The following is a 56,489-nucleotide window of genomic DNA, read 5'->3' as shown; positions in this document are numbered from 1 at the left end:
CAACATGGCACGCAATTACTTGTACTGCTAATCCCCCCTTTTGACATTGGGTGAAGGTGGTCAAGTGATTCTGAGGGTTTACCGCAATAAATACATTTATAATTAGTAAGTTTATTAAGTGACTCTCTCCAATTTTTATTACTTATCTTGGGACAAAACTGATCAAGGTAAATTGCATCTTGTCTATGCATAAAATTCTTGATAATTTTTTTGATGATAACAGTTTTTTTTAAAGTATGATTGAAAAAGATAAGATGAGACTTTTTAAATCATATGCTTCTTATGAAAAGAATAATTTTCACTTATTAATACAAAGGCAATTTATAGTTAATGCTTTATTTATTAACAATATTATTAGGAAATTTTGATCATTCTTTATTTAAAAGTATTTATATCTTTTTGATATCGTTTTTTTCTAATACGTTCTCAGCGATTTCTGGAGGAGGAGCAGGATTATTACAATTGCCTGCATTGATTTTATCTGGAGTTCCTTATTATCAGGCTCTGGCTAGTCATAAATTAGCAACAGTAGCACTAGGAATAGGGGGTTCCTTAAGAAATTACAAATCTTTAGGTAATGATATAAGTGTTGCTTGGCAAATTTTAATTTTTGGATTACCAGGAGTAATTTTAGGGGCTTCTGTAGTTGAATATATATCAGAAAAGTATTTGTACTTAATTTTAGGAATAATATCCATATTATTAGCTTTTTACTCATTCCTTAAACCAGATTTAGGTTTATCATCTGGTAATAAAAAGCTTAATTTTGTTCATAAAATTAGATTTTTAATTTTTATTTTTCTTATAGGTATATTAAATGGTTCTATTTCTTCAGGAACTGGATTGCTTGTAACAATACTATTAATAAAAACTTTTGAAATGGATTTTCTTCGAGCCATAAGTATGACATTTTTTACTGTTGGGATTTTTTGGAATTTTGTCGGAGCAGTATTTTTGGCAAGAATAGGATCGGTTCCATTAAATTTATTGATAGTTTTAATAATTGGTTCCTTTACAGGAGGATTTTTCGGAGCTCACCTGTCAAAATTAAATGGGAATATACTTATTAAGAAAACTTTTATAACAGTTTGTATTTTGGTTGGTATTAGCTTATTGATTAAATCCATAAAAAGCTTTTTATAAAATTATTGGAGGATATTAGTACTTTTTGGTAAATAATTCTAAAGCTGGATTATAAATTAAAAAATAATTTATTAATTATCAAAGGCTTAATGAAAAACTCGTTTTATTAAATATTACTTTTATAGACCTTATCTTATAAACAAAAAAAAGGCCTCACATATGTGGGGCCGGGTGATGGGGAACCTTATTTTTAAACCAATTTCTTAAAAAATGCAACCCCCTATCTGTAGCGCTAATATTACATTTTACATACACTACAGATAGTGCTTTAATGATTTTCTTATATGTAAATTAAGAAATTCTGAAATAATTCTGAAACTTTAAAGTTTATCAATGAAAATCTAATTTCATAATTTCAAATGTTTTTGGTAATTTTACTTGTTAAAAATGTCCTGCACAGTATCATTCGTAAGAACTTTGCTAGTAAAAAGCTTTAATGATTGAATTAACTTTACTAACTCTTTTGAATTATGTTGGGGATAATTTCTGTGAGTATAGAAATCTAGGTCATGATAACTATAAATCTTTACTTCTTTCCTACAGTGATGCAAGTAATAAATTTGGACCATTAGAGGTTAAAAAGGTTATTGAGAAGTCAGAAAATTTTAAAGTTACGGCTGTTGCTATTGCTGCAATTAAGTGCCCTCAGCATATAGTTAAGTAATGAAGTTTGAATTAAAAACTGAAAATGAAAATTATTCAAAATCATTTTCACAATTTTTCGGTATAGTTTTTTTTCTCACTTTAATAATTATCCTTTGTGATGTTGCACTCAAATTAGGAATCATATCTAGAAATCATAAAATTGAATACAACTGTAGGCTTTTATCTGTTGAAAAATCTAAACCTCATTTTAAGAAATTATCTAGGCTTTCTAATCTGAAAAGTAAACAACAAATTTGGGAATTTTGCAGGGAGGTTATTAAATAATAGTTAGCTAGATGCTGATGAATAGAACTTTAATGCAAATAACCAGAACTTTCTTGAAGTTATAAGAAATACTGAAGCAACAATAACTTCAAGCAATATTTTCCACAATTGAGAAAGTCCTAGAAAAACTTCAGAAGGAATTGTAGTTATAAAAGCAATAGGAATGAAAATACTAAAAAAAACTCTTAAAGAAAATGAAAATGAATTTAGAGGAAATCTTCCAATATAAAGAAATGATCTTAATACTTCTATTGCATTCCAAGTCTTAACAAACCAAATAGTAGTAGTAGAGATAAAAAACCATAGGCTATATAAAATACAAATCGAGCAGCTTATCGTAATCAAGGATAGGGTCAGAAAACTTAAATTTAAATTTATTTGATTTATTCTTATGCAGAAGAACAACAAGAAAAATCCAAGCATTATTTCTAAAAATCCAGATGGATTTATTTTTTTTAATGAAATAAAAAATTGACTATCAATAGGTTTTAAAAGTACGAAGTCTAATGTTCCTTCTCTTATATGTTTAACTATTTCTGTAAGATTAGGATTGAACCATGTATTTGTTATTCCATTCAAAATTGTATAAATAGCTTGGATTATTAGTGCCTGTTCAAATTTCCACCCTCCAATATATCCATTATTTTGAAAGAAAATAGATAATAGAAAAATACTCCCTACTAAACTTAAAATTGCAGTAATTAAATCAACTAATATATTTGTCTTATACTCCAATTCAGAAGCTAAAGAAGTATGTAAGAATTTTTTATAAACTTTTAGATATTTTCTTAAATTCATGACCCCATTGCTGTATATTTTTTCGTTCCTTCAGACCAGATTTTCTTAAATAATGGGAAAAGTAAAAAAATCCATAGAATTTGCATACTTAAGCCTCCACTAATATTTGTTTCATTACCTGACAGTAAGTTCGCAGGGAAATCAATTAGATATGGAAAAGGAGTCAAATAAATCCAAGATTTAACATATGCGGGAAATGAAACTACTGGTGCTAAAAGACCTGAGAGAAATAAAGTTGGAATAAATAACAATCTTTCTATCGATGATGCTTTCTCTGTCCAGAAACATAGACATGCAACTATTGACTGAATTAAAAATTGAATCAAGAAGGATAAGAAAGTAGATACTATCGATAAGAGTAAAATACCTAAATTTGGTATCCATATACTTTCTGGATTAAAAATAAAAAAGAAAAATGCGATTATTAGTGCGAAAGGAAATCTTGTTATTTGTTCAGCAAGATGTTGTGCAAAATATCTGAAAAATGGATTTAAAGGTTGGATTAAATACGGAGATACTTTCCCCATAAGAGAATCCTCTTCAAAACTAAATACAACCCAAACTACAGAAAACTGTCTTACAAAAAAAGCACATAAGAAATACCTAGAAAGCATAACATCACTAATGTTTATGGATTCATTTAGATTATTATTTGTCCAAATGTTTAACATGAAAAAAGGAATAATCCCTGAAATTGCCCATAATGCAATTTCTACCCTATATTCCAACATGTTTGAATATTGGACTTTTAATAAGGTGAATATTTTACGGTTAATCAAATTAGATATCATAATCTTTTTTGATTAATACCTTCCCAATAACTTCATCTATGGGTGGTTCATTTATAAAAAGGTCTTCAATATCAAAATTATTTAGGATAGTTTTTAGTGAAGAGGTAATAGAGTTGTTTTCAATTTTTATAGTGATTTCATTCTTTATTTTATTTTTAACAGTAAAACCGGAATTTTCTAATTTAATTGCATCCTCTTCTGAGCGACAAACTATTAATATTTCTTTAACAGGAGAAAGTTTTTTTAATAATAGGTCAAGTTTTCCATCATATGATATCGCCCCTTCGTGCACACATATAACTCTCTTGCATAGCGATGTAATATCTTTCATGTAATGACTGGTTAGGCATATCGTTGCATTAGTTTCCTTATTATATTTTTGAAGGAATTTTCTTAAATTTCTCTGTGCATTAATATCTAATCCAAGTGTCGGCTCGTCTAAAAATAGAATATTTGGTTCATGTATCAAAGCTGCTAGTAATTCTGATTTCATACGCTGACCTAGTGAAAGTTTTCTAACAGGTATGAATAGCTCTTCATCAATTTCAAGCATTTCCGATAGTTTTTTTATTCTCTTTTTAGCTTCGAACTTATCTAAGTCATATATTGATGCATTCAAATAGAATGATTCAATTGGCGGAAGATCCCAAATAAGCTGTTGCTTTTGTCCCATTATTAAGGTGATATTCTTTAGGAAATTTTCTTTTCTCCTGAAAGGTAAGTAGCCTGAAACCAAAATCGAACCTTCACTTGGATAAATTAAGCCACAAAGCATTTTTAATATTGTTGTTTTCCCAGCTCCATTAGCACCTAGAAAACCTACTATTTCTCCTTCTTTAATTTCAAAACTTATATCTTTTATAACTTTTAAACTTTTTGTTTGTCTTCTAAAAAAATGTTTAATTGTTCCTTTTAAGCCTGGTTCTTTGGAAGAGATATCAAATGACTTAGATAAATTTCTTACATCGATAATATTTTGTACCATTTAAATTTTTAATTACTGAAATTTTATATTTAAATAAATTGTTAAATTATTTTTATTTTAGAAAATTTTTCAATGAATTAAAAAATATCTTTAAACGATACAACCAGCCAGATAAAAAAGTTAATTGGATTAAGTAACTCGCTTACCTTATTTTTATTTTCATAATTTAATCCTCTTAAAAAATCAAATATAAAATTACTATTCTCTTTTTTATAATTATTTTTTTTAATTACATTACCATTTTCGTCGAGAAGATCAATTTCATCCTCAAAAAACCATTGCTCTTTTCCATTAGATAATTGCAAGACAACTCCAATACCTTTGCCATCAGTTATTCTGAAATCACTTATCTTACCCAATGAAGAAACATTTATCGCATCAATAGTTTCTTTGGTAAGTCTATCCTTAGATAGTTCTAGGTTAACTTGAACAGAATTTCCTATCTTAACCTTATCTAAAATTGACATTTTTAGGTTATTATACTTAGTGATAAAGGATTTATGCGATTAATTCAGAATTATTGATTTATTTCAATAATTACGATTTTTTGAAAACAGCTTCAAGGATTCTCTTTATTGAAATTGTTAATACTCTCAAAAATACAAAAAACAGACCTAACCAACCTAATATGACAGCTATTGATAACATGCTTGAACCTAAATCACGCTGTAGCAAATTCTGCATATAATTTTCTAAATTATATAAATCTTACTCTACTTTATTAAATTATTTATTAAAGATTTAAATGTTCAAAATTCAGATTTTTTTTATTGGCTTATTTAATAGATATGATTTGTGAGTTAAAATTTAGTTAGAAAATTAATTTAATATTTTGGACCTATCTTTGAATTCATACATTGGAATACTTTTTATCATTACTGGCCTAATAGTTAGGGTTGACTTGAAATTCTCTATTGAAAAAGATATCAAATAATTTTTAATAAACTCTTTTTATTTAAGACTTTATAATCTTTATTTTTATAATTGCTGTAATTATTGCAAATACTAAAAAAGCAGCTTTGAAGCTGCTTCTAAATGGTGGCGGGGGGGAGATTTGAACTTCCGACCTTCGGGTTATGAGCCCGACGAGCTACCAGACTGCTCTACCCCGCGTCATATACATAGCATACATCTGAAAGGGTTATTTTTCCTGTTTTTTTAGGATTCTTGGAATTTTAATTTACCTTTAACTTCAAGTCGCACTCCTTCAGAAAAATTAAACACCTTTTCTTCGATGTCTTGAATTCTTAAGTCAGATATCCACTCTAACTGTTTTAGTAAGTGAAGACTAACAGCATGCTTTGCTCTTTTTGAACCGTCTTCTACTTTTAAAGCTAAACCTATACCTTCATTTACTTTACATAGACACTGTATTCCCTCGGCTCCACCTTTACCTATAACGTTCCCATGAGAAGCTTTAATTATTTCTGTATCAAATTTATTGTTATCACTTATCATTATTGGGTTTATTGTCATAGCTCTACTGATTTGTTCTAATTCAGCATTTTCGGAACTGCTCAGAAGTGAATATAACCTCGACATTTCTAATAGTTTTAAATAAAGAGTGGGTGCACCACAATCATCACGTTCTGCGTTTATTTCAGATGACGGGATTTCAAGTAATTCAGAAACAATTCTGAATATTTCTATTTGAAGAGGATGATCCCCCTTTAAGTAACTATCTAATGGCCAATTCATTTTTTTGCATGTAGCTAAAAAAGCAGCATGTTTACCAGAACAATTATGTTCTAATGGACTTGTCTTTGATTTTGGACATTTAAGATTATTAATGTCAATGTCATATTCCCATAAAATTTTGAATGCTTCCCTTGAATGAAGTTTTGATCCACTATGTGACCCGCATGCTAAAGCAATTGATTTTGATTCATTATTGATTTTTGATGCAGCTCCACTACTAACGAAAGGTATTGCTTGAAAAGGTTTTAGTGCTGACCTTATGAAACTTTTATATTCTGGATTTCCTGCGCACATTAAAACCCTCCCTTTTTTATCAGTAATAACAGCATGAATTTTATGGATCGACTCAATATTTGATCCTCTCATTAAGGTTGCTTGTAAGGGAGGATTGTTAGAAGTGTAGAGGTTTTTGAAATTAGAACTCATTTAGAAATTGTTATATTGAAAAATCAAAATACCAGACAAAGCTAAGACTGAAATAATAGAAAAAATTTGAATTAAATTTTTTAAAATAGGTTTTACCTCGATTGAGGCAATAAGTGATTCTTTTTCTTTCAAAACTAATGGCTTTTCCCATACTTGACCGTCATACCAACCGGATTCCTCGTATTCAACTTTTTCAGATATTAATCTATTAAATATATGATTCCAACCTAGATATAATCTTATTGAAATTAAAAGAGGTATTGATAAGCTGCTAAAAAAACTTAATAGAATATATTTTAAAAGGGAAGTTTTGAAATATACACTACCTGAAGAAATAACAAGAAATAGAACAAAAGCTCCTACCCAGAACTTTATCAATATAAGAATTAGTGACTTTTTTGTTTTTGGCCAAGAAAAAATTTTAGATTTTGATAATTCTATGAATTCATTTGTGGGTTGCTGCTCTCTAGGGACAGGACATTTAGATTGATTCATAAAATAAAATTATGGAAATAAAAGATTATCTCCATTACTCCAGAATGATTCAAGGTCATAATATTTTCTTATTTCTGGTTGAAAAATATTTACTATCAAATCACCATAATCAAGTAAAGCCCATTTCGCTTCGTTAATCCCTTCTTTTCGTATAGGTTCAACTTTAGCCTTTTCTCTAAGCTCTCCCTCTACAGAGTTAGTTATAGATCTAACCTGTACATCAGATAATCCTTCTGCAATCAAAATCCATTCACTTATAAATGATACTTTGTCAATTTTTATAAGTTTTATATCTCTTGCCTTTTTTTCATCACATGCTTTGGCTGCTATTAAAACCAAACTTTTATTGTCCATAAACATTTTCACTTGAAACTGATTTTTCTGAGCCTTCTTGCTGAGATAATTCTGATCTTGCTTTTTCTGCACTTTTTCTTAAGGCATCTAATCTATCTTCAAAGAAACTTCTTTTTTTCTTTTTTCGTGTCTTCTCTATTAACTCCTTTAATGCTCCTCCAAGACTTTTATAAGCATTTGGAATGCTGTATCCAAATCTACAAGCAAGATCTATAGCTCTTTCATCTGCATAAATAGCATCTTGAAGCTTTTTTTCAGAATTATTTTTTAAATATAATCTATATCCTGCAAAACTTGATAAACCAAGAGCAAGTAATAAAAGTAACCCATCTTGTACCCACAACTCTCCTATCGCCCCTCCAAGTCCTATGGCAAGAGCTGCCATTTCCCATCCATCTCTGGGAATTGTGTCATTTTGGATTTTTCCAACCTCGTGCCAAAATAATAAATTTCTATGGTCAATAGCAAAGTTATCCCATTCATCTAAATCTATTTGAATTTCTACTTCGTCACGACCGATTTCCTCAAGTGTTATTAAAGGTGGATCTATAGCCGCAGCAGCTTCAACAAATACCCAACTTTCATTCTCTGGAGGCAACAAACTTTTAAGTCGCTGAAGTTCGCTCATAAAAAATTAATTTCTTTCAATACTATAGAAACAAATGTTGCTTTTCAAGTAACTTGATTAACATCTGATGATTTATAAGTAGCATGAGATAAATGAAGGTTTAAATTATGCCTCAAAGAGGTGATCTTAAAAAAATTCTTATTCTAGGTTCGGGACCGATTGTTATAGGGCAAGCATGCGAATTTGATTACTCTGGCACTCAAGCTTGCAAAGCTTTAAGAAATGCTGGTTATGAAATTGTCTTGATAAATTCAAATCCAGCATCAATAATGACTGATCCTGATATCGCAAGCAAAACATATATTGAACCATTGACTCCTGAAATAGTTTCTCAGATCATTTTAAGAGAAAAACCTGATGCGATTCTTCCCACTATGGGAGGTCAAACCGCTTTGAATCTTGCGGTTAAATTATCAGAGTCAGATTTTTTAAAACAAAATAATATTGAATTAATTGGAGCTGATTTAAGAGCTATTAATAAAGCTGAAGATAGGAAATTATTTAAAGAATCGATGGAGAAAATAAATGTAAATGTTTGTCCATCTGGTATTGCATCTAACCTAGATGAAGCTATGGAGGTATCAAAAAAAATTAGTTCCTATCCTCTTATAATAAGGCCTGCGTTTACTTTAGGTGGAGTAGGGGGTGGAATTGCTTTTAACCTTGAAGAATTTGTCGAGTTGTGTAAATCAGGTTTAGAGGAAAGTCCAAGTAATCAAATATTAATTGAAAAATCACTCATTGGATGGAAGGAGTTTGAACTAGAGGTAATGAGAGATACTGCTGACAATGTAGTAATAGTTTGCAGTATTGAAAATTTAGACCCAATGGGTGTCCACACTGGAGATTCGATTACTGTAGCTCCTGCACAGACCTTAACAGATAAGGAGTATCAGAGATTAAGGGATTTGTCATTGAAAATCATTAGAGAGGTAGGAGTTGAAACAGGAGGGAGTAATATTCAATTTGCAATAAATCCATCTAATGGAGAAGTAATTGTTATAGAAATGAATCCTCGTGTAAGTAGATCCTCTGCTTTGGCAAGTAAAGCAACTGGATTCCCCATAGCTAAGATTGCAGCTTTATTATCTGTTGGCTATACACTTGATGAGATTATTAATGACATTACAAAAAAAACACCTGCATGTTTTGAGCCATCAATTGATTATGTAGTTACTAAGATCCCAAGATTTGCTTTTGAAAAGTTTAAAGGCTCATCTAATACTTTAAGCACTGCTATGAAATCTGTTGGTGAGTCAATGGCAATAGGTCGTTCTTTTGAAGAATCATTTCAGAAAGCATTAAGGTCATTAGAAGTAGGTGTTTTTGGATGGGAATGTGATTCACAAGATGAATTTAAAGATGAGAGTCAAATTAAAAATAGTTTAAGAAACCCTACATCTGAAAGAATTCTCCTAATTAAAAAAGCTATGCAGCTTGGGAAAACTAATAATTATATTCAAGAAGTTACAAATATAGATTTATGGTTTATCGAAAAATTACGTAATATCTTTAATTTTGAAAATGATTTTTTGAAAGATAAGGAACTTTATACTCTAGATAGGGATTTGATGTTACATGCTAAACAATTAGGCTTTTCAGATCAACAGATAGCAAAGTTAACTAATTCTGAGTTTTTTGAAGTAAGAAGATATAGAAAAAAACTTAATATAATTCCAATTTATAAAACTGTTGATACTTGTTCAGCAGAATTCTCATCCTCAACTCCCTATCATTATTCAACTTACGAAGAATCTTTCATTAATTTTAATTCTCAAATTTTTGATAGCGAGATTTCAGAAAATAGTAAATCAAAAAAAATTATGATTTTAGGAGGAGGTCCAAACAGAATTGGTCAGGGAATAGAATTTGATTACTGTTGTTGTCATGCATCATATCAAGCTTCTACAAATGGTTATAAAACAATAATGGTTAATAGTAACCCTGAAACTGTATCAACAGATTATGATACTAGCGATATTTTATATTTTGAGCCTGTAACTTTGGAGGATGTGCTCAACATAATAGAAGCTGAAAATCCTTATGGTTTGATTGTTCAATTTGGAGGTCAAACTCCACTGAAATTATCATTACCTTTATTTGAATGGCTTAAATCTAATGATGGGATCAGAACTGGATCAAAAATTCTTGGGACTTCTCCAATATCTATCGATTTAGCAGAAGATAGAGAGGAATTTACAAAAATTCTTGAAGAATTAAGTATTAGACAACCTTTAAACGGTATTGCACGTAATCAAAATGAAGCAGAAATAGTAGCAAAAAATATAGGATTCCCCTTGGTTGTAAGACCTTCTTATGTTTTAGGTGGAAGGGCAATGGAAATTGTTAAAGATGAGAATGAATTATCGAGATACATTTCTGAAGCAGTTAAGGTATCACCTGATCATCCAATCCTTCTTGATCAATATTTGAATAATGCAATTGAGATAGATGTTGATGCTTTATGCGATTCAGAGGGTTCGGTTGTAATTGCTGGCCTAATGGAACATGTGGAACCTGCAGGAATTCATTCAGGAGATTCAGCTTGTTGCTTACCATCCATTTCTCTTTCAACATCCACAATAGAAAATGTAAGAAACTGGACTAAATTAATTGCACAAAGATTAAATGTTGTTGGTTTAATTAATTTGCAATTTGCAGTAATAAATACAAATAATAAAGAAAATAAATTATTTATTCTCGAAGCAAATCCAAGAGCATCCAGGACAGTTCCATTTGTTTCAAAAGCCATAGGTAAACCAGTTGCAAAATTAGCTACTCAGTTAATGCAAGGTTTTACATTAGAAGATCTTAATTTCACAGAAGAATTTTCTCCAAAATATCAGGCAGTAAAAGAGGCCGTTTTACCTTTTAAAAGATTTCCTGGATCTGATACATTACTTGGCCCTGAAATGAGATCTACTGGAGAAGTAATGGGTTTAGCTAAAGATTTTGGAATTGCTTATGCCAAGTCGGAATTGGCAGCAGGTAATGGTGTTCCTTCAGAAGGAGTTGCTTTTTTATCTACAAATGATTTAGATAAAAAAAATCTTGAGGAAGTTGCTAGAGAACTTTTGATTTTAGGATTTAAATTAATCGCAACAAAAGGTACAGCTGCATATTTGGTGAATTTAGGAATTCAAGTTGAAGAAGTGCTAAAAGTTCATGAAGGAAGACCAAATATTGAGGACCTAATTCGTTCGGGACTTGTTCAATTAATAATTAATACTCCAATTGGCTCACAGGCTCTTCATGATGATGCTTATTTAAGACGTGCCGCTTTAGAATATAATATTCCAACTTTTACAACTATTCCTGGAGCAAAGGCAGCCATTAAGGCGATCAAAGCTTTGCAATGCAATAAAATTAATACTTACTCTCTACAGGAAATCCATAATTATTAAAATTTTATTCTAAGTTTTTTAGTTTTTCTCTTAATTGATTAACTAAAGAGTTTCGACTAATTGAAAGTAATTTGAGAGTATCTTGATGCATCTTAAGTTGTGTCTCCGCTATTTGTAGTACTTTTATAGATTCTTTTATTTCATTAGAAAGTTCATTTATTAAATATTTTTTGCCTTCAAAGGTTAAAACTGGATTTGCAGAGTCATTTGTGTTTTCGCTCATGGATTTACTTTTTTAATAAATAAAATAGAACTATAATTTTTTAATCAATTGTTTTTCACATAATTCTTTATAAATTCCAGGTTTATTTATTAAATCAATGTGTTTCCCAACTTCAATAATTTCACCTTTATCGAAAACAACTATTTTATTGGCCTCTTGAGTAGTGGCTAATCTATGAGCAATTACAATAACTGTTCTATCTTTCATAGCTCTATTAAGTCCTTTTTGTACTTCAGATTCTGATTCTGCATCTAACGCACTTGTGGCCTCATCTAAAAGAAGAATTGAGGGGTTCCCAAGTATTGCTCTTGCAATTGCTATCCTCTGGATCTGACCACCTGAGAAATTTGATCCTCTTTCAGTTATCTCAGTTTCATATTTCTCAGGAAGCTTTTGAATGAAGTTGTGAGCGTTTGCTTTTCTTGCTGATTCTATAACTTCTTCTTTGGTGAAATTTCTGCCCATTCTTATTACATCAATAATTGTTCCTGAAAACAAAAAAGGCTGTTGTTGTACTAATGCAATGTTTTTTCTAATATCTTTTGTATTTAATATTTTGAGATTTTTATCATCTATAAAAATGTCTCCATTATTTGGAGTTATAAACTTTAATATCAAAGCCAACATTGTACTTTTACCAGCTCCAGAAGCTCCAACAAATGCTGTGACTTCCCCTCTTTTAATTTCTAAATTGATATTTTTAAGTACTTGATTATCTTTTTTGTAAGCGAAATTTACTTTCTTGAAACTTATTTTGCCTTCAAAATTGGATATCCTTCGTAAATTTTCTTTATCATCTTCGACAGGTTCTTGATTTATGTTTTTCAACCTTTTTATTGATGCTTCTGCCTGTTTATAGTCATTAAAATTTGTACTTACATGGCTTATTGGATCAATAAGCATTAATATTGCTGCAAAAAAACTACTAAATTCTTCGCTTGTTAGAAGGCCTAGATTGATTCTTGCGGCTCCTAAACCTAATATTGCTAATATTCCAAATGCTTCAACAAATCCTACAACTGGATGTTGAAATGCAAGTAGTTTTAATGTTTTATATTTTGCTTTTTTATTTGTACTTAATCTTTTATAAAATCTTTTCTCAATCCAATTTTCTGCAGCAAAAGCTCTTATCGTGGACATTCCATTTATAGATTCACCTATTAAACCTGCTAAATTACTTGTTGATTCTTGACTTTTTTCGGATGCTATTAAAACTCTTCTTCCAAAACTGTTAACTGAAAGAATAATCAATGGTGCTAAAACGAATGTTGATACTGTTAGTGACCAGTCTAAATAAAACATATAGATTATTACCGCTAACAACTGTAAAGTGCATGGAATAGTATCTTGAGCTGTTTTATAAATAACTTCGCTTACCCTGTCTGCATCTTCTGTAAGTCTATATGTGATGTCCCCGGCTGAAATATTTTCAACAGAATTCATCTTTATTTTTTGAATTCTGCTAAATAAATTTCCTCTCATCACTTCACTAATTTCTAAAGATGGTTTTGCTATGAATACATCCTGTCCAAATTGAGCAGTTTTCTGAACTAAAAATACAAATAAAGACTTAATTATTATGCTAGAAACTTTTGAGAGATCACCTGACCCAATTGCTGGGATTAAGTTTCCAGCTAAATAAGCTAATAAAGGCCAACAAGCTACGTAAATAAGCATGCATATAAAACCCTTGATAAACCTATTTGAATATGGTCTGACTGGTGGTATTAGTCTCAAGATATTATATATTTAATTGTTTATCCTACTTTATCAATATCTTTGGGTATAAAAAACAATGAAATTGGATCAATTCTTAAAATGGAAAAATTTGGTATCTTCTGGTGGCGAAGCAAAAATTTTTATTAAATCCGGTTCTGTTAAGGTTAATGGTGTAATTGAGACTAGGAGAGGAAGGAAGTTAAACAAGGGAGATAAAGTAATATTTCTAAAAAATGAATTAATTTTTGAATAGTTAGCTTATTCAACTCACTTTGTATTAGTATATTTTTCTTGGAGATAGTATTTTGAGAAAATCTGTAATTGCTGGTAATTGGAAAATGCACATGACTTGTGCTGAAGCTAAATCCTATTTAGAAGAGTTTATTCCTTTAATAAAAAACATAAAAGACGATCGTAAAGTTGTTATTGCTCCACCTTTTACAGCTATTTCAACCTTTTCTGATCATTCTGATTTTGATTATTTAGATATTTCTAGTCAAAATATTCATTGGGAAGATCAAGGAGCATTTACTGCAGAAATATCTCCAAAAATGCTTCTTGAACATGGTGTCTCATATGCAATCGTTGGACATAGTGAACCAAGGAAATATTTTAGTGAAAGTGATGAACAAATTAATAAAAGAGCAGTTTTTGCTCAATCTAGTGGACTTACTCCAATAGTTTGTGTAGGAGAAACATTAGAACAAAGAGAGAGAGGAGAAGCTGATAGAGTTATTACTAGACAGGTTGAACAAGGATTAGAAAATACAGATCCATCTAATTTAATTGTTGCCTATGAACCAATATGGGCTATTGGCACTGGTAAAACATGTGAGGCAGAAGACGCTAATAAGATATGTTCTTTGATTCGGAAATTAATAGGTTTTGATGATGTAATTATTCAATATGGAGGATCTGTTAAACCTAATAATATTGACGAAATCATGTCAATGAGTGATATAGATGGGGTGTTAGTTGGAGGGGCTTCATTAGATCCGAATAGTTTTGCGAGAATTGCAAATTATCAATAAGAAAAATCCATGGCCAAAAGGCTGGGGCCAAAAAACTTCAATTATGGGAGTTATTAATTTAACTCCTGATTCATTTAGTGATGGTGGGGAATTAAACTCTTCAAAAAAAGTTTTAGATCAAGTAAATCATTTCTTGAGCAATGGTGTTGATGTTATTGATCTTGGTGCTCAAAGTACGAGACCTGGGGCTGAAGAAGTTGGATCTAGTATAGAAATAAAAAGATTGATCCCATATCTAAAATTAATAAAATCTGAATTTCCAGATGTTTTAATTTCTATTGATACTTTTAATTCTGAAGTGGCTTACGAAGCTCTTTTAAATGGTGCTAATTGGATAAATGATGTCACGGGAGGAAGAAGAGATATAAAAATTTTGGATGTTGTATCAAAATTCAACTGTCCATTCGTCATAACTCATAGTCGTGGTAATAGTCAAAATATGAATCAACTCTCTAATTACCAGAATGTATTGAGTGATGTTAAGTGCTCGCTTGATAATTTAATAAAGAATGCTTTAGAAAAAAATATATCTGAAAGAAATATAATAGTGGATCCTGGAATTGGTTTTTCAAAGGATATCATTCATAATTTGGAAATCTTGAGAAACTTAGATGTATTTAAAAAATGGAATTTGCCAATTTTGATAGGTGCATCTAGGAAGAGATTTATAGGAGAAATTTTGAATGAGAAAAATCCAAAAGAAAGGGATATAGGAACACTTGCAATAAGTTGTCTTTGTTCTCAATTTAATATTGACATTGTGAGAGTTCACAACGTCAAACTAAATTATCAAATCCTGAAAGTAGCTGATAGGATTTACAGAAAATAATAAATTTATTATTCTTTAACTCCTTCGATTTTATCCTCTACCTCTTGGTATAGTTCTTTCAACTGTTCTATATTCTCATCTGAAGTTTCCCAATATCCCCTACCATTGACTTCTAGCAATGTTCCAACAATTCTTCTGAAACTATTAGGATTAAGATCCATTAATCTTTTCCTCATCTCTTCGTCATTTATAAATGTTTCATTAGTTTCTTCATATACAAAATTATCTACTTGACCACTTGTCGCACTCCAACCAAGAGTGTAATTAAGTCTGTTAGAAAGTTCTCTAACTCCTTCGTAGCCAGATTTGAGCATACCTTCATACCACTTAGGATTTAAAAGTTTTGTTCTTGAGTCTAATCTGATAGTTTCTCCAAGTGTTCTAACTTGAGCATTAGAAGTGGTTGTATCCGCTATGTAGCTACTTGGTTCTTTCCCGTCATCTCTTAATGTCTTGATCAATTTTGTTGGATCCGAATCAAAATAATGACTTACATCTGTTAATGAAATCTCTGAAGAATCAAGGTTTTGAAATGTAACATCTGCTGTTTTCATTACTGACTCAAATACCTCTCTTTTTTGATTCATCTCACCTGGATTATCGGCATTAAAAGCATATGTTTTGCGAGATAAATACATTTCTTGTAATTCATTTTCTTCCTCCCATGTTGAATTTTCTACGGCTAAATTAACATTTGAACTGTAACTTCCACTTGCATTAGAGAATACTCTCGCTGAAGCTTCTCTGATAGAAGTGCCTTCTTTTTCTGCTTGTTCTAGTGAATGTTTCCTTACAAAATTAGATTCCAATGGTTCATCAGCTTCAGCTGCTAATTTGACTGCCTGATCTATTAATGCCATTTGATTGATAAATAGATCTCTAAATACTCCTGAACAGTTAACTACTACATCTATTCTTGGCCTACCTAATTCTTCTAAAGGGATTAATTCTAGTTTGTTAATTCTTCCAACAGAATCTGGTTTTGGTTTTACCCCAACAAACCATAAGATTTGTGCCAGTGATTCTCCGTAAGTTTTGATGTTATCAGTACCCCATAAAACACAAGCTATTGTTTCAGGCCAAGTTCCTTGCTCTTCTTTTTGTCTTTCAATTAATTTGTCAACAACAGACTTTGCTGCAGCTACTGCTGCTGTAGTTGGGATTGATTGAGGATCAAGTGCATGGATATTTTTACCACTGGGCAAAACACCTGGATTTCTTATGGGATCTCCACCTGGTCCAGGTAAAACATAATTTCCATCTAGTGCTTTAATGAGGCTATCCATTTCTTTGTCTGCGCAGACCTGTTCCAGACAGAAAAGTAAGTAATCAAATAATTTATTTAATTCCTTCTGATTAACTTCATTAAATCCATTTAATCTGCAGACTCTTAGCCAAGGGGTAGGTAGATTTAGACCAAAAACTTTAAGTAAATCGAAAAGTTTGGAAAGAAGTGATTTTTCTAAATAAACTCTGCCATCAACAATTTTTAAAGAGTTGACCATCGCAAAAATCGACTCTCTTGCTGTCTTTATGATTTTTTCATTTAACTCTACAAATTTAAGTTCACCTTTATTATTACCATCATAAATTTGTTCAATAGTTAGACCGATGGATTCTGCGAGTAATCCAGGAAGAGATCTTAATCCTTCTTGTTCTCTCTCTAAAGATGCAATATTTACAAGTGTTGCAACAGCTTCTTCTGCTGTTGGAGCTTCTCCAATAGTATGAAGACCGCAAGGTAATAATCTACTTTCAATTTCCATCAACTGTTTATAGACATTACCAACAAATAAATCTCTTTCATCTATTGAAAGTTCTTCTACGTCTTTTGAAGGAAGCTCTACATCTTTGTCAAGGTTACATTGTTTAGAAGTCTCAACTATTGCATTAACAATTTGAATACCCCTGCTATTTTCTCTTAATTGTTGATAAGAACCAACGAGTTCACTTAGTTCTTTAAGTCCTTTGTAGAGTCCTGCATTTTCCGCTGGAGGAGTCAGATAACTAATAGTTGAAGCATATCCTCTTCTCTTCGCAATTGTTGCTTCAGATGGATTATTCGCAGCATAGTAATACAAATTAGGCAATGATCCAATGAGAGAATCCGGATAGCAAGTTTCACTCATGCCCATCTGCTTCCCAGGCATAAATTCAAGTGAGCCGTGAGTTCCAAAATGAAGAACAGCATCAGCCCCCCAGATTTTTTCTACATACGTGTAATAAGCAGCAAAACCATGATGAGGACTAGCACTTCTTGAATAGAGCAATCTCATGGGATCACCTTCATAACCGAATGTAGGTTGAACTCCTATAAAAACATTTCCAAAATGTTTTCCATAGATAAGAAGGTTTTGTCCGTCACTATTAAGGTTCCCAGGAGGTTTACCCCAATTCTCTTCAAGTCTTTGTGAATATGGTGTGAACTCTTCGTATTCTTTTACTGACATCTTATGAGCAATATTTAACTCTGGAGAGCCATCCATCGCTTCAGGGTTGTTAATTACTTTTTCCATTAATTCTTTTGAATTACTTGGAAGTTCATCTATTTGATATCCTTTCGATTTCATTTCAAGAAGTACTCTATAAATTGAACCAAAAACATTCAAGTATGCTGCCGTACCAACATTTCCTTTGTCTGGTGGAAAACTAAATACTGTGATGGCTAATTTTTTATCCTTTCTTTGTTTAACTCTTAAAGTTGACCATTTTATTGCTCTTTCAGCTATTACATCAACTCGATCTTGGAGCGTATGCGCCTTACCTGTAGCATCATCACGACCTGAGAGAATAATAGGTTCAATAGCACCATCAAGCTCTGGAATTGCAATCTGAAGTGCTACCTGAACAGGGTGTAAACCTAGATCACTATCTTCCCATTCTTGTGTGGTTTGGAAGACTAATGGAAGTGCAACCATATAGGGTCTGTTTAACCTTTTTAGGGCTTCAATAGCTTTAGGATGATCTTGTCTTGCTGGCCCACCAACTAGTGCAAATCCTGTTAGAGATACAACTCCATCTACTATAGGTTGATCCTTATTTATGGAATCATAATAAAATTCATTAACTGGTTTAGAAAAATCTAGACCTCCACAGAAGATAGGTAGTACTCTCGCACCTCTGTATTCCAATTCTTGAATAACAGCAACGTAATGAGCATCATCTCCCGTAACGATATGACTCCTTTGAAGCACTAAACCTATTGTTGGAGTTTTGTCATCTTTAGGATTTATATCTTTCCTATTATTTTCCCAATTTTGATATTCTTTAAGACTTTCAAACATGCAAGGAGCAAGAGGATGCCAAATTCCTAAATCTGGGAATGTTTCAGGGTCTTGAATTTTGAATTCTTCTATTTGATCTTTTATGATCTCTGAAACAGCGTACTTTTCAGAAATCATTAACAAGAAGTTTTTTAAGTTCTCAGTGGTACCACCTAACCAGTACTGAAAACTCAGAATAAATGTTCTAGCATCTTGAGCTTTTTCTACTGGTAGATATTTAAGTATTGAAGGTAGTGTATTTAATAACTTCAACATTGAATCTTGGAAACTTGCTCCATCAGATTCTTTTTTCTTTTTTATTAAATCTCCAATAATACTTTTAGATTGACCAAGTTGGGCCATACTAAATGAACCTAGCTTATTTAATCTCATTACCTCTGGCATGGAGGGGAAAACAATTGATGCTTTAAGTTTGTCTTTAAATGGAGATACTGCATCAACCACTTTTTGAGCAAGGTCTTCAATGAAAATTAGAGAAGCAACGAATATATCTGCATTAGCTATATCTTCTTTAAAATCTTCAAAATTACTATCATTCCTAAGTTCTTCGATAAGATAGCCGCTAAGGTCTATACCTATTGGCCCATTCATCTTATTTATTGACTTTGCAGCTTCCGTTAAGGAATTTTGGTATTGTGGCTCAAGGACAACATAAACTGCTTTTATTACAACTTTGTGTTTGTTATCCTCAACAGGAGATACTCTGCGGTTTGCTGAGCGGACCTGCGTAAACATTGATTTTCTTTAAGTATTTCTACCAGCCTACGAATGAAAAGACGTTATTGTGTGCAATATAAATAGCGTGTAACAACCTTTAAAAAAAAATTTTTTAAAAAAATGATTGAAAATTCTAAAAAACCTATACCAGTACTAGTATCCGGAGCTTTAGGCAGAATGGGTAGCGAAGTTGTTAATACTGTATTAAATTCTACAGATTGTGAACTTGTTGCAGCAATCGACATAAACGAAAAGAACAATGGCTCAAATATTTCTGAATTATTGAAGGTAAAAAATTGTGATGTTTTTGTTTCAAATGATTTTGAAGGAACTTTATGTTCTGTTAGTCAAAATTATAGAAATGAAAATATCAAACCTGTGCTGGTTGATTTTACTCATCCTGATTCTGTATATGAAAATACCAGATCAGCTATTGCATATGGTGTATCACCAGTAGTAGGAACTACAGGTCTAAGCCCTTCGCAAATACAAGATTTGTCTGTTTTTGCTCAGAAAGCATCGGTTGGTTGTGCAATAATTCCTAATTTTTCAGTAGGTATGGTTCTTCTTCAGCAGGCGGCATCGGTAGCTGCAAGGTTTTATGACAATATTGAATTAATAGAGATGCATCATAATCAAAAAGCTGATTCTCCTAGTGGGACGTGTATAAAAACTGCAGAAATGATTGAAGAATATCCAAAGAAATTTAATCAGAATTTAGTAAAAGAGTCTGAGTCATTGAAAGGTGTACGGGGTGGGCTCAGAGATTCAGGAATTAATATACATTCTGTACGATTACCAGGATTACTCGCTCATCAGTTAGTAATTATGGGATCTCCAGGTGAAACTTACACAATTAAGCATGACACTATTGATAGAAAGGCATATATGCCAGGAGTTTTACAGGCTATTAAAAAAATTGGTAATTATGAAACTTTAGTTTACGGACTTGAAAAATTGATTTTTTAAAATGTTAATTCCAATTAATTCAAGTCAAATTTCAAAACTTATTCCTGCAGTTGGTACAGGAAGTCAATTTAAGTACGCGTTGGGGAATCCGAGAAAAATTCTTCAAAGAGTAATAGTTTCTTCAATTGGTGGATTTATCTCATTAATTATTAGTTCGACTGGAGATCAAACTAATAATTTCTGGTTATTCCTATGTGTAGGTTTCTTTTTGTATATCATCTGGGGCCCAATTCTTGAATCAAGTAGAAAAAATTTGCAATTAAGAAAATATAAATTTTTTTCTATATTTGATGGCTATGTATCAGATATCTATAAAACAGAAAAGATTGAAAGTTCAAGAGAACAATCTAATAGGCAAGGTCGATTAGAAGTTATCGAAAACAAAAGGACTTGGTTAGTACTTGAATTAGAAGATGAAGATGGTTATTTGGAAAAATTAAGTTTTCCTATGGAAAATAAGCACAGTCAAATTAGGGTGGGTTCGAGTATTAGATGTTTAATAACATCTGATAACCGTAATTTTGACAGAGATTTTTATTTGACCGATGCTTGGCTTCCTGAAATTAACTTATGGGTTGGTGAGTACCCCTATTTATTAAGACCAGCATTTGAGGAAATTTGCTATATTTATTTGAATAGATAGTTGATGCTTATATAATCTGATGAAAAATAAATTCAATTTTAAAATTGTTGGATCAGGTCCCACAGGTTTATTACTTTCAATTGCACTTTCAAAATTTGATTGCAATATTTTTTTAACTGATTTATTAACAAAAGATAGATTAATTGATAAAGATAAAACTTATGCAATTACTCACTCAACAAGAAAAATCTTATCTAAATTCAGACTTTGGGAAAAATTAGAACCATTTTTATTTGGCTTTGATACCCTTTCAATTTCAGATAGCGTAACTTCTGCTTTTACCAATTTATCAACTTCTGACTTAGATGATGATATAAGTTCTGCTGAAAATATTGGCTGGGTAGTTAAACATTCGGATCTCATGAACGTATTTTTTCAAGAGATTGATAATTATGAAAATATTTTTTTTATGACACCACAGAGATTGTTACGTAAAAAAATATTATTTGATTATCAATTCTTTTCAACAGGAGCAAACTCACTTGATAAAAAATTCTTAGATTTTGTTGATATAAAAAAATCTTATAGTCAGTCTTGTTTAACTTTTAAAGTTTCTCTTAGAGGTCATTGTGAAAAGCGTGCTTATGAAATTTTTAGAAAAGAAGGCCCACTTGCATTATTACCTTTAGAAAAAAACTTATATCAAGTAATTTGGACTTCCAGTACATTAAAGGCAATTGAAAGGTTGAATTCTGACAAGAATTTTTTAATGGATAATTTATCAACAATCTTGCCAGATGAATTTAAGTTGGACCAAATAATTGGCGAATTTAATATTTTTCCTGTTTCATTATCCTTAAATTTACCAGTTTTAAATTTTAAAAAATTAGTTTTTGTAGGAGATGCATTTCATACATTTCATCCTGTTGGTGGTCAGGGTCTAAATACTTGTTGGAGAGATGTTAATACTATTTATGATCTTTTTAATAAAAATACTGCTATTACTAAAATGCAATTGATATTATTTAAATTTAAGTATTTTTCAAGCAGAATTTTAGATATTATTGTCACTATTTTTATAACTGACTCGTTGATATCAATTTTTGCTAATCGAAACGTTTTTTTATTTCCAATAAGGAAATTTTCATTTTTACTTTTAAATAAATTTCTTTTTACAAGAAAATTAGTCCTTAATCAAATGACTAAATCTCTCATTTACTCAAGTATTAAATAGAATTCATGAATAATTATTTATCTAGAGAAATGATAATTTATTTATTTAATGTATTAGGTTTAGATGAATCTACTATTGAACTTGGTATAAAATTATCTATAAAAAATAACACTCCATTACCAATATTATTATGGAGTTATGGAATGCTAACTATTGAAGAACTAGATAAGTTATATTCATTTTTATTTCAAAAAATGGATTAATAATTCTGTTATAATTTGTCCATATTCTAATAAAGAACAATTACAGTTTTAACTAGAGGAAATCAGGTATCAAGAAAATCTATAGAGAAGCTTGATTTATTATTATTAATACTAGAAACTATTGACTTAAATGGTATCCAGTCCCTTTACGCCTTATCAAATAGACTTAATCTAAATAATGTTTTACCAAATAAAGTGACTATTTGGAAATTAAGGAACAATAATCCATTGAGAAAATCTTATGTTACTAACAATATTAAACTTAACGAATTCGATGCCTTAATTAGAATTACAGTTGAAATGTCTAAATATTTATATCCTTATATCAGAGAGATACTGAAATCTAAAGAAGATATTGAAGAGAATTCAGTTATTTGGAATGATTTTAATAAGAGATTTATTGAGTTGATTAAAGAGAGATTTAATATAGATAGTATGAGAGTGAAAAAGCTTTTAAATCAAGCTGAAAATGATGAGATTATCATAAAATCTTTGCTTATTTTATCTTTTTGCATTTCAAATCAGGGTTATCAAAAGTTGAAGAATTTTTTATACGATTTTTAATATGATGCAAAATAAATTGTCATTTCATCAATCTTCAGTAAGTCTCGAAATAATCGGATTGCCAGATTATTCCAATAATGAAAATAAAGATCAAATATCTATAATTTCTCAATGGAAATTAACCATAGTTGATAAACCACTTATTGAAGGCAAAATTGAACATTTAGGGCCTATTATGGATGCTTTTTATATTTATTCAAATCTTTTAATCAAAAACGAAATTCCAATATATGAGTCTAAATTAATCGATATAAAAGCCGATAATCTCCACATACATAATATTGTTCTCAAGAGCTCTAAAGCAAATGTAAAGCCTTTAGTTCTAAAGATTGGTAATTCATTGCTTTCAGATACCATAAATTGTTTTGATCAGTTAAATGAATCGCCAAAAGTAAGAATAAAAAAAACTGATATACCTACTAACATTCCTAAAAAATTAAGATTTGGGTTAAATAAAAAAGTTAAATTTTTCAATTTCTTTATTCCACCGTTTATTGCAATTTGCTCTTTAATTCTATTCTCTTCTTCTTTTATTTATTTTTATAGTCCTTTTGAAAATATAGAAAAAAAAGAACTAATAAATCCTGAATAAAGAGCAATTAGCATCTTAAATACAAACACGATACTATAGGTTAATTTCTTTTCAGAGTTATTCAAATTTTTTCTTTGAGCTTTGATTTATGGCAGATTTAAACATCCCAAATTTGAATATTAAACCTGATAAATATATTTTTAAAAAAAAATTAAATTTAAGAAGAAAATCTAAAAGAAGACTATTTACTGAATCTTTCTTTTTGTTTATTTTGAGTGTTTTATTAGTTTATATAAATTATTTAATTCCTAATAAAAATTTGCTGTTACAAAATCTACCTTCGACATTTAATAAATCTTTTTTATTATTGATTGATCTCTTTTCATATCTCTATGAGATATTTTTGGTGATTTTTATTTTTGTATCTTCTTTTACTGCTCTTATTTTAATGATAGGTTCATTTAATAGGTTATTTAAAGTCTCTAAGAGAAAGTCAAAACAAATTGTTTATAAATAATTTCAAATAGGTTGCATTAGGCCACCACTTCCTGAATCAGAATCATCATCATCATTTTCTGTTTCTTCTCCAAATAATGCAAATATGCCTAATACAATTGATGAAAGAATAATTGATAAGGGTAAAATCGAAGTTTGGATTCCGACGTCTATATATTCACCCATAAAATAAATAAATTTTTATAAACCTAACCGAAATCAAACTGATTCGCGGATTTTAAATAATTATTTAATAATTTAATCTCTTTTAATAAGTTCTTTATCGAAATTCTTTATTTCTCTTTCAAAAGACCCGAACCACAACATTAGTTGATCAATTTGATTTTGAATTTCAGTTGCACCTAAACCCCTTATAGTGATGATTGAAAATTGTTCGCCTTCATTAAAATTAAATTTATTTTGAACACTACTTGCCAAAGAATTTTTAAGAATTTTAAAAGTAGAATTTTTTAATTTTGTCTCTATCAAGATGTTTGGCTTTTTGAGCTTGATCTTATTAAAACCACATTTTTTAGCTAGTAATTTTAGTCTCATTATCATAATTAAGGACTCAACAGGTTTGGGTAAGTTTCCATATCTATTCACCCAGTCTGTAGCTAATTCAGTTAATTCATCATTATTTGAACATTCAGTAGCAGATTTGTAAGCCTCAAGCTTCTCTTCTCTGTTTAATATCCATGTTGCAGGTATAAATGCATTTATTGGTAGATCAATTTGAGTGTCGTTAACTTCAGGTATTTCTTGCCCACTGATTTCTGAAATAGCCTCATGGAGCATTTCTATATATAAATCATATCCAATAGCATTAACCTTTCCACTTTGTTCTTCTCCTAGTAAACTACCAACACCTCTTATTTCCATATCTTTCATTGCAAGTTGGTATCCACTTCCTAGTTCTGAAAAGTCTTTTATCGCTTTCAATCTTTGTTTTGCAGCGTCATTAATTTTATTTATATTTGGATAAAATAACCAAGCATGTGCTTGTACACCGCTTCTACCAACTCTTCCTCTAAGTTGATAAAGTTGTGAAAGGCCAAATTTGTGAGAATCTTCAATAATGATTGTATTTACTTTAGGGATGTCTAATCCACTTTCAATTATCGTTGTGCATATCATTAGATCTACTTCTCCATTATTAAAAGCAATCATTGCATTTTCAAGCTCTGTTTCGTTCATTTGCCCATGAGCAACAATAAATTTTAAGCTGGGAAACATATTTTTTAATTTGTTTACAGCTTGATCAATATCAGAAATTCTTGGAAGAACATAAAAAATTTGACCTCCCCTATCAAGTTCTTGATTAATTGCAGTTCTTATAACATCCATATCTATTTCAGATAAATATGTTTTTATTGATCTTCTTGATGGAGGAGGAGTATTTAGTAAGCTCATTTGTCTTAGTCCAGATAAGCTCATATAAAGAGTTCTTGGAATTGGAGTTGCCGAGAGAGTTAAAACGTCTATGTTGGTTTTGATTTTTTTTATTTTCTCCTTTTGCCTTACTCCAAATCTTTGTTCTTCATCAATAACTAGTAGTCCTAAGTTTTTAATTTCTATTTCTTTTCCTAAAATTTGGTGCGTTGCTACAACTAAATCAATTTTGTTATTTTTCAAACCTGCATAGATTTCCTTTCTTTCATTAACGGTTTTGAATCTATTGAGTAATGATACTTTTATTGGGTAAGGTGAAAATCTATTATTTATTGTTCTCCAATGTTGCTGAGCTAGGATTGTTGTAGGTGCTAGTAATATTACCTGTTTGCCTGATGTAATAGCCTTAAAAATAGCCCGAACAGCTACTTCTGTTTTGCCAAATCCTACATCTCCACAAACTAGCCTGTCCATTGGCTTATCGCTTTCCATATCAGATTTTATTTCTTCTACAGCAGTAATTTGATCAGGTGTTGGTTGATAAGGGAATGATTCCTCTAATTCATCTTGCCAAGGACCATCTTCTGGGTAAATGTAACCCTTTAATTTTTCTCTCTTTGCATAAAGTTTTAAAATATCGACAGCAACTTTTTTGATTTGTTTCTTATTTTTTTCTTTTATTTTTTCCCATTCTGTCCCTCCTAATTTATTTATTTTCGGCTTTATTTTTCCGCTTGATCTATATCTGTTAACACTACCAAGTTGATCAGCGGCAACACTTATCTTTCCATCTTGATACTGAATGACTAAATAATCTCTTGAATCTCCAGTTATATTTATTTTTTCTATTTTTAAAAATTTTCCTATTCCATGATTTTTATGAACTATAAAATCACCGGGACTAATCTTATTTACATTTATATTTGAATTGACACTTCTTTTTTTTCTTCTTATGAATACATTATTAAAAAGAGATTGTTGTGAAAATAATTCTTTATCTGTTATTAGGACAACTTTCCATATCGGAAGATAAAAACCCTCGATTTCATAATTGTTCTTATTTTTTAAAATTAAAGGAGTTGAATTATTAATTGACTTAAATGCTTCATCAATATCATTAGGATTGTTTAAGAAGTTTGTATTACATTCGTGCTCAAAAAGTAAAGTCCTAGTTCTCAATGGCTGTGCTGATAATATCCATACTTTTTCATTATTTTTTATATTTTTATTTATATCATTGGATAATTTTCCTATATTTTTAGAGTATGAATTTAATCTTTTATCGTTTAACAAAAACCTATTATCAATATTGACTTTAGATTCAAATTCATAAAATTTTATTAAATTAAAATTTCCTAGTGAATTTAATATTTCGTCAAACTTTAAATGCAAATTAGGTTTGGCCTCTAAATTAATGTCATTATTTTTAAGGTTCTCATTTAATTCATACGTACAATTATCAAAATTACTTTCTGAATCTAGATACCAATTATTTGCAAATTTTTTACAATCTTCTAATTCATCAATTACAAGAATTGTTTCCCTATTTATAAAATCTATTATGTTTGAGGGTTCTTCTTCAATTATTCCTAAATAACGATCAAGATTATTTTTATTTATATCTTCTGAATTAAAAAGATTGTTCTTAGATAAATTATTTAACTTATCTTTTATTAGCAAATCAAATCCAGCCTGTATTATTTCAATATTATTGATACTTTCTAATGTTTTCTGTGTATGGGGATCATATTCTCTTATTTTCTCAATTACATTATCAAAAAATTCTAATCTTATAGGAAACTCATTATTGACAGGATAAATATCTATTATTTCCCCTCTCCTACTCCAGAATCCTTCTGTTGAAGTTACATTATCCTTCGTATAACCCAGCAAAGTAAGTTTATTTGCTAATTCTTGAATCTCGATTTGAACCCCTTTTTGCAAATCTAACTTGTTTTCAATTAATAAGTTTTTATTTATTAGATGAGGTTGTAGTGATCTCTCTGTTGATATAACAATATTAAGTTCATTTTTCTCTTTTTTTATTAATTTGGATAAAACAGTAAGCTGACTAAATTCAATCTCTTTGGATTTATTAATTGATGAGTATGGTAGATGTTCTGTTGGAGGATAATATAAAACTGCTTTATCATTTATACTTTCAAAATAACCAATCCATTTGTAGGCAATTTCTACATTAGGACAAATTAATAATATATTTTTTTCCTCTTTTTTTGCGATGCTATCTAAGATTATTGATTTTGCATATCTACTTGAACCAACAATATTTAATTCATTATTTTTTGAAATTCTTTTTATTAATTCAGAAGTAATTTGTGAGTTCGAAATATAATCAACTAAAGTATTTAAACTCATTTATAGTTATCAATCTTGATTACAAATATCCGATACATTATATTAGATTTTATACTGATTGTGAATAATATTTGATGGATTCAGCCGCAATAAATTCTTTTATACCCACACTAGATCAGGTAGACAGTTGGTACGAAATCTTTACACTTTTACCAATATTAATTGCTCTAGAATTATTATTATCGGCAGATAATGCTGTCGCACTAGCTTCTCTTACTAAATCCCTCGACAGTTCAGAATTAAGGTCAAGAGCCTTAAATATTGGTATAACAATATCTTTATTATTTAGAATTATTCTCATCATATTATCTAATGTTCTTCTAAAGTTTATTCTTATTAGAGTTTTTGCTGGTTTTTATTTAATATACTTATTCTTCTCTAATGTTTTTTTAAATTCAGATATAGAAAACGCTGAAAATGGGACAGATAATAATAAAAATAATTTTAGGTTTTTAAGGGTTGTAGCGCTTCTTTCAATTACTGATTTTGCTTTTTCCATAGACAGTATCACTACTGCAGTAGCTATAAGTGATCAATACATATTAATTATATTTGGAGCAGTGATTGGAGTATTAGCCTTAAGATTTACATCGGGGATTTTTCTAAAACTTCTGGATATATTTTCTAGATTAGAAACAGCCGGTTACGTAGCAATTTTAATAGTTGGGATTAAACTTTTACTAAATACGTTAATTAAAGAATCTATTCTTCCAGACTATTATTTTTATTTTTTGATTCTTTTTGCTTTCATTTGGGGATTCTCTAAAAAAGAATCTAAAACTTAATCTGAGAGATATTCACCTACTGATGGCTTTAACTGTTGAATCAATTGCTTTTTGCTAGAAATGTTTTTGCCTTCAAGTTTTGCTTCTAACAAAATAATCGGATCAGTTTTAGTTGAAATTATTATTCCTTCATTTTCTATTACAGCAAGAATAATACCTGGTCTTGAATAATTGCTCATGAAAAGGTATTTTTCATTTTTAATTTCATCACTACTCAAAACTTTGATTTTAAGTATTTTTAGGTTCTTACCTCTAAAAGTTGTATTTGCTCGTGGGTATAATCCTTTTATTTTTTGAGAAATTTTAATTGCCTCATTACCCCAATCAACTTTAAAGTCTGATTTTTCAATCATTCTTGCGTAAGTAATTTCTCTTCCAAGGGTATTTTGTTTTGTTAATTGAGGATTAGTATTTTTATTAATATTTTCTTCGATTAAAGATGTAGCATTTAAAAATAATTTTGCCGATAAAATACTAAGTTTTTCCGATAGTGTATTTAAATTATCGTTATTATTGATTTTAATTTTTTCTTCCAACAATATGTCGCCAGTATCTAGTCCCTCATTCATTTTCATAATTCCTACACCAGTAAATTCATCGCCTTTTATTAGGGACCATTGAATTGGGGCGGCACCACGCCATCTTGGAAGTAATGAAGCATGTGCGTTCCAACAACCAAATTTTGGGATTTCCAATATCTCTTTGGGTAAAATTTTCCCGTAAGCTATAACAATAAATAAATCACAAGAAAGTGATTTAAGTTCATTTATAAAATCTATATTGCCCCTGATTTTTTCTGGAGTATAAATTTTTATAGATTCTTTCTCAGCAATGCTTTTTACAGGTGAGGCTATTAATTTATTTCCCCTAGATCTCTTCTTATCCGGTTGGCTAACTACTGCAATTACCTCGTGCTTAGATTTAATAAAAATATCAAGACTAGGAATTGAATATTCAGGTGTTCCCCAGAATATAATTCTCACGCGTCACCAGTTATTGATAATTCATCTACCCATATATGTGGAGAAATTCCACTTGTTGTTACCTCCTGGCTTGATTCAATATTTACTATATTTTTCAAAAGATATTTGATATCCCCTGCTACAGTGGCAGATTCTATTGAGATTTTTTTACCGTTTTTATAGAGCCATCCATCAAATGGAAGAGAGAATGAACCTTGACTTGCTCTGACACCTGCATGGATTGCATTTAATTCTTCAATATAAACAAATTCTCCCTCATAAGTAGAGTGATCTAATGATGTTTTTAGATCTGAGTTTTCCTCTGATTTCTCAACTACTATCCAATCAGGAGATACTGAGACTTTTGATCCTAGTCCAGCGTGGCCTGTGGGGATTGTTTTAAATATTCTTGCAGTTGATTCAGAATGTATAAAATTTTCAAGTCTCCCTTTGTTAATTAAACATAGTCTTTTGGTAGGAGTTCCCTCTCCATCAAATGGTGATGAAGAAATATTCTTTTCGTGAAGACCATCATCATAAATATTAAGTGCTTCTGTAGATAGTTTCTCTCCAATAGAATTTTTATTAGATAAGCTAACTCCATCTAAAATGCTTCTAGCATTAAACATTGAACTAAAGGCATTAATGATCGTTAAAAAAGACTCTGGGGAAAAACATATTAAATATTTATCAGTTTTAATAGATGAATAATTTAAATGAGAAATTGTTTTATTTGAAGCCTCTTTAATACACGACTCTATATCTATATCATCAGCTCCATATCCAAGTTTTACGGAACCTGAACTACGAGGCTTCTTATTTTTCTCTTCTGCTCTTGCATATAAATATAGTGCTGCTTGACTTTTGGAATAACTTCGAAAGGCACCCTCACTATTTGCATAAACTCTCTCAAAGAAACTCTCAGATAAACCATTATATGGAACAGATTTTATGGATTCATGACTTTCTAATAGTTTTACTTCCGCTTCTCTTAAAAGTGTAAGTAATTTTTTTATTCCAACAGGATTTCTTTTTTTAACTTCCTTAACTTTAATAGGATCCTTCGCTAGTGGTGAAAATTCTGTAGTTTCATTCTTATTGCCGAAATCAGAAGCTATATTTGCTTGCTTAAGAGCCTTTTTAATACCAGATTCACTAATATCACTTGTTGTAGTAATACCAACTAGATTAGATTGATTCCAAACTCTTATAGTTAAAATTTGCTTTTGTGATGCCTTAAGTTGTTTAGCCTCTCCTTTATCTACTTGCACAGAATAATCATTAGAAAAGCTTGCTCCATAATCCCATTTTTTAAGATTTAGGAAATCTGCAGCTTTGGAGATTTGAGTTGTGATTTCTCTTGAATTCATATCCTATCTTCCGCCAACAGTGATTGAATCAACCTTAATATGAGGTTGGCCAACAGTTACGTTGACACTTCCACTAATGGATCCACAGAATCCAGGAGCCAATTCGAGATCATTTCCGCACATTGATATTTTTGGCATAACTTCTTTAGCCTCACCGATCAATGTTGCTCCCTTTACTGGACTAGTTAATTTTCCATTTTTAATAAGATATCCTTCTTCTACCGCAAAATTAAATTGTCCTGTAGCACCTACACTGCCACCACCCATTGATTTGCAGTAAAGACCTTCACTAATACTATTGATTAAATCCTCTTTCGAGTGCTCACCTTTAGCTATATAAGTATTTCTCATTCTTGAAGCTGCAGCAAAAGAATAATTTTGTCTTCTTCCACTTCCTGTTCTTTTATGGCCAGTTCTTAATTCACCTGCCCTGTCGGATATGAATTTTTTTAAAATTCCATCTTTTATAAGAACTGATTTTTCGGGTTCCATACCTTCATCATCTACTGATAATGAACCAAAGGATCCTTCTGATATCCCTTCATCTATTGCTGTTACAGATTCATGTGCAATTTTTTCATTCAATTTATTCTCAAATGGTGTTGTTCCTCTCTCTATTTGAGTAGTTTCAAGTAAATGACCGCAGGCTTCGTGGAATATAACGCCACCAAATTTATTAGCTAATACAACAGGCATTTGTCCCGCATCAACATAATCTGCATACAACATGTTCATTGAACTTTCAAACACATCATTAGCTGCTTTTTCGTGATCCCATAATCTGAATTCATTAGGCATTCCTGACGATCCAAATCTTCTACTTCCACTAGATCTATATTGGGCATCACTTGCAATTACGTTGAGTCCAACTGTTTGATGCAATCTAATATCTGAGACATAGGTTCCGTCACTGGAGGCTATAATTACTTCTTGCAGATTTCTTGAGTAACTTCCTTTTCTAGTTATTATTTTATTATTTTTTTTTAAAGACTTTGTGCTAACTAGTAGTTTTTCACTTATCTCATGAATAGATGGGACTTCATTAATCCATTTTTTCTTGGATAAACTATAGTCCCTATGTTTATTTAAACCGTTAAATACTTCTCTTTTGTTGTCTGTTATGTCTAACATCTCAATAGCCTGAGATACCGATCTCATCAAGCCATGCTTTGTTAAATCATTTGTACTTACAAATCCATCCTTTTTCCCCTTGAAGATTCTAATGCCAGCACCCCTTCCAAATGATGGACTTACACTTGTAATAAAATCTTCTTCTGCTAAAACGCTTGAGTTGTCAGTATTCTCTATAAATATTTCTACAAAATCAGCACCAAGTCCAATGCCGTAGAAAATAATTTCTTCTAATAAATCTTTATTGCAACTACCAAAAACGATTTCATTTGATTTGATTTGTGACGAAAGCATATGAGTCTATAAATCTTCTCTGTATTAAAGATTATCTAATCGAAGGTTGGAAATCTTTGCTATCAAGAGGTTTTAATAAGTATAGTCTTAATAACTGGTAACCGTTTGATAAATATTTAGGTAATTTTTTAAAAGTTTTAGATACTTTATTTCCATCACTGTTTGCAATATCGGAAAGAACCTTATTATTCTCTACTATTTTATCTAATCTTCCATAAAAAGATTTATCATAAACGTCCATTACTACAGGGAAAACTCTAGCTGCAGTTTCATTTGTTTTATTAATAACAAACTGGTCGTAATCTCTGGCATCTAAACCTAAAGAACTGTAGAAATCTTTTTTAATTCCCAAATCCCTTGCATACATAGTTGCAAATACAGCTAATAGAAAGAACCTAGACCATAACTTGGATGTTAATGGAAGATTATTCAAAAAATATCTAAACCTATGGAAGTAGTCAAATAATGGGTGTGTAAAAGTAGAGCCGCCAATGGTAATTTTTTGGCTTAAAGATTTAACAGTACGTGGCTGTGCTTTCATTAATGCGTCAAAGAAATCCCCATGTCTATTTTCATCTTGACACCAATTTTCAAAGTAATTAAATAGTGGAAAAATTTTGCTATCAGGGTTCTTTTCGAGATGCCTATAAATTGCTATGTATCTCCAATAACCTATTTTTTCGGATAAATAAGTAGCGTAAAAAATACTTCTTGGAGGGAAATAAGTGTAATCTTTATTGGCTGTTAAAAAACCTAAATCTAACTGAAGTCCAAAGTCACTCATTGATTTATTTAAAAAACCTGCATGTCTTGCTTCATCTCTGGCCATATGAGCAAAACATTCAGCAAGTAGAGGGTTTTTGACTTTAATTCTCTTACTAAGTTCCTTATAAAGTAAAAAACCTGAAAATTCTGAAGTACAACTTCCCTCGAGAAAATCAACAAAAAGCTCTCTTGTCTCAGGATCTAATTTTTCTGCAGCGCCTTCAAATTCACTATTTCTTACAAAATGATGTCTATTGTAATCTTTCCTAAATTCCTCACATATAGCTTCCAATTCCTCCTCGTTTATTGATAAATCCATATTTTCCATAGCCTCAAAGTCTGTTGTATAGAATCTTGGGGACAAAATTGTTTCTTTTGCTGGTATCTTTCCATTATTAATATCTTTTTTATTTTTTGATTCAACAGTTGATTGAGCCATTTTTTATTCGGTTTATTAATACTATTATTTACTATGATTTGTATTTTCGAGGGAAAAGTTAACTTGGTGTTATTGTTTTTCTAATTAACTCCTATTAACTTTTGCCCATTCAATCTTTGAAGTACTCTTGAAATAATTAATTTTAGGGTAATTCTTTTTTCGTCAATAAGAAAAGATTCAATAATACTTGGTTTTTGATTAGGTTTTGATAAAGAAATACTTTTTAATGAACTAATGTCATCCTTCTCAAAGGATAACCAAAAGTTACATGTATCTTTAATTTCACAATTTATTACCCAACATTTATCTCCAGCAATAGGTCTATTTGTGTTAGTGAGGTTAATATTGTTTATTTCTAATCCTCTTTGATTAATTTCCTCAGTAAGTGAAGGAATTAGGTGCATGTTAATAAATTCTTGGAAAGGCTTTTTCTCTACTGGGAGTTCTTTTTTGGGTTTTGTTATAGGTTTTTCGGGAGTATTAATTTCATTTTTTATAACAACTTTAGTAGCAGAATCACCATTATTTATATCCATATTGATAACTTTTTCTGATTTAGGTCCTTTTATTTCCTCAGAGTTTGATTTAGTAGTGTTGTCAGATATTTCTTTATTTACTTCATTATTTTTGTCTAAATTTTCTTCCATAAAAAAAACTATTTATTCTATTATAAATTAAAAAAACATTTTTTAATTAATTTATTTTTCTACCAATCATTATCAGCATTATCCCAGTCATCTTTAATATCTTGATTTGAATAACTTTGATCTTTTTTTAAATTATTATCATTCATATTTTTGACTACTCTGTAATTAACAGAAATTGTTGGTTGAGTTTCTCTAATATCCCTTTGTGGCGGCATCTCAACGTTTGGTTCCATTTCTTCCTCATTATTATTAGATACAAAATCATCTTCCACATTTTCGAAAGTTTTTTTTCTGAAACTAGTACTAGTAATTGTTGTATTCAATAAAGTGCTTACAAATAAACCAGAAAAAAACGAAATACTGATTAACTTACCTATACTTACTTCTTGGAGGGTCCATTTAAAGTATCTAAATGAAGTCTTCTGATTATTATTTGTATATAATAAAATTTGAAAAATTATTATTAAAAAAAGAGTTAAAAGTAAATATTTTTTCTTAAACATAATTATAAAAAGTTATCTTAAATTTTTTTGGTTAATATTTCCATAATATATTTTGTGAAAATTTATTTATGTTAATTCTAAATCAATTTGATATTTAAGAATATCGACTTTTATTATTTTTACTTCTATTGCATCTCCAACTTTATATGATTTTTTAGATTTTCTTCCAATCAATAGATTTTGCCTTGACCTGTATTCATACCAATCATTATTAAGAGTGCTTACGTGTACTAAACCCTCTACATTTAGTTCTGATATCTCAACAAAGAAACCATATGTTTGCACTGATAAAATAAACCCACTATAAATATTACCTAGTAATTTTTCTGCTTTTCTTACTTTTTTTATATTTATCATATTAGATTTATATTGGTTAACTTTGTACTTGAATTCATTAAGTTTATCTATCACAAACTTGTTAAATAATATTTCTAGATTTTTTGAAATTGATGAATTAAATATATCCCAATTTACTAATTCTAATGAATTACTCTCAGATATATTAATTTCATTTATATTATTTTTCTTTGATTTCTTACCATTTATTATCATATTAAAAATACAGTACTGATTTATAAGATTTGTGAAGTCAAATCCAGGAATTGTCCATGGAGAAATAAATAATTTTTCTGATTCATCATTATCAGGATCTTTAGATATCAACCTTATTTCATTGTCCTTAAATTCATTAATTAGAAGTTTATGTAAGATTCTTTTTTTATTATCATCGCCACATAATTTAATTACTTGACTAAATGTCAAATTGCCATCTTCATTAAGCTCTACATCATTATCAATAAATTCTGAATATTTGATAATTTCATTAGCATTAACGTAATCTATTCCATTTGAGATGTATCCTGCACTTTTTAAGCCATATTGATTTGAATGTTTGAACCATATTAAATTAGCTTCATATAGTATTGGTGAAAGGTAAGTTTGGCAATCTTCTTTATTTAATGATTCAAAATATCCTTTTGAATATTCAGCTGGATTGTGAATAAAAAATTCTTCTAGTGCTTCAATCTTATTCAGTGGCGCAGGAATTTCCACCTTACCCTCCAAAAGATGGTTTTCTCTGAATGAACATGAAATTTCTAGTATTTTATCTAAATCGTCGACATATTCCTTTATAGGTTTTAATACCCGAGAGGTTATTCTTGATTTGCTTTTTCTAGATAGAAGCGCGTCAGTATGATCACTTCCAACAATAAGAGTGCATTTTACTAAAGTAAGATGAAATGACCAATCAATTATTTCATTATCACTATTTAAATTGACACAGAGGCTTATTGCTTCATTCTTTTCACCAAATTTAAATTCAGAATCATTTCTTATGGCTTCACCAAGGTAGTTTTGCCAATCATTTAATAAGGGTAATGATTCAAAGCCTTTGAATAATATTTCTAGAGATTTTTTACTATTTAGATCTACTCTTTCTGCAAGATTATTTGTATGTATCCATAATTTAGTATTTTTATTTTTTCCCTGCTCTATTTGAATCATTGGGAGCATTGGAGAATTATTAGAATTCCAACTTTTGAATAAATAAGAGTTTTTATCTGTAAGGTCTATCCTCTCCCTTTGTTCTATTTTTTTTGATTCAATATGATTTAAATCGTATGATTTAACGATATTGCTTTTAGATAAAACAAAGTCTGTATCATAGTCTTCATTATTGTTTAGTTTTAGTTCTTGTATCACATGACCTAGTCCTTCTTCTTGACCTATGGGGAATCTATCAATCTCAACTTTTACTATATTCTTATTGTCTGGATTGAAAGTGTATTTTTTATTCTCTTTTGGAAGTTTAATTTTAGAAAGGATCCTATCGTCTATTGGGATTGCATATACATCATTGTTTATTATTTCTACTTTAGAAAGAAGTATTTGATTTGATCTTTCAAGAATACAATCAACTATTCCTTCAGGTGATCTTCTTCTATATCCCTCTTTTATTATCCTTACTAAAACTTTATCTCCATTCCATGCATAGTTAAGTAGATTTTCTTTAATGTAGATATCTTCTTTGTCTTTTCCTCTTACAGCAAAGCAATAGCCTTTGCTACTACATCTTATTTTGGCGACAAGATGATCACTATCTTTTATGCAAGTATATTCATCATTTTCATTTTTATTAATTATTTCAAGTTTTTCTAGAGCTGTTAAAGCAATATCTAATTTATCCTTATCAGATTTCTTTGTTATTTTTAATAATCTGCATAATTTTTTATATTCTAACCCTTCTGACTGATTAAGATTATCAATTATTGAAGATGATGTGAACATGATCTAAATGAAATTATAAATTAATTTAGGGGTATACACTTCATTATTACACCTTATTATCCAAGCTTAAAACTAATTATTTTCTTTCTCTTCTTTTTCTTCTTTTTCGATGGTGAAAGAGTTGATAAAAAGCCTTATACCAATGATGAAAAATGTAATGGACGCTATTGACTTAAGAACTACTTCGGGTAAAAAACTTGAAATAGAACCACCTGTTAAAGCTCCTAGTAAACTTGCAAAAACAAGTGCTGAAGAAGATCCTAGAAAAACTGCTAATGGTTTATTTGAAGTGCCACTTATAGTTAAAGTAGCTAGTTGAGTTTTGTCACCTAATTCAGCTATGAAAACGGTTAGAAATGTTGATAGTAATAAACTTAAAACCATTTATAAATAATTTTTGAATGTTTCATAAGCTAAAAATATACTTATCAATATCATTAAAGTACCAGTAGATAAAGCAAATTTGCTAGGAGATATTTTTTTTGATACCCATTTACCAATAAGAACTCCTACTATGCTAGAGCTTATTAATGCTAGAGAACTTCCAAGAAAAACAATTATTGGCCTGCCCGATTCAGCAGAAAGCATTAATGTGGCTATCTGAGTTTTATCGCCAAGTTCAGCAATAAAAATTGTTGTAAAAGTCGTTATAAATATTGAAAAAAAACTTTTTTCTAGATTGTTTTCTTTTTTTTCTAATTTACTATTCATTTTCCTGAAACAGCAATTCTAAAAGTTTTCATCTCTTTACTTTGGTATCCATAATTTGATGAAATATGTTGTTTGCAGCAATCTATTAAAAATTTATCACCAGATTTCAAATATCCTTTAAATGAAGTTGAAAATTCACTTACCCGGCAAAAATGTGGTCTGGTTTCATAAATTAAGCATTTTTTATTTTCTCTGTCCAGGTTTTTACACCAACCGTCTTTAGCCGTCATCGAATTTATCAAAGCTATATCTTCTTTGTTAAGTTTGTTAGCCAAATCGCTTCTTTCGTTCAAGTCGAATTTACAACAAGCTCCACAATTTTCTATACATGTCCATGATTTCATAATTTAATTCAATCTTGTAACGTATCAGTACAGTTTCGTCATTTATTTGTAAAAATAGTATCACAAAACATATTCATTAATCATGGCAACACTTATTCCTTTGGCTGTAGTTGCGTTAGCAGGACCAGCAATAATTGCTCTTGTATTTTACCGTAAATAAAAGAAATTCTTTTTGGTGACTTATCTGGAGGGTGTTTATTGGGATTTAGATGGTACCATCGCAAATACTGAATTAGAGGCCCATTTACCTGCTTTTAATAATGCTTTTAATGACCTTGGTATTGATTGGAATTGGGATACTAATACATATATAAAACTTCTGAAGATAAATGGGGGCAAAAATAGGATTGCTTATTACGCTAAATCTAATAATGATAATTTCTCAGAAGATTTAATTCTCAAAATTCATGAAACAAAGCAGTTTCATTATTTAGAAATTATAAAAAAAAATTGCGTTAGTTTAAAAACTGGTGTTTTTAGATTAATAAATGAATTACATAGAAAAAAAGTAAGACAATTTATTGTTACTTCAAGTTCAAGAATTCAAGTCAATCTACTTGTTGATTATCTTTTTAATGGCTTCAACCCTTTTGAGTTCATTATTTCAAGCGAAGACGTTGAATTAAAGAAACCAAATCCATTACCATATTTAAAGGCAATCCAATTAAGTGGTATAAACAAAAACAACTCAATTGTTTTTGAAGACTCCAATCCAGGATTGAAATCTTCCTTGGCAGCTAACTTGCCAACAATTTTTGTTCCTTCAAATATCCCAATTGTTCTTGAGGAAAATATTAAATTAGATTGTATTTTAGACAGTCTTGGTGATCAGAATAATGTGGCAAATGTAATTAAAGGCCCTAAACTAAAAAAATCATATGTTGACTATAACTTTCTAAGTGATTATTTAGTGTCTTTTAGTAATGCAAAAAACTAATTTTTCAAGAATTACCTACCAGTTAAATAATTTATTTTTTGGTTTTCTAAGTGATACTTGGAGAACAAAATCTATTGGTCTAATTTCTGTTTTGACAGGTTATTTTTTGTTCGCAAATTTTATTACAAAATTTATATCTGAAGGTAAAAATGAGTTGATAATGGTCCCAATAATTATTATTTTTATTGAAATCATTATAAGAATTAAACCTGCCGCAAGTTCAAAATTTTATTATCTATGGACCGTAGTTGATAAATTAAGAATTGGTGCAATTTATGCCGTTATACTTGAAGCATTTAAATTAGGATCTTAAAAGCTATTCTTCTTCTTCTTCTTCAATAGGATAAACAAATCCTTGAGCTTTCCCAGTTAAAACTGATTTACCTAAAGATATAGCTTTTTGAGCTGCTATTGCTGCTTTTCCTTTCCAAACAGCGTGCCTTTGGTTCCTTTTGCTCTTTGATTTTTTCTTCTTTGGTACAGCCATTCTGTTTCTTTATTTCCATATAATAATATAACCTTTAACTGGTTATCTCCAAAACTTTTGAGTATATTTTGTTTATATACGTCAATTTTTTAAATAAGCATATATGCTTTATTAATCACTTATAAAGATTAGTGTTTAGATCAAAATTCTCATATTCAGATTCTAAATCAAGTTATTCGGATCTTCTAGAAGATATAGAGACGGGGAAAATAGAATCAATATTTTTCTATCCTAGGCAGAGAGAAATTGATGTTCTGTATAAAAATGGCGATAAATTTAAAATACCTATCCTTTACAACGATCAATTAATCCTTGAAAAGGCTACTGAAAATAAGGTAGATCTAACTATTAACAATAGTAGAAAAGAAGCCTCAGCTGCTAATTCATTTGCTTCAATAAGTCTTTTCCTGATTTTCATATTAGCTATAGTCTTAATCTTGAGGAGTACATCAAAATTGGCTTCCAGAGCTTTTGGTTTTACCAAAAATCAAGCTAAATTTGTAACTATTGATGATGTAGAAACGAGATTCGATGATGTAGCTGGCGTCCCTGAAGCCGCTGAGGAATTAAAAGAGGTAATAACATTTTTGAAAGAACCAAAGAAATTTGAAAATCTTGGAGCAAAAGTTCCTAAGGGAGTTCTTCTAATAGGCCCACCAGGAACAGGTAAAACATTATTAGCTAAAGCAATTGCTGGTGAATCAGGAGTGCCTTTTCTCTCAATATCGGCATCAGAGTTTGTAGAACTTTTTGTTGGTGTTGGAGCAAGCCGAGTTCGTGATCTGTTCTCTAAGGCTAAGGAAAAATCTCCTTGTATAATTTTCATTGATGAAATTGATTCCATTGGTAGGCAAAGAGGGTCTGGGATCGGAGGTGGAAATGATGAAAGAGAACAAACCCTTAATCAGCTTCTAACTGAATTAGATGGTTTTGCTGATAATTCTGGGATTATTGTTTTAGCAGCAACAAATAGACCAGATATTTTGGATGCAGCATTATTAAGACCAGGTAGATTTGATAGAAAAATTGAAGTAATGCTTCCAGATTTAGATGGAAGAAAAAAAATTCTTTCAGTTCACTCACTTTCCAAACCACTTTCAAGCGAAGTTGACTTAGGATATTGGGCTTCTAGAACAGTTGGATTTTCGGGAGCAGATCTTGCAAACTTGATGAACGAGAGTGCTATTCACTGTGCAAGAGACGAATCTAAATTAATCAGTGATCTTCATATAGAAAATGCTCTTGATAAAATTACCATTGGCCTGAGAAGCTCATTAATAACTTCTCCTAATATGAAAAAAATTATTGCTTATAACGAAGTAGGTAGAGCAATTGTATCTGCTGTGAGAAATGGAATTGAATCAGTTGATAAAATTACGATTTTACCTAGATCTGGATCTATAGGAGGATATACAAAAATATGCCCTGACGAAGATGTAATTTCTAGTGGATTGATTTCAAAAAAATTATTATTTTCAAAAATTGAAATTGCTCTAGCTGGAAGAGCAGCAGAAACGATAGTTTTTGGTGAAGGTGAAATTACACAATGCTCCATAAATGATATCTCTTATGCGACAAATATCGTAAGGGAAATGGTTACAAAATATGGATTTTCAATTATTGGTCCAATTTCAATGGATTCTGATAATAATGAAATGTATTTAGGAGATGGATTATTTAGAAGAAAGCCTCTCATAGCAGAAAATACCAGTTCTAGAATAGATAATGAAATCATAAATATTTCTAAAATTTCATTAAATAATTCAATAAAAATATTGAAAAAAAATAGAGTCTTACTAGATAAATTAGTTGATATACTTTTAAATCAAGAAACTATAGATAAAAAAGTTTTTAAATTAACAACTTCTAAATTGTTGAAAGTTTGATTTAATTGCTTTAAATTAAAAAAAATATTTTCTTGATAATTAAAAACAATACAACGAAGTTATTAGTTACACTTTCATTTTTACTTATTCTTCCATTTGTACAAAAACAATGGTTTAATTTGTATTCACTCAATATTAATGATATTTCCTTTTATTCAATCCTTTACTATTTGAGCGGTGCAATATGTCCATCTTTGGTGTATATAAACTCTTTAAAAAACTATACATACTATAATTTTACTAAGGATAAAATCCATAGTATAAAAATAATTAAAGGAAAAAGATTATTATTCTTAGTAGCAATAAATTTAATATTTCTCTCTTACTTAATAGCTGATTATATATATATAAATTTTGATCTTATATTTAATTTATTTCTTGAAGGAATTAATGTACCAAAACCGGATATTCCACAGTTAAGTTTTTTCATATTTTTAATTTCTATCCTATTAATTTTTAAGAAATCTAGGTTTCTGTTAAAAAAAATAATATTGGTAAATTTTATTTTGATTTCTCTCTATCTTTGGCATCTTCAAATTAATAATATTAGTGTTGATGATCAGTTTCATATTTATAGATATTTTGGTTTAAATGACTTAAATTTAATTAATCTTTTTATCCTAGTCGCAATAGAAATTTCTTTTTATACGTGGTCCTTTTTATCATATAAAACTAATTTGAGCGATTGGATCGTGCCCAAACCTCAAAAAGGGGATGTTATCCCCTTTTTGAATATATTTATTTTTTATTTTTTTATAATTATTTACTACTCAATACTTACTTAAATGTTTCTAATTCTTCTATAGCGCAGAAAAATATTCCTTACTACCTTTGGGGTCCTCTAACATTGTTTTCTCCCCGGGGGTCCAGTTTGCTGGACATACTTCATCGGGGTTTGCCGCAACGTATTGATAACCTTGAAGAATCCTTAGCGTTTCATCAACATTTCTACCTACAGGAGCCTTGTTAACAGTCGTATGCATAACTACTCCTTCGGGATTGATAAGAAATAAACCTCTATCAGCCTCCCCATCATCATTTAGAACATTGTACGCCTGGCAAATTTCTCTTTTTAAGTCAGAAACTAACGGATAGTTAATATCACCTATACCACCTTCATTTCTTGGGGTTTGTATCCAAGCCAAATGACAGTGTTTGCTATCAACTGATACCCCAAGTATTTCCGTATTAAGTGCCGAGAAATCTTGGTATCTATCACTAAATGCAGTGATTTCAGTTGGACATACAAATGTAAAATCTAGTGGGTAAAAGAATAGAACAACCCATTTACCTCTTAGACCTGAAAGTGTAATCTCCTTAAACTCTTGATCATATACTGCTGTAGCACTAAAGTCTGGTGCTTCTTGGCCAACTCTTAAGCTCATGAAAAAATTTGTCCTTATTTAAATTATGTATGGTCTGAATGACCGTAATAAGTATTATAATTTTATTAATAATGAATTAGCAAGTTTTTTTTTAATTCAATGAAATGGCATTATTCCTTTACTAGGAAATTTACAATTTTGAATCACAATAAACTTTTAAAAAATCTCAAAAAGGAGTTAATTAAATATCCCATTAACAGGCTTGACAATAAAAATTCGAATTAAAAGAAATTTTATTTTATTTAAGATTCCTTAAAATTTAACTCTCTATAATTAGAAATATTCTTTTTAATATTTTTAATTATGGCTAAATATATTGAAAGACTAAAGGAAAAAGTTAAAATAAAAAAATTTGATTCTAATCAGCCAATTGGAGCTTGGATTTTCGTTGTAATTTTGAATATAGTTGGATTTGCGGGTTATTTTTACTTAAAGGTAAATCATATACAACTAGGTAGTTAAAAACTTATCTTATTTCCTTCTTAATTGAGCGACAAAAATTTTTTAGTCTTTCATTTCTCGTTAAGTCAGGTAAAGTCCAAATTGATTCTGTCTCAGGTAATGGATCTTTGCTCCATTCTTTGAATTCTTCCATTATCGAAGCATTATTTAATTTTGATGTATACTTTTTTCGTTTTTTTAAATATTTTCTTATCACTGTAAGATTTGCCTCAATATATTCCCTCATAATAAATACTTAGTCTTATATTAATTTATCATCTAGCAAGTTCTACTTTAAAGAAAAGATTAATTAGACATTTTGAACTGCTTGAAAAAGTCCAAACGAATAACCTCCTATTAGAATCCAGCCAAGTACGCTTGATATTATTGTAGATCTTCTATTATGTCTCCTTAAAGCTGATTCAATCATTTCATTAACTTCATCTCTATTAAGGTATTCTTTCTTGGAGTTTTTTTTCATTTTTTTTCTTTTTACAATAAACGAATTTATAAGAAAGTGAGCTTAAGATATTTTCTTATAAGTAAAAGTTTTATTTTTGATGATTTTATAAATATTTTTTATATTTAACATAAAATAAATAATGAAATTTTAAGAATAATTTTAAAATTATAAGATAAAGTATTTGAATTGAAGGATCATAGTTTTTTATACAAACAATGAATATTAATGATAAATCTGTTTTAGAAATGCTTAATAAACTTATTGTTATTAATAGGCTAAATAAAAGTCAAATTCTTCAAATGGTGAATTTAGTTTCAATATCAAATGATATCAATGATTTAAAGGATAACTTGAAATGGGAAAGTTCTAAATCATTTCATCAAAATATTTAAAATACATAAACTCATTGTTTGATAATTATTAATTCTTGAAATTTACATAAGAGATACTTAATAGTTAATTGAATTAATTAAGAGTTTTATAAATAATTTATATAAGCTATTCAAATAAATTTTTGATAGTAATTTTTCTTATAAGAAACTTGCTCTTGATTACTATAATTAAGTGTTGTTTTCTTATCCTTGCTAAATGATTTAATTAATATTGTAGAAGTGATTATTATTATTAGTATTATTAGTAAATCTCCAACAGTAATCCCTCTCTCCTTTAGATTCATGATAAAACATATATTTTGTTTAAATATAGCCTTTATTATTTAATAAACTAATATTTTTTACAAACGTGCTAAAAACACATATGAAGGAAATATAAAAAGAATATAAAAATATTGAGACTATAACCTTTTAAGTCATATAAAAAAAATAGATAAATTCATTATATGGAAGTCAAAAAAAAAATTAGTAGTTCTAACACTCCTTATTTTTTCTCTAAAGAGATGATTATCACAAAAAAATCACTTAACGAAAATCAACTCAAATTTACTTATCAAAAACAGTTAATCTCAGATCTAGATAATAAGCACAAGGAATGGTCAAAATCGATTAACAGTAAATTTTAAAAGCTTTCGTTGATTATATTTAAAAGTTTATTTCTTTTAATTGTATTTTTTTCTTCCCAATTAAGTGTTACTTCATCATTAATGATAGGTTTTGCTTCATAAGCTAGATACCAAAGAATAAATCCGACAGGAAATAATAAAATATGCATAGCAAAATTAGTTGACTTAAATCAAATATAGTGCAACACTTATAATGTGCAAGTGTGACACTAATTTTTTTTAATTATGCCCTCTCCGAGGAAAAGAATTGGTTTTTTGCCAAGTGAAGAAGTGCATGAAATTATTGAAAAATTGTGCACAGCTAATGAGTTTAGTCAGTCAAAAGTCACAGGTTTATTGGTTGAGGAAGCGTTGAGGTCTCGAGGTGTGTTAAATGAATCTTATTGTCATAATCAAAATGGGCAAGTTGATTTTATAAACTTTTCTTTTGATCACGAAACATTTTCTGAAAATAATAGTTCTTCACTTAATGTGGACGAATATGCAGTTAATAAAAAAGTATTATCTGATGATATCAAAATGATGCATGAATTTATTGAGTTTAAGTATTTTAAGAAAGTTATGAAGCGAAATAACAACATTATTGAATAAATAGTGTCACACTATTAATGTTTATATAAGAATGCTTTTCAATGGAATTTAGAAATTAAACAGAGATAAATATTTTTTAATATTTCTAATCAATTTCTTAAAGAAGGATCCAATATAAATTGAATCTTTAAAAATTCAGCGGACTAAATCCTCGTGGAGATATGAACCTTAGCCCGCTTTAAAAAAATAGCAATAAAAAAATATAAATACAATAAGTATGTAAATTTACTTTTGATTTAAAATTGGAATATAAAAACTCTAAATATAAATGGCAGTAAGTGAATTAAATGAAGATACACAGGATCAAATATGTGATCTTCTTGAAAATCTTCAGCAAATAGAGAAACTTAAAAATAAAGATATACGAATTTTGCTTGATAAGATAGTTAGAAAATATGGAGGAAAAGTAGTAAATAAATGAAACGCCTATTAATCCCACTATTAGTTTTGCTTACTTTACCAAGTGTTGTTCATAGCTCCCACTTAAATAATCAGAGAGAACTTATAGTCACCTCAGAAAGCACTAGGGAATCAATCGAGTTGGCAAAATACCTTAAAGATAATGGTGTAGTTAAATATTCAGCATATTGGTGTCCTAATTGCCTTAATCAAAGTGAATTATTTGGTAAGCAAGCTTATAGAGAACTTAATGTAGTTGAATGTGCAAGAGATGGCATAAACAGTCAAACTCAATTATGCATTGATAAAAAAATTAAAGGGTTTCCCACATGGGAAATAAATGGAAAACTAATTTTAGGTGTACTTTCACTAAAAGAGTTATCAAAGTTGACTGGATTTAAGAATTAAGAAAAATGTAAGATGATTAATGGCTAGATATTAAAGGTTATTTCTTGAGTACCTTTCATACATCCTCCAGTTGGATAGTTAATTACTTTTTTTGATATTAATCCAATACTTATAGCAACTATTCCAATACCAAATAAAGCTCTTGATCTTTTGCTTGAGATGAGATATTTCATTGGGTATTTATAAGTATTAAATAGTAGGGATTATTAAACTATAACAAAGATTTTTTTTAAAAAAGTAATCCTAAATCTATAATTTTTTAAAATAAGTTTTAGATATTAGATATCTTGAAAATCCTTAATCAATAAATGCTTATATATCTTTTTTTCAGTATTTTTAGTTTGTATTTGACAGTCTTTTTATAATTAAAATGAGACTTTTATTTTTTTATGAAAAATAAAGAATTTAATGTGACTCAAGGAATGGCTTTGTTACTTTTGAAGCCATTAAATTTACCCGCTAACTACGTCCTAAATCTCATAATTTATATAACTAATCCTAGTAACAATATTGGATACTAATAGTCTTCCCAAACTGGTTTGGTTCTCCTCCAACCTTGAGCGATTAACTTTTTCCATTCATCTCTAGCTTTATCAACTTTAAGTTCTTCTCTGGTTGTCATAAGAGGTGGTTCTTTTCCTAAAACACCAAGAATTCTTCCAGAGTCAATAAACATATATTCAAAAAATTTATCTTTATTTTGATTATTCTTTGAAAACCTTTTAACCCTTGAACGATTCGAATTTATAAGCCAAAAATTTTCTGTCAATCTTACTTATTTTATGTTTTCTCAATTGGAGCCATTGTTAATCCTTTGCTGAATAGTTGCTCATGATATAGCTCTGCCTGTTCAAGATTACCTCTCCATACCTCTGCAGATCCTGTCTTGTCAACTTTGATGGTTAGATCCCATGCCCTTTGTTCACTCATGCTTGGGATTATTGTTAGAAGACAATTTGCGACATGCTGAAAAGTATTAAAATTGTCATCAAGAACTATAACTCTTGCTTCTGGATATTTTGCTTTAGATTTTTTTGGATCTAAGACTGTGCCGAGTGAATTAAACATTATTGTCTTTAATAGTTTAATTAAATTAAAATTTCACCTATGTTCTTCAATTGAAAAGTATTGAAAATGTCTCGAGCGTGACTTGAACACGCGACCTGCGGGCTATGAATCCGCCGCTCTAACCAGCTGAGCTACCGAGACATGGGAATATTGTAAGGCATTGGTTGTACTTAATTACCATTTTGAAAATTTATTTGTTTGTGGGCCTCATATATAGCAATTCCGCATGCTACAGAAAGGTTTAGACTTCTAACACCTTTTTGATCATTGTTTCCAGTCTGTATATTCGGCATAAATATTGATATTAAAAAGTCGCTTTTATCAATAATGGAATCGGGTAATCCTGAATCTTCTCTCCCAAATAGCAAAATATCATCTTGCTTAAATTTAAAATCCTTCAAATATAATCCATTTTTTTTACTAAAAGAGATTATTCTTTTTGTTGATTTTGACGCTAAAAATTTTTCAAAATTCTCATACTGATTAACAGTAACTAAAGGCCAATAGTCTAATCCTGCTCTTTTTAAATATTTATCTTCTAGTTTAAAACCCAAGGGCTCTATAAGATTTAAAGGTATATTAAATGCAGCACATGATCTGGCAATATTACCAGTATTTTGTGGGATTCTAGGTTCAAAAAGAGCGACTTCCAATTTTAAGTAGGTATTTCAATACTTATTTCATCTATTTTGATTGCTCTGCCGTTTATTGCCAGCCAATTATCTTTTGATATTTTGGTTATTCTCTTTTGAAGTTCGCCGATTCTTTCAATATATGTATTACCAATTTTATATTCAGAGACCAGACTCCAACCTACTTGTTCTCCAACAATAATTGTTATGCTTTTTCTTTTCATTAAGAGACTTATAAGTGAATTCATTTTTGTTGACCATTCATTTTGTTCCTTGCCAATACTTTTCATAACGAATCCGCCAATAGAATCTATTAATAATGGACCTTCTTCTTTCCTTAATGTATTTAATAGATCTGTCGTTTCTATTAATTTCCAATCTTTTGGCCTTCTTTTTCGATGTAAATTAATTTTATCTTGCCATTCTTTATCATCCAAATTGTTTTCAGATAAGGCAACATATGATAATTTTTTTACCTCCTTTGCAAGATGCTCCGCGAATTCACTTTTGCCACTCTTTGTCCCCCCTGTAATAAAAACTATATGAGATGAATATTCACTAATACTTAAATCCTTGGCATTCATAAATTCTCTATTATTTAGAGAAATACCACCATGTTGCTAAAGGAATAATTGTGGCAGCAATTAACAAACCTATAACTATATAAGTAGCAGTTGAACTCTCAGTATCTTTTGATCTCATAGTGTTAAAATTTGGATCCACTACAGGGTTGTCGATAGATGAGGGCTGACTTTTTTCGTAATTTATAACAGTCTTCTGTTGAGTAATACCAAAATATTTATTTATAGTATTAATTTCATTTGCGTATGTAGTCGAAGGGATAAGAATAAAAATAAAGCCAGTAAAGATAAGGGAAAGTATATATTTATTGATGTTTAGGTTCATTTTGAGAGGTTTTGGTTAATTATATATTAAAAACCATATGTTTGAGTAATTTTAAATGTACTAAACAATATAATATTTGCATAATTTAATTAGAAATAACATATTTAAAATATGGGATTCAATGGGAAATCATTAATATTAGTCGGTGCAATACTCTTTATTTTTCAGATAGCAAATTTCATTTCAATAGAAACAATCACTCCTGAGCTTGAAAGAGCACAAGTGTTAGCTGCAATAGCTTCATTAATTATTATTTTGATAGGTTTTTTATTTAAACAATTCGAACCATTAGCTGGTGAGAAAGCTGCTTTAAAAGGAGAAAATAAGTTTCTCTTCGATAGAAACATGCCGGATGAAGTTATTGATGAACTTGCATGGGGTTCTGAAGCGATATTAACTTCTACAGCAGCAGCAGCAATATTAATCCACAATGATGGCGTTAATATATTGAGGAGGGGAATCACTTCAAGTAATGATTTTAAACCTGGGGAAACTTGTCTGAGATCTATAAAAGATATGAAATTAATATCATTAGCAAACACTAAATTTTATCCTGGAAGAGATGAATTTTTTAATTTTTGTGCCGAAATTCCATCTATCTTAGTTGTACCTATAAATAATAAGGCTTTTATATTGATTGGAGGCTGGAGTGCTAAGTGTTTTACGAAGTCTGATGAAAAATGGATTAATAACTGGTCCAAAAAAATTAATAATATTTTTTCAAAAAATAAAATTTAAAAATAAATTATTGATTTAACTCTTTTATCTTTTGCTTTAAAACTTACTGATTCAGTATTTAAATTATAGTAAGCATTTTCTGAATTTATTTCATATTTATTTTCGTTATTTTCATCTTTTATTATATATTTTACTGGATTGAAAAATTCAATTATGTTATCTGAACCCAATATGGCTTTTCCTGAATTTAAGATGATATTTTGATTTTCAAATCTTATATTACCCTCTAATAGATAGTTAGTATTTTCTATATTCCAAATAAAATTATCAGCATATAAAAAATCCCCATCTTTTTTAAGAGTTTTTAATTTAACATTCCCTTTCAATTTCAGGAGTTTATTGTTGTCTGATAATGTAGATTCTTCTGAACTAATAATATATTTAGTTTCTTCCCCATTGAGAATATTAATGATAGGTTTTTTTAATTCGAATTTTAATTCAATATTGTCATAACTTGAATTTGGACTGGTAATTGAATATATTTTATCTCCACTTTTAGAGAAAATAGTCATATCTAAACTGTCTATTTTTTGTATAACTTTATTTTCATCAATTACATTTGGGGCGCAACCAAGCATAAATAATGGAAGGAAAATTATTAATCTATAATTTTTGCTCATACTCAAGTTTATTTATGATTGGAGTGGGTTTAGGAAGACTTGAGTTGCTAACTAATAATCCCCAAATTAATTGTTTTTTCCAAGAAATTTCCTCTCTGTATATAGAGCCAAGTTGTTCATTAATTTTTGTAGATAATTCGGGCAATAAAGGTAGTAATAATAATCCTATTATTCGGGTACTTTCTAAAACGTTATAAATAATTTCTTTAACTAGAGGTAGATTATCTTTCTCTTTTATTAGCAGCCATGGCTGATTATCATTCAAATACAAATTTGTATTAATTGCTAGGCTAAGTACTTCATTAGCTGCTAAATCTAATTTGTAGTTATCAAAGTTATAAATATAGTTTTCAACTGCAATTTTGGCAAAATTCTCTAATTTATTTTCACTTAAAATTTTTTCATTATTTGGCACTTTATTATCAAACCATTTTCTAGACATAGATGATGTTCTATTTAATAAATTACCAATTGTATTAGCTAAGTCATTATTGATAATGTCAACAAATCTTTTATCTTGAAAATCTCCATCATTTCCTAGTGATATGTCTTTAATGAGGTACCACCTTACAGGATCATTTCCATATTTTGTAAGCAATAAATCAGGGTCGAGTACATTTCCTAAGCTTTTACCCATTTTTTGCCCCTCTCTTGTAAGAAATCCGTGCCCAAAAACCTTCTTAGGAACTTTCATTTTGGCAGAAATGAGCATTGCAGGCCAATATACAGCATGGAATCTCAGAATATCCTTACCAATTAAATGAACATCAGCTGGCCATCCTCCATTAATTGATTTTTCCAATGAATGTTCTGTCGCATCAGAACTAATGGCACTTACATATCCAAGTAAAGCATCAAACCATACATAAAAGGTATGGTTATCGTAACCAGGGACAGGAATTCCCCATGAGACATTTGTTCTTGAAATTGAAAAATCCTTTAAACCTCTAGATACAAAATTTATAATTTCATTCTTTCTTTCTATTGGCTCTATAAAAGAAGGTTCGTTGATTATTTTCTCAATTTCTTTTTGATATTTTGAAAGCCTAAAAAAGAGATTCTCTTCATTTTTCCATTCTAGATTTTTTTGATGTATGGGACACTTGTATGTTGATGAGTTTTCTGGATTATCTTTAAATTCTTCACAACCGACACAATACCAACCTTTTTGAACTCCCATATAGATATCATCTGATGCTTTTACTCTTTCATAAAATTCATTAACAACAAATTCATGATTTTTTGAGCTTGTTCTTATAAATTTATCAAAGGATATATTCCAATTTTTCCAATTATTATTAAAGACTTCTGAGATTTCATCACAATGTGATTTTGGTTCAATACCCTTTTCATTAGCTGTTCTTTGTATTTTCAAACCATGTTCATCAACACCAGTGATGAAAATAACATCTTCACCTGCAAGCCTTTTATACCTAGCTATTGAGTCACAAATTATTGTTGTATATACACTTCCTAAATGAGGTTTATCATTAACATAGTATAAAGGTGTAGTAATGACAAAAGTCATAAAGCTTTTTTATTAATACTAACAGATATTTTTTAAACTAATAACAACCTATTATATTTATTATCTTATTAATAAATAAATTCTAAAAGATTACTATCATTTATAATATATTTAACTTTATATATTTTATTACTATATATTTCTATTGATACAAAAAGAGTAATAAGTATTTCTAGTGAATAATCTGGAAAATAAACCAAAGCAATATTTTTTTTATGATTAATCCACTTAACGAATATAATTTTATAAAAAGCTTTTTTTTCATTCTTAAAAAATAATTTTAAATACTTAAATTTATCATTTTTAAATATATTATTATTTTCTGATTGTCTATTTTTTGAATAATCAATAATCTTAGAGACTGAATCTTTACTAAGAACTTCGTAATTATTAATTTTGTTATAGACTTGCCTTTGTATAATCAAATCAAGATATCTTCGTAATGGTGATGTACATTGTACATACATTTTAAGGCCTAATGATTCATGGATTCCTGGCTTAGTAGTTATGTAACTTCTTCCCATATATTGTTTTAATATTATATATTTAATATCACTATCATTGTATCTATTAAGTATTTCAGATGGATTGCAGTTTAATTTTTGAATCCTAAATGCAGCCGCTAAATTATATTTATCTATAAATAAACTTGTTACATAACCCATTAATATCATTGATTCTGCAACTATAATTTGTGATATTGTTTTCTCTAATTTAGTTAGTATAATCTTATCCTCATATAATTTAATTTTATTATTAGGACTTTCAAAAATAATTGCTCCTTGTTTCTTTCTGAATGTAATACTTTTTTCTAATAAATTTTTAATCTCAATTAATTCTATTTCTTCTTTAGGTTCTATTTCTAATATTTCATTTGCATCTTCATATGTTAATTGATATTTTGGTTTTATTATTGCTTCAGTTATTTCATATTTATTTATTGATCCATCGTCATTGAATTCTATTGCTGCACTAATAGTTTCTGAAACTTTATTTTGAGCTAGATTTGCCTTTTCAAGAATATCTTTAGGTAGCATTGGGACATATTGATCAATTAAATATAAACTGCTATTTCTCTTTCTTGCATTTAAATCAACATTAGAGTCATGCAAAAAGAGTTTGCATGGATTACTAATATGTATCCATAAATTTTTTTTATTTCCTTCTTTTATTTCTAATGAAATAGCGTCATCAACCTCATGTGGATCATCAGAGTCAATAATATATGTTTTTAAATTAGTTAAATCTTTCAAATATTTGAAATATTAATTATAGTGCCAACTATATTCAATATGAAATTATCCTTCAGGATTTACGAAGGGTAAAAGAGCTACAATTCTGGCTCTCTTAACAGCTAATGTGAGATCTCTTTGTTGCTTAGAGGTTAAACCTGTCATTCTTCTTGGTAGGATTTTGCCCCTCTCAGTTATGAATTTTTTTAGTAGTTCTACATCCTTATAGTCAATAGGATCTCCAGGTTTGATAGGTGATAATTGTTTTTTAAAAATTGAATTAGGCATGATTTAATTTGATTTGATTACTTAATTTCTTTGTGAATTGTCATTCTGTTTAAATGAGGATTAAACTTTTTTAGTTCTAATCTTTCAGTTGTATTTCTACGATTCTTTTCAGTAGTATATCTTGAGACACCATTTGATCTCTTAGGATCTGTGCTTGTCCTAGCTTCAGTACATTCCAGGGTCACTACAACTCTTGTCCCTTTTTTGGCCATTTTAATTAATACTTTATTGTATAATTTTCTATTGTACATCTTCAACAAACTTTTTTGAAGATATACTCATTTCTTTTATCATCATTGATTAAAAAATATATATGAAAGTTTCTCAAAATTGGTTGAAAAATTTAGTAGAAATTACTTCTACTCCTGAAGATCTCTCTGAGAAATTGTCTATTGGTGGATTTGAGGTTGAATCATTAGAAGATTGTTCAAAAAATGTAAATGGTGTTGTTTTAGGTAAGGTATTATCTGTTTTAAAACACGAAGGATCTGACAAACTTTCAATTTGCCAAGTCGATATTGGTAATTCAAAGAATTTACAAATTATCTGTGGTGCGCGCAATATTAAACCAAATATTTATGTTTATGTTGCTACTGTCGGCGCGAAATTAAATGCAGTTGATTTAACTATTAAAAGAAGTGAAATTAGAGGTGTCATGAGTGAAGGAATGATATGTTCACTGCAGGAACTGGGTTTAGAGGACTCTAGCGAAGGGATAGAGATCATTGATGAAGATTTAGCCTTAAAACATGAATTGGGCACTCCAGGGTCTGACTTGCTTCAATTAAATGATTTTATATATGATTTAGCCATTACAGCTAATAGACCTGATGGAATGTCTGTTATAGGTATAGCCCGTGAAATTTCTGCCCTTTTAGAATCCACCTTAAATTTTCCAGAATTAAACCATAAATACAATATTCATTTACTTAAGGGAATTAAACTTTGTCCAGAGGCTATAGAATCTAATTGCATTTATACAATAAGCTGCATTGATGGAGTAAATGGAGAGAAATTATCGCCAAATTGGCTTAAAGACCGTATAGAAAAATCAGGTATAAAATCTATTAATCTTCTAGTTGATTTGACAAATTATATTCTTTTAGAACAAGGTCAACCTTTGCATGCGTTTGATAAAGATAAACTGTCAAACTTAATTGGTAAGGAAGTTTCTCCAGAAGATTTCTCTGTAAGAAAAGGCAAGGATAACGAAAGCCTTATTTGCTTAGATGGTAAAGAATATGACTTAAATGACAATATCACAGTTATTACTTGTTGTGATAAACCGGTAGCTATTGCTGGGGTTATAGGCGGTTTAGAGACTTCTGTAAGTAATACTACCTCATCTATTTACCTTGAAGGCGCTGTTTTTAATCCAGTTACTATAAGAAAATCTTCAAAGGCGGTTGGCATAAGAACAGAATCTAGCAGCAGGTATGAAAAAGGGATTTCATCAAAAAATACAATAAGTGCAGTAACAAGGGCAATTAATCTTTTAGAAGAATATTTTTCTATTAATTCACCAATCATCAATACTTCAAATTTAATAAGTAATGAGGATATATTTATTAAACTACGGAGAAATCGAATACATAAAATTCTTGGTCCATTAATAATTAACGATCAATTTGAAAAAAGAAATTTATCTGATAATGAAATAGTTGATAAATTAACACTCATAGGTTGTACTTTAAAGAATAAAGAATATGGCTGGGATGTAGCAGTAATTCCTAATAGATCACATGATTTAATAAGAGAAATAGATTTAATTGAAGAAATAGCAAGATTAATAGGGTATGACAGATTCGACTTAAAACTTCCTAATCCAATTAAGCCTGGAAAATTGTCATCAGAACAGTTGGCATTGAGAAAAGTAAAAAATGGTTTTATAGAAAATGGTTTTAACGAGGTACTAAGCTACTCTCTTGTTCCTGAAGATAATGAAAAACTTATAAAGATTTCTAATCCTTTGTTATTAGAAACAAGCTGTCTTAGAGATAATATCTGGAAAGAACATTTGGAGATAGTGAACCGTAATATAAAAGCTGGACAAGCAAGTTGTTATATATTTGAAATTGGAAATGTTTTTCAAAAGAAAACTGAGTTCATTCAAGAAGAAGTTCTGAATGGTGCGATTTATGGAAATAAAAAATTTGGAAAATGGATAAATTCGGGTAAGGATAACGATCTTAATTATTACCAGGCCAGAGGAAAGTTAAAGGAGGCTTTATCATCTTTGAACATAAAAATTGAGGATAAACCTACTGATTCAATTGATTTTCTTCATCCAGGAAGAACAGCGAAATTAGTTATTGAAGGGAAAGATGCAGGTTATTTTGGTGAAATACATCCCAAACTAATATTAGAAAAGAAGTCATTAAAAAAAGTTTATTTATTTAACATAAATGTTTCTAACCTCTTGGGAGCTAGTACAAGAAAAAATAAATGGATTCCAATATATAAGCAATACCCAATTGTTCCGAAAATGGAAAGGGATATAAATTTTGTTTTCAGTAAGAAATTTTTAATTAGCGAAATAACATCACAAATAAGAAAAACAGGAAAAAATCTCTTAGAGGATGTAAATTTACTTGATGTTTTTGAAGATACTAAATTTGGAGATGATCATATAAGTTATACATTTAGATTATCTTATAGAGATAAAGATAAAACATTACTGGACTCGGACATTACATCAATACATTCAAATATCATTTCTAATGTTGAAAAATGTTTTAACACTAAATTAAGAAATTAATTGTATCGTAAATCTCATATAAGACTATAAATAAGTCTATATATAATTCTTATATAAGATAAATAATAATCCTATAAAAGTAATTAATGTTGTATGATAAGTTGCATGACTAATTTGCTATCTCTACTTCTATCTTCAGTGCTGTGGGTACAAGTCCCTCAGTGGTCAGATGATTGGTCAAAATGTGCTGTTGACATACCAGATGCATCATGTCACTGGTATATAACTGCACCAGATAATACTTTTGGCGAAGGATTTGATTGGGCTAGCGCCCCTTGGTTTGATGCTAACGGATTAAGTGATGTCCCTAGTATTGATAAACAAACTGCCATTGAAAAGCTTCAATCTAAGTAGTACTGTCTTTAAGGCAGTACGGGAAAACATAAAACCTTCTAATAGTAGTACTTTCTAGTCCTTGTTAATTTCTTGGACAGTGAAAGGACATAGTTTATTGATTTATTATTCAATTTTTAATTTTTCCCAGGTAATAAACAGTTTGGGTATGAATCATCCAAATTGATAAATTAATTTATCTTACATATCCTTTTTGAGACTATTTAATAGACTTATAATAAGTCTCATATAAGAAGTACTATACAAGAAATTTTTATTCTTAAAAATTATATTCTGAATAAAAATTGACAACATAAATCAGCTAAAA

General features: G+C 29.5%; 69 protein-coding genes and 2 tRNA genes (1 of these 71 running past the window's edge). 27 read left to right on the top strand and 44 right to left on the bottom strand.

The window, feature by feature from the left end:
- Positions 1–191 carry the 5' portion of an HNH endonuclease gene (locus MK115_RS04495; RefSeq protein ID WP_209110252.1) on the bottom strand. The gene continues 151 nt to the left of window position 1, outside the view, so 191 of the gene's 342 nt are visible here — the first part of the coding sequence; it begins with the start codon at positions 189–191; the stop codon falls past the left edge of the window.
- Positions 192–330: 139 nt separating this feature from the next.
- On the opposite strand from MK115_RS04495, the gene MK115_RS04490 reads away from it, so the two are divergent.
- The 3 genes from MK115_RS04490 (at position 331) to MK115_RS04480 (ending at position 2,073) form a co-directional block, all read left to right on the top strand.
- A complete protein-coding gene (locus MK115_RS04490) occupies positions 331–1,143 on the top strand; it encodes a sulfite exporter TauE/SafE family protein (RefSeq protein WP_287609684.1) in 813 nt (270 codons plus the stop codon).
- A 436-nt stretch (positions 1,144–1,579) separates the two neighbouring features.
- On the top strand, positions 1,580–1,807 hold the full coding sequence (locus MK115_RS04485; protein WP_011863020.1) for a hypothetical protein: 228 nt from the start codon (positions 1,580–1,582) through the stop codon (positions 1,805–1,807).
- Positions 1,807–2,073: a hypothetical protein gene (locus tag MK115_RS04480; protein WP_287609677.1), complete on the top strand. Its 267-nt coding sequence runs from the start codon at positions 1,807–1,809 to the stop codon at positions 2,071–2,073. The genes MK115_RS04485 and MK115_RS04480 overlap by 1 nt, the downstream gene beginning before the upstream one ends.
- 3 nt (positions 2,074–2,076) lie before the next feature.
- Here the strand turns inward: MK115_RS04480 and MK115_RS04475 are convergent, their stop codons facing one another.
- The 10 genes from MK115_RS04475 to MK115_RS04430 form a co-directional block, all read right to left on the bottom strand.
- Positions 2,077–2,871: an ABC transporter permease gene (locus MK115_RS04475; RefSeq protein WP_287609674.1), complete on the bottom strand. Its 795-nt coding sequence runs from the start codon at positions 2,869–2,871 to the stop codon at positions 2,077–2,079.
- Positions 2,868–3,662 carry an ABC transporter permease gene (locus MK115_RS04470; RefSeq protein WP_287609672.1) on the bottom strand — a complete coding sequence of 265 codons (795 nt, stop codon included), beginning with the start codon at positions 3,660–3,662 and terminating at the stop codon, positions 2,868–2,870. Before MK115_RS04470 ends, MK115_RS04475 begins: the two co-directional genes overlap by 4 nt.
- A complete protein-coding gene (locus tag MK115_RS04465) occupies positions 3,652–4,647 on the bottom strand; it encodes an ABC transporter ATP-binding protein (protein ID WP_287609670.1) in 996 nt (331 codons plus the stop codon). The genes MK115_RS04470 and MK115_RS04465 overlap by 11 nt, the downstream gene beginning before the upstream one ends.
- 77 nt (positions 4,648–4,724) lie before the next feature.
- Complete coding sequence (petP, locus tag MK115_RS04460) at positions 4,725–5,114, bottom strand: cytochrome b6-f complex subunit PetP (RefSeq protein WP_287609668.1); 390 nt, start codon at positions 5,112–5,114, stop codon at positions 4,725–4,727.
- A gap of 70 nt (positions 5,115–5,184) precedes the next feature.
- Complete coding sequence (locus MK115_RS04455; RefSeq protein WP_193742605.1) at positions 5,185–5,331, bottom strand: hypothetical protein; 147 nt, start codon at positions 5,329–5,331, stop codon at positions 5,185–5,187.
- Positions 5,332–5,683: 352 nt separating this feature from the next.
- Positions 5,684–5,760: transfer RNA gene (locus tag MK115_RS04450), tRNA-Met, on the bottom strand.
- A gap of 45 nt (positions 5,761–5,805) precedes the next feature.
- A complete protein-coding gene (locus MK115_RS04445; protein WP_287609666.1) occupies positions 5,806–6,771 on the bottom strand; it encodes an asparaginase in 966 nt (321 codons plus the stop codon).
- Positions 6,772–7,266 carry a CGLD27 family protein gene (locus MK115_RS04440; RefSeq protein ID WP_287609664.1) on the bottom strand — a complete coding sequence of 165 codons (495 nt, stop codon included), beginning with the start codon at positions 7,264–7,266 and terminating at the stop codon, positions 6,772–6,774.
- 9 nt (positions 7,267–7,275) lie between these two features.
- Positions 7,276–7,620, bottom strand: a complete 345-nt coding sequence (rsfS, locus tag MK115_RS04435; protein ID WP_025938425.1) for a ribosome silencing factor — start codon at positions 7,618–7,620, stop codon at positions 7,276–7,278.
- Positions 7,610–8,248 (bottom strand): DUF3318 domain-containing protein, encoded by a 639-nt coding sequence (locus tag MK115_RS04430; protein WP_025881600.1) that lies wholly within the window; start codon positions 8,246–8,248, stop codon positions 7,610–7,612. Before MK115_RS04430 ends, rsfS begins: the two co-directional genes overlap by 11 nt.
- A gap of 107 nt (positions 8,249–8,355) precedes the next feature.
- Here MK115_RS04430 and carB point away from each other — a divergent pair, with 107 nt between their 5' ends.
- Positions 8,356–11,652, top strand: coding sequence for a carbamoyl-phosphate synthase large subunit (carB, locus tag MK115_RS04425; RefSeq protein ID WP_287609660.1), 3,297 nt, complete (start codon positions 8,356–8,358; stop codon positions 11,650–11,652).
- Between the two features lie 4 nt (positions 11,653–11,656).
- Here the strand turns inward: carB and MK115_RS04420 are convergent, their stop codons facing one another.
- Together MK115_RS04420 and MK115_RS04415 are read right to left on the bottom strand one after the other, a co-directional pair.
- Entirely contained in the window at positions 11,657–11,875 is a 219-nt protein-coding gene (locus tag MK115_RS04420; RefSeq protein WP_079317651.1) for a DUF6447 family protein, read from the bottom strand.
- 30 nt (positions 11,876–11,905) lie between these two features.
- Positions 11,906–13,552, bottom strand: coding sequence for an ABC transporter ATP-binding protein (locus tag MK115_RS04415; protein ID WP_287609704.1), 1,647 nt, complete (start codon positions 13,550–13,552; stop codon positions 11,906–11,908).
- Between the two features lie 118 nt (positions 13,553–13,670).
- On the opposite strand from MK115_RS04415, the gene MK115_RS04410 reads away from it, so the two are divergent.
- From MK115_RS04410 to folP, 3 genes are read left to right on the top strand one after another with little or no spacing between them, the layout of a single operon-like run.
- A complete protein-coding gene (locus MK115_RS04410) occupies positions 13,671–13,847 on the top strand; it encodes an RNA-binding S4 domain-containing protein (RefSeq protein WP_002807913.1) in 177 nt (58 codons plus the stop codon).
- A 52-nt stretch (positions 13,848–13,899) separates the two neighbouring features.
- A complete protein-coding gene (gene tpiA / locus MK115_RS04405) occupies positions 13,900–14,625 on the top strand; it encodes a triose-phosphate isomerase (RefSeq protein ID WP_287609654.1) in 726 nt (241 codons plus the stop codon).
- Positions 14,609–15,454, top strand: a complete 846-nt coding sequence (folP, locus tag MK115_RS04400) for a dihydropteroate synthase (RefSeq protein WP_287609652.1) — start codon at positions 14,609–14,611, stop codon at positions 15,452–15,454. Before tpiA ends, folP begins: the two co-directional genes overlap by 17 nt.
- Before the next feature lie 8 nt (positions 15,455–15,462).
- On the opposite strand, the gene MK115_RS04395 is transcribed toward folP, so the two are convergent.
- Positions 15,463–19,473 carry a magnesium chelatase subunit H gene (locus tag MK115_RS04395; RefSeq protein WP_287609651.1) on the bottom strand — a complete coding sequence of 1,337 codons (4,011 nt, stop codon included), beginning with the start codon at positions 19,471–19,473 and terminating at the stop codon, positions 15,463–15,465.
- A 102-nt stretch (positions 19,474–19,575) separates the two neighbouring features.
- Between MK115_RS04395 and dapB the strand changes: the two genes are divergently transcribed.
- Genes dapB through MK115_RS04365 form a run of 6 tightly spaced genes read left to right on the top strand, consistent with a single transcriptional unit; the run spans position 19,576 to position 23,600 of the window.
- On the top strand, positions 19,576–20,424 hold the full coding sequence (dapB, locus tag MK115_RS04390; RefSeq protein ID WP_287609649.1) for a 4-hydroxy-tetrahydrodipicolinate reductase: 849 nt from the start codon (positions 19,576–19,578) through the stop codon (positions 20,422–20,424).
- Between the two features lies 1 nt (position 20,425).
- Positions 20,426–21,067, top strand: a complete 642-nt coding sequence (locus MK115_RS04385) for a DUF8619 family protein (RefSeq protein WP_287609647.1) — start codon at positions 20,426–20,428, stop codon at positions 21,065–21,067.
- A gap of 19 nt (positions 21,068–21,086) precedes the next feature.
- A complete protein-coding gene (locus MK115_RS04380) occupies positions 21,087–22,241 on the top strand; it encodes an FAD-dependent monooxygenase (RefSeq protein WP_287609645.1) in 1,155 nt (384 codons plus the stop codon).
- 5 nt (positions 22,242–22,246) lie between these two features.
- Positions 22,247–22,444 carry a DUF2949 domain-containing protein gene (locus MK115_RS04375; RefSeq protein WP_025881567.1) on the top strand — a complete coding sequence of 66 codons (198 nt, stop codon included), beginning with the start codon at positions 22,247–22,249 and terminating at the stop codon, positions 22,442–22,444.
- A gap of 39 nt (positions 22,445–22,483) precedes the next feature.
- A complete protein-coding gene (locus MK115_RS04370) occupies positions 22,484–23,008 on the top strand; it encodes a DUF3038 domain-containing protein (protein ID WP_353847954.1) in 525 nt (174 codons plus the stop codon).
- A 1-nt stretch (position 23,009) separates the two neighbouring features.
- Complete coding sequence (locus MK115_RS04365; protein ID WP_287609642.1) at positions 23,010–23,600, top strand: DUF4335 domain-containing protein; 591 nt, start codon at positions 23,010–23,012, stop codon at positions 23,598–23,600.
- A 459-nt stretch (positions 23,601–24,059) separates the two neighbouring features.
- On the opposite strand, the gene MK115_RS04360 is transcribed toward MK115_RS04365, so the two are convergent.
- Complete coding sequence (locus tag MK115_RS04360; RefSeq protein WP_011818467.1) at positions 24,060–24,221, bottom strand: hypothetical protein; 162 nt, start codon at positions 24,219–24,221, stop codon at positions 24,060–24,062.
- A gap of 72 nt (positions 24,222–24,293) precedes the next feature.
- Positions 24,294–27,803 (bottom strand): transcription-repair coupling factor, encoded by a 3,510-nt coding sequence (mfd, locus tag MK115_RS04355; RefSeq protein ID WP_287609640.1) that lies wholly within the window; start codon positions 27,801–27,803, stop codon positions 24,294–24,296.
- Positions 27,804–27,877: 74 nt separating this feature from the next.
- Here mfd and MK115_RS04350 point away from each other — a divergent pair, with 74 nt between their 5' ends.
- On the top strand, positions 27,878–28,588 hold the full coding sequence (locus MK115_RS04350) for a TerC family protein (protein ID WP_025894555.1): 711 nt from the start codon (positions 27,878–27,880) through the stop codon (positions 28,586–28,588).
- On the opposite strand, the gene fmt is transcribed toward MK115_RS04350, so the two are convergent.
- The 10 genes from fmt to MK115_RS04300 all read right to left on the bottom strand — a co-directional run bounded on the left by fmt (position 28,585) and on the right by MK115_RS04300 (position 38,043).
- The gene (fmt, locus tag MK115_RS04345; RefSeq protein WP_287609637.1) at positions 28,585–29,571 is read right to left on the bottom strand and encodes a methionyl-tRNA formyltransferase; all 987 of its coding nucleotides are present in this window, start codon (positions 29,569–29,571) and stop codon (positions 28,585–28,587) included. The genes MK115_RS04350 and fmt overlap by 4 nt on opposite strands.
- Positions 29,568–30,920, bottom strand: coding sequence for a TldD/PmbA family protein (locus tag MK115_RS04340; protein WP_287609635.1), 1,353 nt, complete (start codon positions 30,918–30,920; stop codon positions 29,568–29,570). Before MK115_RS04340 ends, fmt begins: the two co-directional genes overlap by 4 nt.
- Before the next feature lie 3 nt (positions 30,921–30,923).
- Entirely contained in the window at positions 30,924–32,345 is a 1,422-nt protein-coding gene (locus tag MK115_RS04335; RefSeq protein WP_287609633.1) for a TldD/PmbA family protein, read from the bottom strand.
- A gap of 31 nt (positions 32,346–32,376) precedes the next feature.
- The gene (gene acsF, locus MK115_RS04330; RefSeq protein ID WP_025890830.1) at positions 32,377–33,549 is read right to left on the bottom strand and encodes a magnesium-protoporphyrin IX monomethyl ester (oxidative) cyclase; all 1,173 of its coding nucleotides are present in this window, start codon (positions 33,547–33,549) and stop codon (positions 32,377–32,379) included.
- Positions 33,550–33,629: 80 nt separating this feature from the next.
- A complete protein-coding gene (locus MK115_RS04325) occupies positions 33,630–34,196 on the bottom strand; it encodes a DUF2996 domain-containing protein (protein WP_287609630.1) in 567 nt (188 codons plus the stop codon).
- A gap of 59 nt (positions 34,197–34,255) precedes the next feature.
- Complete coding sequence (locus MK115_RS04320) at positions 34,256–34,699, bottom strand: hypothetical protein (protein WP_287609628.1); 444 nt, start codon at positions 34,697–34,699, stop codon at positions 34,256–34,258.
- A gap of 66 nt (positions 34,700–34,765) precedes the next feature.
- Complete coding sequence (locus MK115_RS04315) at positions 34,766–36,988, bottom strand: RNB domain-containing ribonuclease (protein WP_287609626.1); 2,223 nt, start codon at positions 36,986–36,988, stop codon at positions 34,766–34,768.
- A 72-nt stretch (positions 36,989–37,060) separates the two neighbouring features.
- Entirely contained in the window at positions 37,061–37,372 is a 312-nt protein-coding gene (locus tag MK115_RS04310; RefSeq protein WP_025881545.1) for a TMEM165/GDT1 family protein, read from the bottom strand.
- Positions 37,373–37,699, bottom strand: coding sequence for a TMEM165/GDT1 family protein (locus tag MK115_RS04305; protein WP_025938398.1), 327 nt, complete (start codon positions 37,697–37,699; stop codon positions 37,373–37,375).
- Positions 37,696–38,043, bottom strand: coding sequence for a YkgJ family cysteine cluster protein (locus MK115_RS04300; protein WP_209128126.1), 348 nt, complete (start codon positions 38,041–38,043; stop codon positions 37,696–37,698). The genes MK115_RS04305 and MK115_RS04300 overlap by 4 nt, the downstream gene beginning before the upstream one ends.
- 82 nt (positions 38,044–38,125) lie before the next feature.
- Between MK115_RS04300 and psb30 the strand changes: the two genes are divergently transcribed.
- From psb30 to MK115_RS04290, 3 genes are read left to right on the top strand one after another with little or no spacing between them, the layout of a single operon-like run.
- Positions 38,126–38,203, top strand: coding sequence for a photosystem II reaction center protein Ycf12/Psb30 (gene psb30, locus MK115_RS09335; protein ID WP_144010216.1), 78 nt, complete (start codon positions 38,126–38,128; stop codon positions 38,201–38,203).
- A gap of 15 nt (positions 38,204–38,218) precedes the next feature.
- The gene (locus MK115_RS04295; protein WP_287609618.1) at positions 38,219–38,980 is read left to right on the top strand and encodes an HAD-IA family hydrolase; all 762 of its coding nucleotides are present in this window, start codon (positions 38,219–38,221) and stop codon (positions 38,978–38,980) included.
- Positions 38,967–39,293, top strand: a complete 327-nt coding sequence (locus MK115_RS04290) for a DUF565 domain-containing protein (RefSeq protein ID WP_025924501.1) — start codon at positions 38,967–38,969, stop codon at positions 39,291–39,293. Before MK115_RS04295 ends, MK115_RS04290 begins: the two co-directional genes overlap by 14 nt.
- A 3-nt stretch (positions 39,294–39,296) precedes the next feature.
- Here MK115_RS04290 and rpmF read toward each other — a convergent pair whose 3' ends face one another.
- Positions 39,297–39,467: a 50S ribosomal protein L32 gene (gene rpmF / locus MK115_RS04285; protein WP_002805281.1), complete on the bottom strand. Its 171-nt coding sequence runs from the start codon at positions 39,465–39,467 to the stop codon at positions 39,297–39,299.
- 131 nt (positions 39,468–39,598) lie between these two features.
- On the opposite strand from rpmF, the gene ftsH reads away from it, so the two are divergent.
- On the top strand, positions 39,599–41,353 hold the full coding sequence (gene ftsH / locus MK115_RS04280) for an ATP-dependent zinc metalloprotease FtsH (RefSeq protein ID WP_287609613.1): 1,755 nt from the start codon (positions 39,599–39,601) through the stop codon (positions 41,351–41,353).
- Between the two features lie 800 nt (positions 41,354–42,153).
- Here ftsH and MK115_RS04275 read toward each other — a convergent pair.
- Positions 42,154–42,738: a peroxiredoxin gene (locus MK115_RS04275; protein ID WP_025881525.1), complete on the bottom strand. Its 585-nt coding sequence runs from the start codon at positions 42,736–42,738 to the stop codon at positions 42,154–42,156.
- A 303-nt stretch (positions 42,739–43,041) separates the two neighbouring features.
- On the opposite strand from MK115_RS04275, the gene MK115_RS04270 reads away from it, so the two are divergent.
- Positions 43,042–43,200 carry a hypothetical protein gene (locus MK115_RS04270; protein WP_179852468.1) on the top strand — a complete coding sequence of 53 codons (159 nt, stop codon included), beginning with the start codon at positions 43,042–43,044 and terminating at the stop codon, positions 43,198–43,200.
- A gap of 4 nt (positions 43,201–43,204) precedes the next feature.
- Here the strand turns inward: MK115_RS04270 and MK115_RS04265 are convergent, their stop codons facing one another.
- Both MK115_RS04265 and MK115_RS04260 read right to left on the bottom strand, forming a co-directional pair.
- Positions 43,205–43,426 carry a hypothetical protein gene (locus tag MK115_RS04265; protein WP_032521393.1) on the bottom strand — a complete coding sequence of 74 codons (222 nt, stop codon included), beginning with the start codon at positions 43,424–43,426 and terminating at the stop codon, positions 43,205–43,207.
- A gap of 63 nt (positions 43,427–43,489) precedes the next feature.
- On the bottom strand, positions 43,490–43,660 hold the full coding sequence (locus MK115_RS04260) for a hypothetical protein (RefSeq protein ID WP_011818447.1): 171 nt from the start codon (positions 43,658–43,660) through the stop codon (positions 43,490–43,492).
- Between the two features lie 197 nt (positions 43,661–43,857).
- On the opposite strand from MK115_RS04260, the gene MK115_RS04255 reads away from it, so the two are divergent.
- Positions 43,858–44,034 (top strand): hypothetical protein, encoded by a 177-nt coding sequence (locus tag MK115_RS04255; protein ID WP_197049542.1) that lies wholly within the window; start codon positions 43,858–43,860, stop codon positions 44,032–44,034.
- 110 nt (positions 44,035–44,144) lie between these two features.
- Here MK115_RS04255 and MK115_RS04250 read toward each other — a convergent pair whose 3' ends face one another.
- A complete protein-coding gene (locus tag MK115_RS04250) occupies positions 44,145–44,318 on the bottom strand; it encodes a hypothetical protein (RefSeq protein ID WP_287609603.1) in 174 nt (57 codons plus the stop codon).
- 338 nt (positions 44,319–44,656) lie between these two features.
- Positions 44,657–44,809: a hypothetical protein gene (locus MK115_RS04245; protein ID WP_011818444.1), complete on the bottom strand. Its 153-nt coding sequence runs from the start codon at positions 44,807–44,809 to the stop codon at positions 44,657–44,659.
- 76 nt (positions 44,810–44,885) lie between these two features.
- Here MK115_RS04245 and MK115_RS04240 point away from each other — a divergent pair, with 76 nt between their 5' ends.
- The 3 genes from MK115_RS04240 (at position 44,886) to MK115_RS04230 (ending at position 46,058) form a co-directional block, all read left to right on the top strand.
- Positions 44,886–45,251 carry a hypothetical protein gene (locus tag MK115_RS04240; protein ID WP_287609600.1) on the top strand — a complete coding sequence of 122 codons (366 nt, stop codon included), beginning with the start codon at positions 44,886–44,888 and terminating at the stop codon, positions 45,249–45,251.
- Positions 45,252–45,519: 268 nt separating this feature from the next.
- Positions 45,520–45,672 carry a hypothetical protein gene (locus MK115_RS04235; protein WP_179850853.1) on the top strand — a complete coding sequence of 51 codons (153 nt, stop codon included), beginning with the start codon at positions 45,520–45,522 and terminating at the stop codon, positions 45,670–45,672.
- Positions 45,669–46,058, top strand: a complete 390-nt coding sequence (locus tag MK115_RS04230) for a hypothetical protein (RefSeq protein WP_287609599.1) — start codon at positions 45,669–45,671, stop codon at positions 46,056–46,058. The genes MK115_RS04235 and MK115_RS04230 overlap by 4 nt, the downstream gene beginning before the upstream one ends.
- A gap of 23 nt (positions 46,059–46,081) precedes the next feature.
- Here MK115_RS04230 and MK115_RS04225 read toward each other — a convergent pair whose 3' ends face one another.
- Positions 46,082–46,231 (bottom strand): hypothetical protein, encoded by a 150-nt coding sequence (locus MK115_RS04225; protein ID WP_287609597.1) that lies wholly within the window; start codon positions 46,229–46,231, stop codon positions 46,082–46,084.
- Between the two features lie 216 nt (positions 46,232–46,447).
- On the opposite strand from MK115_RS04225, the gene MK115_RS04220 reads away from it, so the two are divergent.
- Entirely contained in the window at positions 46,448–46,579 is a 132-nt protein-coding gene (locus tag MK115_RS04220) for a hypothetical protein (RefSeq protein WP_257008952.1), read from the top strand.
- Here MK115_RS04220 and MK115_RS04215 read toward each other — a convergent pair.
- The 6 genes from MK115_RS04215 to MK115_RS04190 all read right to left on the bottom strand — a co-directional run bounded on the left by MK115_RS04215 (position 46,576) and on the right by MK115_RS04190 (position 48,664).
- Positions 46,576–46,827: a DUF1651 domain-containing protein gene (locus MK115_RS04215; RefSeq protein WP_287609594.1), complete on the bottom strand. Its 252-nt coding sequence runs from the start codon at positions 46,825–46,827 to the stop codon at positions 46,576–46,578. The two genes, MK115_RS04220 and MK115_RS04215, sit on opposite strands and share 4 nt — an antisense overlap.
- An 11-nt stretch (positions 46,828–46,838) precedes the next feature.
- Entirely contained in the window at positions 46,839–47,126 is a 288-nt protein-coding gene (clpS, locus tag MK115_RS04210; RefSeq protein WP_011862967.1) for an ATP-dependent Clp protease adapter ClpS, read from the bottom strand.
- A 67-nt stretch (positions 47,127–47,193) separates the two neighbouring features.
- Positions 47,194–47,267 (bottom strand) — tRNA-Met (locus MK115_RS04205).
- Positions 47,268–47,296: 29 nt separating this feature from the next.
- Positions 47,297–47,779, bottom strand: a complete 483-nt coding sequence (locus MK115_RS04200) for a tRNA (cytidine(34)-2'-O)-methyltransferase (RefSeq protein ID WP_287609591.1) — start codon at positions 47,777–47,779, stop codon at positions 47,297–47,299.
- A 2-nt stretch (positions 47,780–47,781) separates the two neighbouring features.
- Positions 47,782–48,342, bottom strand: coding sequence for a bifunctional adenosylcobinamide kinase/adenosylcobinamide-phosphate guanylyltransferase (locus MK115_RS04195; RefSeq protein WP_287609589.1), 561 nt, complete (start codon positions 48,340–48,342; stop codon positions 47,782–47,784).
- Between the two features lie 10 nt (positions 48,343–48,352).
- On the bottom strand, positions 48,353–48,664 hold the full coding sequence (locus tag MK115_RS04190; protein WP_025894532.1) for a hypothetical protein: 312 nt from the start codon (positions 48,662–48,664) through the stop codon (positions 48,353–48,355).
- Positions 48,665–48,775: 111 nt separating this feature from the next.
- Here MK115_RS04190 and MK115_RS04185 point away from each other — a divergent pair, with 111 nt between their 5' ends.
- On the top strand, positions 48,776–49,402 hold the full coding sequence (locus MK115_RS04185; RefSeq protein ID WP_287609585.1) for a cofactor assembly of complex C subunit B: 627 nt from the start codon (positions 48,776–48,778) through the stop codon (positions 49,400–49,402).
- Here MK115_RS04185 and lptC read toward each other — a convergent pair.
- From lptC to rpmG, 5 genes are all read right to left on the bottom strand, one after another.
- On the bottom strand, positions 49,399–50,022 hold the full coding sequence (gene lptC, locus MK115_RS04180; RefSeq protein ID WP_287609583.1) for an LPS export ABC transporter periplasmic protein LptC: 624 nt from the start codon (positions 50,020–50,022) through the stop codon (positions 49,399–49,401). The two genes, MK115_RS04185 and lptC, sit on opposite strands and share 4 nt — an antisense overlap.
- Positions 50,006–51,550: a methionine--tRNA ligase gene (metG, locus tag MK115_RS04175; RefSeq protein ID WP_287609581.1), complete on the bottom strand. Its 1,545-nt coding sequence runs from the start codon at positions 51,548–51,550 to the stop codon at positions 50,006–50,008. Before metG ends, lptC begins: the two co-directional genes overlap by 17 nt.
- A 68-nt stretch (positions 51,551–51,618) precedes the next feature.
- Positions 51,619–52,803: a ribonuclease catalytic domain-containing protein gene (locus MK115_RS04170; protein WP_287609579.1), complete on the bottom strand. Its 1,185-nt coding sequence runs from the start codon at positions 52,801–52,803 to the stop codon at positions 51,619–51,621.
- Between the two features lie 45 nt (positions 52,804–52,848).
- The gene (gene rpsR, locus MK115_RS04165) at positions 52,849–53,070 is read right to left on the bottom strand and encodes a 30S ribosomal protein S18 (RefSeq protein WP_002806014.1); all 222 of its coding nucleotides are present in this window, start codon (positions 53,068–53,070) and stop codon (positions 52,849–52,851) included.
- 17 nt (positions 53,071–53,087) lie between these two features.
- The gene (gene rpmG, locus MK115_RS04160) at positions 53,088–53,282 is read right to left on the bottom strand and encodes a 50S ribosomal protein L33 (RefSeq protein WP_002805540.1); all 195 of its coding nucleotides are present in this window, start codon (positions 53,280–53,282) and stop codon (positions 53,088–53,090) included.
- 101 nt (positions 53,283–53,383) lie between these two features.
- Here rpmG and pheT point away from each other — a divergent pair, with 101 nt between their 5' ends.
- Together pheT and MK115_RS04150 are read left to right on the top strand one after the other, a co-directional pair.
- The gene (gene pheT, locus MK115_RS04155; protein WP_287609567.1) at positions 53,384–55,828 is read left to right on the top strand and encodes a phenylalanine--tRNA ligase subunit beta; all 2,445 of its coding nucleotides are present in this window, start codon (positions 53,384–53,386) and stop codon (positions 55,826–55,828) included.
- Between the two features lie 105 nt (positions 55,829–55,933).
- The gene (locus MK115_RS04150; protein ID WP_287609565.1) at positions 55,934–56,182 is read left to right on the top strand and encodes a DUF8643 family protein; all 249 of its coding nucleotides are present in this window, start codon (positions 55,934–55,936) and stop codon (positions 56,180–56,182) included.
- Positions 56,183–56,489 lie beyond the last annotated feature (307 nt).

Source organism: Prochlorococcus sp. ALOHA_ZT_50 (assembly GCF_022447305.1).
Classification (GTDB): Bacteria; Cyanobacteriota; Cyanobacteriia; order PCC-6307; family Cyanobiaceae; genus Prochlorococcus_A.
Note: the sequence above shows the minus strand (reverse complement) of the source record. Positions and strands in the feature narration are given on the sequence as shown.

Coding starts and splice junctions, on each gene's coding strand:
- MK115_RS04255 (WP_197049542.1), top strand. CDS start 43,858: ATGAATATTAATGATAAATCTGTTTTAGAAATGCTTAATAAACTTATT.
- MK115_RS04325 (WP_287609630.1), bottom strand. CDS start 34,196: ATGGAAGAAAATTTAGACAAAAATAATGAAGTAAATAAAGAAATATCT.
- MK115_RS04300 (WP_209128126.1), bottom strand. CDS start 38,043: ATGAAATCATGGACATGTATAGAAAATTGTGGAGCTTGTTGTAAATTC.
- MK115_RS04445 (WP_287609666.1), bottom strand. CDS start 6,771: ATGAGTTCTAATTTCAAAAACCTCTACACTTCTAACAATCCTCCCTTA.
- MK115_RS04240 (WP_287609600.1), top strand. CDS start 44,886: ATGCCCTCTCCGAGGAAAAGAATTGGTTTTTTGCCAAGTGAAGAAGTG.
- MK115_RS04465 (WP_287609670.1), bottom strand. CDS start 4,647: ATGGTACAAAATATTATCGATGTAAGAAATTTATCTAAGTCATTTGAT.
- MK115_RS04225 (WP_287609597.1), bottom strand. CDS start 46,231: ATGAAATATCTCATCTCAAGCAAAAGATCAAGAGCTTTATTTGGTATT.
- MK115_RS04190 (WP_025894532.1), bottom strand. CDS start 48,664: ATGAACCTAAACATCAATAAATATATACTTTCCCTTATCTTTACTGGC.
- MK115_RS04235 (WP_179850853.1), top strand. CDS start 45,520: ATGGCAGTAAGTGAATTAAATGAAGATACACAGGATCAAATATGTGAT.
- mfd (WP_287609640.1), bottom strand. CDS start 27,803: ATGAGTTTAAATACTTTAGTTGATTATATTTCGAACTCACAAATTACT.
- MK115_RS04150 (WP_287609565.1), top strand. CDS start 55,934: ATGACTAATTTGCTATCTCTACTTCTATCTTCAGTGCTGTGGGTACAA.
- MK115_RS04490 (WP_287609684.1), top strand. CDS start 331: ATGCTTTATTTATTAACAATATTATTAGGAAATTTTGATCATTCTTTA.
- MK115_RS04440 (WP_287609664.1), bottom strand. CDS start 7,266: ATGAATCAATCTAAATGTCCTGTCCCTAGAGAGCAGCAACCCACAAAT.
- MK115_RS04315 (WP_287609626.1), bottom strand. CDS start 36,988: ATGTTCACATCATCTTCAATAATTGATAATCTTAATCAGTCAGAAGGG.
- MK115_RS04385 (WP_287609647.1), top strand. CDS start 20,426: ATGTTAATTCCAATTAATTCAAGTCAAATTTCAAAACTTATTCCTGCA.
- lptC (WP_287609583.1), bottom strand. CDS start 50,022: ATGAGCAAAAATTATAGATTAATAATTTTCCTTCCATTATTTATGCTT.
- dapB (WP_287609649.1), top strand. CDS start 19,576: ATGATTGAAAATTCTAAAAAACCTATACCAGTACTAGTATCCGGAGCT.
- MK115_RS04340 (WP_287609635.1), bottom strand. CDS start 30,920: ATGAATTCAAGAGAAATCACAACTCAAATCTCCAAAGCTGCAGATTTC.
- MK115_RS04260 (WP_011818447.1), bottom strand. CDS start 43,660: ATGAAAAAAAACTCCAAGAAAGAATACCTTAATAGAGATGAAGTTAAT.
- MK115_RS04475 (WP_287609674.1), bottom strand. CDS start 2,871: ATGAATTTAAGAAAATATCTAAAAGTTTATAAAAAATTCTTACATACT.
- MK115_RS04275 (WP_025881525.1), bottom strand. CDS start 42,738: ATGAGCTTAAGAGTTGGCCAAGAAGCACCAGACTTTAGTGCTACAGCA.
- MK115_RS04485 (WP_011863020.1), top strand. CDS start 1,580: ATGATTGAATTAACTTTACTAACTCTTTTGAATTATGTTGGGGATAAT.
- MK115_RS04395 (WP_287609651.1), bottom strand. CDS start 19,473: ATGTTTACGCAGGTCCGCTCAGCAAACCGCAGAGTATCTCCTGTTGAG.
- clpS (WP_011862967.1), bottom strand. CDS start 47,126: ATGTTTAATTCACTCGGCACAGTCTTAGATCCAAAAAAATCTAAAGCA.
- MK115_RS04305 (WP_025938398.1), bottom strand. CDS start 37,699: ATGAATAGTAAATTAGAAAAAAAAGAAAACAATCTAGAAAAAAGTTTT.
- rsfS (WP_025938425.1), bottom strand. CDS start 7,620: ATGGACAATAAAAGTTTGGTTTTAATAGCAGCCAAAGCATGTGATGAA.
- MK115_RS04430 (WP_025881600.1), bottom strand. CDS start 8,248: ATGAGCGAACTTCAGCGACTTAAAAGTTTGTTGCCTCCAGAGAATGAA.
- MK115_RS04455 (WP_193742605.1), bottom strand. CDS start 5,331: ATGCAGAATTTGCTACAGCGTGATTTAGGTTCAAGCATGTTATCAATA.
- MK115_RS04185 (WP_287609585.1), top strand. CDS start 48,776: ATGGGATTCAATGGGAAATCATTAATATTAGTCGGTGCAATACTCTTT.
- rpmG (WP_002805540.1), bottom strand. CDS start 53,282: ATGGCCAAAAAAGGGACAAGAGTTGTAGTGACCCTGGAATGTACTGAA.
- MK115_RS04410 (WP_002807913.1), top strand. CDS start 13,671: ATGAAATTGGATCAATTCTTAAAATGGAAAAATTTGGTATCTTCTGGT.
- MK115_RS04380 (WP_287609645.1), top strand. CDS start 21,087: ATGAAAAATAAATTCAATTTTAAAATTGTTGGATCAGGTCCCACAGGT.
- petP (WP_287609668.1), bottom strand. CDS start 5,114: ATGTCAATTTTAGATAAGGTTAAGATAGGAAATTCTGTTCAAGTTAAC.
- psb30 (WP_144010216.1), top strand. CDS start 38,126: ATGGCAACACTTATTCCTTTGGCTGTAGTTGCGTTAGCAGGACCAGCA.
- rpsR (WP_002806014.1), bottom strand. CDS start 53,070: ATGCCTAATTCAATTTTTAAAAAACAATTATCACCTATCAAACCTGGA.
- MK115_RS04220 (WP_257008952.1), top strand. CDS start 46,448: ATGAAAAATAAAGAATTTAATGTGACTCAAGGAATGGCTTTGTTACTT.
- MK115_RS04195 (WP_287609589.1), bottom strand. CDS start 48,342: ATGAATGCCAAGGATTTAAGTATTAGTGAATATTCATCTCATATAGTT.
- MK115_RS04415 (WP_287609704.1), bottom strand. CDS start 13,552: ATGCTTATTTACGTAGCTTGTTGGCCTTTATTAGCTTATTTAGCTGGA.
- MK115_RS04230 (WP_287609599.1), top strand. CDS start 45,669: ATGAAACGCCTATTAATCCCACTATTAGTTTTGCTTACTTTACCAAGT.
- MK115_RS04250 (WP_287609603.1), bottom strand. CDS start 44,318: ATGAATCTAAAGGAGAGAGGGATTACTGTTGGAGATTTACTAATAATA.
- MK115_RS04480 (WP_287609677.1), top strand. CDS start 1,807: ATGAAGTTTGAATTAAAAACTGAAAATGAAAATTATTCAAAATCATTT.
- MK115_RS04375 (WP_025881567.1), top strand. CDS start 22,247: ATGAATAATTATTTATCTAGAGAAATGATAATTTATTTATTTAATGTA.
- acsF (WP_025890830.1), bottom strand. CDS start 33,549: ATGGCTCAATCAACTGTTGAATCAAAAAATAAAAAAGATATTAATAAT.
- carB (WP_287609660.1), top strand. CDS start 8,356: ATGCCTCAAAGAGGTGATCTTAAAAAAATTCTTATTCTAGGTTCGGGA.
- MK115_RS04320 (WP_287609628.1), bottom strand. CDS start 34,699: ATGTTTAAGAAAAAATATTTACTTTTAACTCTTTTTTTAATAATAATT.
- MK115_RS04290 (WP_025924501.1), top strand. CDS start 38,967: ATGCAAAAAACTAATTTTTCAAGAATTACCTACCAGTTAAATAATTTA.
- MK115_RS04335 (WP_287609633.1), bottom strand. CDS start 32,345: ATGCTTTCGTCACAAATCAAATCAAATGAAATCGTTTTTGGTAGTTGC.
- MK115_RS04350 (WP_025894555.1), top strand. CDS start 27,878: ATGGATTCAGCCGCAATAAATTCTTTTATACCCACACTAGATCAGGTA.
- MK115_RS04360 (WP_011818467.1), bottom strand. CDS start 24,221: ATGGGTGAATATATAGACGTCGGAATCCAAACTTCGATTTTACCCTTA.
- MK115_RS04270 (WP_179852468.1), top strand. CDS start 43,042: ATGGCTAAATATATTGAAAGACTAAAGGAAAAAGTTAAAATAAAAAAA.
- MK115_RS04310 (WP_025881545.1), bottom strand. CDS start 37,372: ATGGTTTTAAGTTTATTACTATCAACATTTCTAACCGTTTTCATAGCT.
- pheT (WP_287609567.1), top strand. CDS start 53,384: ATGAAAGTTTCTCAAAATTGGTTGAAAAATTTAGTAGAAATTACTTCT.
- metG (WP_287609581.1), bottom strand. CDS start 51,550: ATGACTTTTGTCATTACTACACCTTTATACTATGTTAATGATAAACCT.
- MK115_RS04265 (WP_032521393.1), bottom strand. CDS start 43,426: ATGAGGGAATATATTGAGGCAAATCTTACAGTGATAAGAAAATATTTA.
- MK115_RS04245 (WP_011818444.1), bottom strand. CDS start 44,809: ATGCATATTTTATTATTTCCTGTCGGATTTATTCTTTGGTATCTAGCT.
- MK115_RS04420 (WP_079317651.1), bottom strand. CDS start 11,875: ATGAGCGAAAACACAAATGACTCTGCAAATCCAGTTTTAACCTTTGAA.
- MK115_RS04470 (WP_287609672.1), bottom strand. CDS start 3,662: ATGATATCTAATTTGATTAACCGTAAAATATTCACCTTATTAAAAGTC.
- rpmF (WP_002805281.1), bottom strand. CDS start 39,467: ATGGCTGTACCAAAGAAGAAAAAATCAAAGAGCAAAAGGAACCAAAGG.
- MK115_RS04365 (WP_287609642.1), top strand. CDS start 23,010: ATGATGCAAAATAAATTGTCATTTCATCAATCTTCAGTAAGTCTCGAA.